Below are 55,877 nucleotides of genomic sequence, written 5' to 3'. Positions count from 1 at the left end.
TCCGCGCGACACGCGGCGTGGGCCTGTCATCAATCTGTTTTGTCGCGTCGCGATCATGGGTGCATGGAAGCCGTCGCCTCACAACACATCCTGATGCAGGAATTCCCCGCGTCCCGGCCCTCGCTGCGCCTCGCCGTGGTCACGGAAACCTGGCCGCCCGAGGTCAACGGTGTGGCGCTCACGCTGGCGCGGCTGGTGCAGGGGCAGTGCGAACGCAACCACCAGGTGCAGCTGGTGCGCCCGCGCCAGACCGTGGGCGAACGCGGGGCGGACCACGCCGGTTTCGAAGAGGTGCTGATGCGCGGCATGCCGATCCCCCGCTACCCGCAGCTCAAGCTCGGCCTGCCGGGCAAGAAGGCGCTGATCGCGGCCTGGGCCCTGCAACGGCCGGACCTGGTGCACATCGCCACCGAGGGCCCGCTGGGCTGGTCGGCGCTGCAGGCCGCGCGCCACCTGCGGTTGCCCGTGACCTCTGACTTCCGCACCAATTTCCACAGCTACAGCGAGCACTACGGCCTGGGCTGGCTGAAGAAGCCCATCGTGGCCTACCTGCGCAAGTTCCACAACCTGACCCAGTGCACCATGGTGCCCACACGCGCGCTGTGCGCCGAGTTGATCAGCAGCGGGTTCGAGAACACGCGGGTGGTGGCGCGGGGCGTGGACACGCAGATGTTTCGCCCGGACCTGCGCAGCGCCGCGCTGCGCGCCAGCTGGGGCGCCGACGAGGGCAGCCTGGTGGTGCTGGTGGTGGGGCGCCTGGCGCCCGAAAAGAACCTGGAGGTCGCGATCCAGGCCTTCGACGCCATGCGCGCGAAACACCCCTCGGTGAAGCTGGTGTGGGTGGGCGATGGTCCTTCGTGCGAAACGCTGCGCCAGCGGTGCCCGCAGGCCACGTTTGCCGGTCAGCGCCGCCAGGACGAACTGGCCCTGTACTACGCCTCGGCCGATCTGTGCCTGTTCCCGAGCCTGACCGAGACCTTCGGCAACGTGACACTGGAGGCGCTCTCCAGCGGTTTGCCGGTGCTCGCCTTCGACACCGCGGCGGCGTCCGAATGGCTGGTGCACCACCACTCGGGCTGGCTGGCGCCCGTCGGCGACACCCGGGCCTACGTGGCCTGTGCCCGCGAGCTGGCCGAACACCCCGAGCGCATCGCCATGGCCCACGCCCAGGCGCGTGGGCAGGTGGTCCAGCTGGATTGGCCGCAGATCGCCGCCCAGGTGGAGGCCGTGTTCATGGAGGTGATGGCGCGGCACGCCGCGCACGCGCCCCGGGGGCGGCCGCTGCCCGCTTTCTGAACCGCCGGGCCTGGGCGCACGCCGTCAGCGGGCGTCGGACTTCGGGGTCAGCGGCACGGCCGCCGGGTGGAGCACGCCGGGGGCGTCGTCCAGGTAGCCGCGGCCGTCTTTCACACCCCGCCGGCCCGCGATCTGCCAGGCGGTGCGCTGGTCGATGAGGTCGGCCAGAAACTCCAGCTCTTCGTCGGTGTGGTTGATCGCACCGGCGGGGGTGATGACGCGTCCGTTGGTGTTGGCTTGCACCTCGCCCCAGTACGACTGGTGGTAGTTCGAGGTCGACACCAGCTGTTCGCCCCGCGTTTCCAGTTCCACCGTGCCGTAGCAGTTGCAGAAGTAGGTGCGCAGGTCGGGCATGACCTCGGTGTACACGCCGGTGCCCCGGATGCCGGCGGTGAGGGTGGGGGTGGAGATGGTTCGGTTGGCGCCGCGACCGAACACGCTCACCACCGCGCCGGTCAGCAGGCGCAGCAGGCTCACGGTGTTGAGGGTGCGCCCCCGGGACACCGTGAGGCGCGAGTTCTGCCGCACATGAAACGCCGAGTTGCCGATCACGAAGACCAGCCGCGAGGCGGGGCCGGTGAGGATCTCGTCGCCGCTCTGCACGGTCTGGTTCGACGACATGCGCTGGCCGTTGAGCAGGACGTCCCCGACGAAGTCGACCACGTTGCTGCGCTGCTGTGCCATGGCCGCCGGCAGGCCGCCCATGGCCACCCAGGCCGCCGCCGCCGACAGCGTCTCCCGGCGTTGAAACCAGAGCACTTCGTTGTCCGAGCGACCCTGCAGGTGGTGGGTGGTCATGAGGGAGCTCCTTCGTCCGTGGGTGGTGGGGTGCTGTCCGGGTCGGTGGCGGTGTGGAAGCTGTCGCGGAAGGTGAAGTAGATCGAGGTGAAGAACATCGACGCCATGAACAGCACCGCCGGGTACAGGATGATGGTGAGCACCTGCGCGCCGCCCAGCAGCGCGCCCACGACGGAGATCACCAGGCCCAGCAGCATGAACACGCCCATCCAGCCAAGCATGAACACCAGCAGCGCACCCTTGTTGGCCCAGCAGGCCATGGCGCTGAAAAACAGGCTCTTCACGGGCGGCACACCATGCCAGTGCAGCAGGGCGGGGGCGTGCCAGAACAGCATCTGAAGCGGCACCATCACCACCATCGCCACCCACAGCGCGGGGCTGGCCAGCGTGGCCTGCACCATGGCTTCGGCGGTCATCTCCGCGGCGTCGGCCGCCACCGGGGCGCTGGTGTCCAGCAGGGTCGCCAGACCCAGCACCAGCAGCAGGGCCAAACCGTAGAGGCCGCCGAGCACCAGCATGCCGCGGGTCTTTTCAGGGCCGGCACGGAAGGCGGTGACCAGCGTCGACGGCATGGGGAAGCGGCCCTCGGACGCTTCCTTGCTGGCGGCCATCAGGCCCAGGTTGGCTGCCGGGGTGAGCAGGGCCGAGAGCGCCGTGCCGACGAAGGGCAGCAGCGCCAGCAGCGAGATCGCGACCATGAACAGGAAAAACAGCCCCGACATGGCCAGGGGCTGGCGCAGGAAGGTGCGCATGCCGAGCCTGACCCATTGCAGGCCGGTGGCGGCGGGAACGGAACGCAGTTTCATGGGGGGTCAGGCGGGCACGCCGCCGTCTTCCACCAGCGCCACCGACAGCGTGCGCGCCTGGCGCACGCGCTCGCGCAGCACGCGCTCGAAGTGCGTCGGGTCGTGGGGTTTCAGCATCGAGGCCTCGCGCGGCAGGTGCCAGTCCCACAGGCGCGACAGCCAGAAGCGCAGGGCGCCGGCCCGCAGCATCGCCGGCAGCAGGCTGCGCTCGGCCGCGCTCAGGGGCCGCACGGCCTGGTACGCCCCCAGCATGGCCTGCGCCCGGGCCTCGTCGTGCAGCCCGTCGCTACCGTCCTGTCCGTGGTGGATGCACCAGTCGTTGAGCGTCACCGCCAGATCGAACAGGAAGCTGTCGTTGCCGGCGAAATAGAAGTCGAAGAAGCCGCACAGGGCCACGCCGTCGAACATGACGTTGTCGCGGAACAGGTCGGCGTGCACCGGGCCGCCGGGCAGGGCCTTGTAGGCGGGGCTCGCGGCCACGTGGTTCTGGTAGGCCAGCTCGCTGGCGATCAGCGTGGCCTGGTCCTCGCTCAGGTGCGGCAGCACCACGGGCACGGTCTGGTTCCACCAGCCGAGGCCGCGCAGGTTGGGCTGGTGCAGCTCGAAATCACGGCCGGCCAGGTGCATGCGCGCGAGCATGTCGCCCACGGCCCGGCAGTGCTCGACGCCGGGCGCCAGCTCGCTGTGGCCACGCAGCTTATCGACCACGGCGGCGGGCTTGCCCTGCACGGTGTGCACCAGCTCGCCGCGCGCGTCGGCCGCCGGCTCCGGCACCGGGATGCCTTTGCCCGCCAGGTGCTTCATCAGCCGCAGGTAATAGGGCAACTGCTCGAAGCTCAGGCGCTCGAACACCGTGAGCACGTGCTCCGACGCGACGCCGTCCCATTCGGTGGTGGCGAAATAGTTGGTGTTTTCGATGCCTCCCTGGATGCCGCGCAGCGCGGTGAGTTCACCCAGGTTGAGGGCGCGCATCAGCGCGGCGGCTTCGTCCGTCGGGACTTCGGTGTAAACGGCCATGGAGGAGGGGAAATCAGAAACTCAAAACACGCCAGCGGCTGCGGCCGCTGCTGCCACCCTGGCCTTCGGTGGCGGTGTCTGCCGCGGGCAGCGGTGCCACCTCGTAGCCCGGTGCGCCGTTCTTGGGCTGCACGGCGATGCTGCGTGTCTGGCCACCGACCCGCACCTCGTCGATGCGCGAGAGCGCGTCTTCGTGGGTGATGCGCTCCATCGCCTTCTCCTGCCCAGCGGGCAGCGGGGTCGATTCGGCGGGCAGTGGGGCAGCGGGCGCGGTCTGCGCCAGCGCGGGCAGGGCGGCGCCCAGGGCGAAGGTCAGCAGCAGCGGGCGGAGCAGGGAGGGGGTCTGTGGGCGCATCCGCCCATTGTAGGCACGGGCCGCCGGTGGCGGGCGGCGCCCGGCGTGTGGATTCCCCCACAATCGCGTCATGTCCGATCCAAAAACGCCCACCCCGAGCCTGCTGCTGGTTGATGGCTCCAGCTACCTCTACCGCGCCTTCTTCGCCGGCGGCGAAGCCATGAGCATCACCTTGCCCGACGGCACGGTGCAAAAGACCGGCGCCATCCGCATCATGATCAACATGATGCAGAAGCTGCTGAAGGACCATCCGTTTGCCTACGGGGCCTGCGTGTTCGACGCCAAAGGCCCCACCTTCCGCGACGCGATCTACCCCGAATACAAGGCCCAGCGCAGCCCCATGCCCGACGACCTGCGCAGCCAGATCGTGCCCATCCACGAGGTGGTCCGCCACATGGGCTGGCCCGTGCTCGACGTGCCGGGCGTGGAGGCCGACGACGTGATCGGCACGCTGGCCGTGACCGCCTCGCGGCAGGGCATGAACGTGATCATCTCCAGCGGCGACAAGGACCTGGCCCAGCTGGTCAACGAGCACATCACCATCATCGACACCATGAGTGGCAAGGTGCGCGATCTGGCCGGGGTGGAGGCCGAGTTCGGTGTGCCCGCCCGCCTGATGCTGGACTACCAGATGCTGGTGGGCGACCAGGTCGACAACGTGCCCGGCGTGCAGGGCGTGGGCCCCAAGACCGCCGTGAAACTGCTGCAGGAGTACGGCTCGGTGGACGCGCTGGTGGCGCAGGCCGACCAGATCAAGGGAGCGGTGGGCGAGAAGCTGCGCAAGGCGCTGGACTGGCTGCCCACCGGCCGCCAGCTGCTGACCATCAAGACCGACTGCGACCTCAACGGCTGGGTGCCCGACATGCCCTCGCTGGAGGCCATCCGCATCGGCCAGCCCCGGACCGAACCGCTCAAGACCTTCTACGAAACCTACGGCTTCAAAGGCCTGGCCAAGGCGCTGGGCGGCGGCGAGGCCCCGTCTGCACCCCCTCGCCCCGCGGGGGAGAAGGCCGGGGGAAAGGGCACGCCCACCCACGACCTGTTTTCAGAACCCGCCGACCCGACAGATGAAGCGCCCGCCGAGCCGCGCAACAGCGGTCTCGCCTACGACACCATCCTCACTTGGGAAGCCCTCAACACCTGGCTGGCCAAGGTCGACGCTGCCGAGCTCGTGGCCGTGGACACCGAAACCACCTCGCTCGACGAAATGGTGGCGCAGATCGTCGGCATCAGCTTCAGCGTGACACCCGGCGAGGCCGCCTACATCCCGCTGATGCACGCCGGCCCCGACGCGCCCGAGCAGCTGCCGCTGGACGAGGTGCTCGCGAAGCTCAAGCCCTGGCTGGAGAACCCGGCCAGGCACAAGCTCGGCCAGCACATCAAGTACGACCGCCACGTGTTCGCCAACCACGGCATCGAAGTGCAGGGGTACGCGCACGACACCATGCTGCAGAGCTACGTGCTCGAGGTGCACAAGCCGCACGGCCTGGCCAGTCTGGCCGAGCGCCACCTGGGCCGCCAGGGCATCAACTACGAAGACCTGTGCGGCAAGGGCGCGCACCAGATCCCGTTCGCGCAGGTCGACGTGGCCAAGGCCTCCGAATACTCGTGCGAGGACAGCGACCAGACGCTGGACGTGCACCTGACGCTCTGGCCCCAGCTGGAGGCGAACGAAAAGCTGCGCTTCGTCTACCAGCTGGAGATGGAGAGCAGCGAGGCGCTCTACCGCATCGAACGCAACGGCGTGCTGATCGACGCGCCCATGCTGGCCGCGCAAAGCCACGAACTGGGCCAGCGCATCGTGGCGCTGGAGCAGGAGGCCTATGCCATCGCGGGCCAGCCGTTCAACCTGGGCAGTCCCAAGCAACTGGGCGAAATCTTCTTCGACAAACTGGGCCTGCCGGTGATCAAGAAGACCGCGACCGGCGCGCGCAGCACCGACGAAGAGGTGCTGGAAAAACTCGCCGAAGACTACCCGCTGCCCGCCAAGATCCTGGAGCACCGGGGCCTCTCCAAGCTCAAGGGCACCTACACCGACAAGCTGGCCCAGCTCGCGCTGCCACGCACCGGCCGCGTGCACACCCACTACGCGCAGGCCGTGGCCGTGACCGGGCGCCTCTCCAGCAACGACCCCAACCTGCAGAACATCCCCATCCGCACGGCCGAAGGCCGCAGGGTTCGAGAGGCCTTCGTGGCGCCCGCCGGCAGTGTGATCGCCAGCGCCGACTACTCGCAGATCGAGCTGCGCATCATGGCGCACATCAGCGGCGACGCGGCGCTGCTCAAGGCCTTCCACGAAGGCATCGACGTGCACCGCGCCACCGCCGCCGAGGTGTTTGGCCTGGACGCCGCGCAGGTCAGCAGCGAACAGCGCCGCTACGCCAAGGTCATCAACTTCGGCCTCATCTACGGCATGGGCACCTTCGGCCTGGCCAAGTCACTCGGCATCGACAACACCGCCGCCAAGAACTACATCACGCGTTATTTCGAGCGCTTCGCCGGCGTCAAGCAGTACATGGACGAGACCCGCGCCCTGGCCAAGGCCCAGGGCTATGTGGAAACGGTCTTCGGCCGGCGCCTGGTCTTGCCCGGCATCCAGAACGAAAAGGGCGCGCGCCTCGCCGGGCTGGAACGCCAGGCCATCAACGCCCCCATGCAAGGCACGGCGGCCGACCTCATCAAGCTCAGCATGGTGGCGGTGCAGAAAGCGCTGGACGAACAGCAGCGCGGCACGAAGATGATCATGCAGGTGCACGACGAACTGGTGTTCGAAGTGCCCGAGGGCGAGGTGGACTGGCTCCGGACCGAGATCCCGCGCCTGATGGCCGGGGTGGCCGAACTCAAGGTGCCGCTGCTGGCCGAGGTGGGGGTGGGGGCGAATTGGGATCAGGCGCACTGAACGCAGGTGCCGCGGGTGATCGCCAGGCAAAAAAATTCCCGTCCTGGCGAACCAAAAGGCCTGAACCGTGATCCAGACCATGCCGGCCCCGACGGCTCCGTTGTCCCCCCACTTAGGAGATCTCCCATGCTCAACACCGATCTGATCACCGACAGCCAGGCCTTGCTCGACGCATCCGATGAACGCAGCCGACCCTCGCGCCGCACGGCCCTCAAGGCCGCTCTGGGCGTGGGCTATGCTGCTGCGGCCATGCCCATCATGGCGCAGACGGCCATCAAGACCCCGACCGATGGCCTGACGGCGGGCGACGTGACGATCGATGTGAACGGTTTCAAGATGCCGGCCTACCGCGCAGCGCCCGCCGGCAAGACCGGGCTGCCCGTGGTGCTGGTGCTGTCGGAGATTTTTGGCGTGCACGAGTACATCGCCGACACCGCGCGCCGCTTCGCCAAGGCGGGTTACCTGGCGATCGCGCCCGAGCTGTTCGTGCGCCAGGGCGACGCCCAGAGCTACGGCGAGGTGGCCAAGCTGATGTCTGAAGTGATCGCCAAGGTGCCCGACGCGCAGGTGATGGCCGATCTGGACGCCACGGTGAAGTGGGCCGCGGCCAACGGCGGCGACACCAGCAAGCTGGGCGTCACTGGCTTCTGCTGGGGCGGCCGCCAGGTCTGGCTCTATGCCGCGCACAACCCCAACGTGAAGGCCGGCGTGGCCTGGTACGGCCGCCTGGTGGGCCAGGCCAGCGAGTTGAACCCCCAGCACCCGGTGGACGTGGCCGCCGGCCTGAACGGGCCGGTGCTGGGCCTGTACGGTGCGGCCGACACCGGCATCCCCCTTGACACGATTGATAAGATGAAAGGCGTTTTGGCGAGCGGCAACGCGGCGGCCAAGGCATCGAGCTTTGTGGTGTACCCGGACGCCCCGCACGCGTTCCACGCCGACTACCGGCCGAGCTTCCGCAAGGAGCCGGCCGAAGACGGCTGGAAGCGGGCCACGGCGTGGTTCAAGCAGCACGGCGTGGCCTGACAGCCGCTCCCGACGTCACCCCAAGGCCGCGCAAGCGGCCTTTTTTCTGCCCTTTTTATGGGCGCGAGGCACCTGGAAAGGGTGCCTGAAGAGTACCTTGGAACACGAATGATCCTGTTGGCCATCCTGATCGGAACCGTGGCAGCCGGCGTGGGCAGCGTCTGGCTGGCCGCACTGCTGAGCTTTGCCATGCTGGTGCGCTACACCCAGCACATGCTGAGCCTCGCGGCCGGTGCCTTGCTGGCCACGGCCTTCATGCACCTGCTGCCCGAGGCGTTCGAGAGCCAGGCCAGCGCGCAGGAGCTGTTTGCCATGTTGCTGGCGGGCCTGGTGTTCTTTTTCCTGCTGGACAAGGCCGAGCTGTGGCACCACGGCCACGAACACCACCACGCCGAGTCGCCCGGCGGCGCCCACCCGCACGACCATGGACATGACCACGGTCATGCCGCGCACGTGGGTCACGCCCACGGCGCGGACCACCACGGTCATCGCTCGGGCGGCTGGGCCGTGCTCGCGGGCGACAGCGTGCACGCCTTTGGCGACGGGATCCTGATCGCGTCGGCCTTCGTCGCCGACATGCGCCTGGGTGTGGTCACCGCGCTGGCGGTGCTGGCGCACGAAGTGCCGCACCACATGGGCGATCTGGTGGTGCTGCGCCAGACCTCGGGCACGCACCGGGCTGCGCTGGTCAAGGTCTCGCTCGCGGGCACGGTGACGGCGCTGGGCGGGCTGGTGGGTTACGTGCTGGTGGCCCAGCTGGACGGCTTTCTGCCTTTCTTCCTGGTGGCGGCGTCCAGCAGTTTTGTGTACGTGGCGCTGGCCGACCTGATTCCGCAGCTGCAGAAGCGGCTGGGTTTGCGCGAGACGGCCGCGCAGATCGGCTGGCTGCTGGTGGGCATTGGCCTGGTGACCCTGGTGAGCAGCATGGCCCACGGGCATTGACGCTCAGGGCAGGGTGTCGCTGCCGAACGAGAACTCGAAGCGCGCGCCCTGGCCCACGGCGCCTTCGCCGCGGATGTGGCCGCCGTGGCGCTCCAGGATGCGGCGCACCGTGGCCAGGCCGATGCCCGAACCCTCGAATTCGCTGCTCGCGTGCAGCCGGTTGAAGGCCTTGAACAGGCGCTCGGACCGGCCCATGTCGAACCCCGCACCGTTGTCCTGCACGAAAAACACCGGAGGCGCCCCTGGCACGCTGTCGGCCTGGCCGAAAGCAATGCACGCGTCGTCGGCGTTGGCCGTGTATTTCCAAGCGTTGCCGAGCAGGTTCTCCAGCACGATGTGGGCCAGCCGGGGGTCGCAATTGGCGACCAGGCCCCCCGCGACGGTCACCCTGACGTTGCGGGTCGGGTCCCGGTGCTGTTCCGAACGCATCACGTCCTGCGCCAGTTCGCTGAGGTTGGTGTTCATGCGTTGCAAGGTGCCCTGGCTCACCCGGGCCAGGGCCAGCAGGTCGGTGATGAGCCGGTTCATGCGCAGCACCGCGGTGTCCACCCGTTCGAACAGGGTGCGGTCGTCGTCGGTGAGACGGTCGTGCAGTTGCTCGCGCAGCAGGTGGCTGAAGCCGTCGATCGAGCGCAACGGCGACTTCAGGTCGTGGGACACCGTGTAGGCGAAGGAGTCCAGCTCCCGGTTGAGGTACTCCAGCTGCGAGGTGCGCTGCCGCACGCGCTGCTCCAGCGAGGTTTGCAGTTTCTCGATCTCGCGGTCGCGCCGCAGCCGCACCAGCTCGGCGTTGCAGCGGCTGACAAAAATCGAGAACAGGGCATGCTCGTTGCGGGTCAGCTCCATGGGTTTGCGCCAGACCGCCGTGAGCAGGCCGATGGCCGAACCATCGGCGTCGCGCAGCGCTGCACCGACAAAGGCCTGCACCCCCGCCGCTTCGAAGGGGGGCAGCATGCGGTGGTGCAGTTCCATGTCCTGCGGGCACACGAACAGGCCGCTGTGATCGAGCGCCTGGCTGCAGGCGGTTCGGGCGAGGTGGTGCCGCTGGCCGGGCTGCTGGGCGCCCTGCCACAGCACTGTCAGGGTGTCGAGTTGCTGGTGATCCACCACCTCGCCGATCAACACACCGTCGGCGCCGATGGCGCGGGCCAGGTGCTCTGCGAGCGAGCGGAAGAAGGCCTCACCGGTCTCCGCGGACACGCCCTCGGCCACGTTCATCAGCATGGCCTCGCGCTGCTTCTCTTCGGCCACGTTGAGGGTGAAGGACAGCGCGCAGGCTTCGCCGGCGATGTCGATCAGCTCGGACCAGATCCGCACGTCCACCGCCTCGCCCGACCGGGCGCGCATGCGGGTCTCGTAGGCCACCAGGCGCCCGTTGCGCTGCAGGGTGTTCACGTAGGCCTGGCGGTCGGCGTCGGAGAGCCAGACGCCGGCTTCGGTCGCGGTCTTGCCCGCGAAGTCGTCCTGGGTGTAGCCGAGCACGCGTTCGTTGGCTGGGTTGACCTCCATGAAGCGGCCGTCGGACAGGCGGGTGATGGTCATGCCCAGCGGGCTGAAGTTGAAGGCCTTGGTGAACCGTTCGCGCGACTGCTCCAGCTCGCGGCGCGACGCCTTTTCGGCACTGACGTCGATCACCATGGTCACGACCAGGTGCTCGTCGCCGTGTTGCACCAACTCGGCGTACACCAAGGCATCGAAGGGTGAACCGTCCTTGCGGCGACCCGTCGCCTGCAGGCCGTCGACCCGCCGGAGCAGGCGAAGCCTTGCTTGAAAGGCCAGCCGTTCACCCGGGTCGGCCCAGAGACCCGGCAGCTCTTGTCCGATCAGCTCTTGCCTCGAATAGCCGAACAGGTCGATAAAGGCGTCGTTGGCGTCGGTGATGGTCTGCTGCTCGACCGACTGCACCAGGCTGGCCACCGGGTTGTTGCGGAACAGCACCCGCACCCGCGCCTCGCTGGCCCGCAGTTCGGCTTCAACCTGTCCGGCCAGCGAGAGCGCACGGTGCTGGGCGTGATAGGCATCGAGCAGGCGCCGGCGCCCGAAGTTCACCGAGATGACCAGGCTGATGAGCACCATGGTCTGCGTGAGCCAGACGGCCCAGCCGGTCTTGGTCTGGGGCTGGGGCAGGTGGCCGGCGTTTTCCAGGTAGTTCAGCACCGCCAGCAAGATCACCGCGAGCACCGCACTGGTGATCATGGCGCGGCGTGGCAGGAAGGTGCCCGCACCCACGACGGCCGCCAGCATCACCAGCGAGGCCATGCTGCGCACGGTGCCGTGTGCCGCGATCGCGGCCGCGGACCCGATGAGCAGCGTGTAGATCAGGGGGCCGGCCACACGCTGGCGGTGCCCCAGTTGGAACGCCAGCAGCAGCAACCAGGCCACGACCGTCAGCGCGCCGCCGACCATCATCAGGGGCGCGGCCCCGTCCCGCAGGTACACCCCGCCGGTCACGACCGGCCCCGTCACGCTGATGCCCACCAGCAGGGCCAGCAGGGATCGTTCCTGGTAGAGCTGCAGGGTCAGCGGCTGGCCCTGCGCCATCGGGTCTTCATCGGCCAGGTTCCAGTTCATGCGGCGGGTTCGGTCAGGGCCGCCGGATCGCGTGGGCGCTCCAGCGAGAAACGGAACTCGGCCCCCTGGCCCACCTGGGCGGCGCCACTGATGCTGCCCCCATGCCGTTCGACGATGCGCCGCACCGTGGCCAGGCCAATGCCGGTGCCTTCGAATTCGCTGGGCATGTGCAGCCGCTGGAAGGGCTTGAACAGCTTGTCGGCGTAGGCCATGTTGAAGCCCACGCCGTTGTCACGCACGAAGAACCCACCCGGGGTGCCGGGCACCCGGCCGACCTCGATCAGCGGGTCTGGCTGGTCGCGGGTGTATTTCACGGCGTTGCCCAGCAGGTTTTCCAGGGCGATGCGGGCCAGCCGGGCGTCGCACGGGCTGAGCAGCCCCGGCTCGATGTGCCAGCGCAGCGGCCGGGCCGGCTGTCGGGCGCGCTCGTTCTTCAACACCTGTTCGGCCATGGCACTGAGGTCGGTGTGCACCAGTTCCATCGTGCCCTGGCTGACGCGGGCCAGCGCCAGCAGGTCCGCGATCAGCGTGCTCATGCGCTGGGTGGACACCAGCACCCGTTCAAACAGCTGTTGCTCGTCGGGTTGCAGCCGACCCTCCAGCTGCTCGCCCAGCAGGCGGGTGAATCCGTCGATCGCGCGCAGGGGGGACTTCAGGTCGTGGGACACCGAGTAGGCAAACGAATCGAGTTCGGCGTTGAGTTTTTCCAGCTCGGCGGTGCGAACGCGCACCCGCTGTTCCAGGGTCGTGTTGAGGTGGTGGATTTCTCGATCACGCCGCAGCCGGATCAACTCGGCCGTGGCGCGGCTGGCAAAGATCGACATCAGCGCCTCCATTTCCTTGGTGAGGGTGATGGGCTCACGCCACAGGGCCTTGAGCACGCCAATGGTTGAACCATCCTGGTCGCGCAGCGACCGCCCGACGTAGGCCTCGGCCTTCATCCCCAACAGCGGCGATTCGCCCGGAAAGCGGCGGGAGAGGCCGCTCTCGTGCACGCACAGCGCGGGTTGCGACAGCGTCTGGCTGCAGGGCGTGCCGTCGGGGTCGTAGGCAAAGTTGTGACTGGGCGCACCGTCTTTCCAGACCGAGAGCGTGTGCACCCGCTGGTCTGTGCTCAGCTCGCTCACGACCACCACGTCGGCGCGCAGGGCCAGGGCCATGTGCCTTGTCAGCGCGCCGAAGAAGGCCTCGCCGGTTTCGCCGGTCATGCCCTGCGCCACTCCCAGCAACAGCGCTTCCCGGCGCTTTTCTTCTGTGGTGTTGACGAAGCAGGACAGGATGCAGTCTTCGCCATCGATTTCAATCAGCTCGGCCCACATCTTGGCGTCGATCAACTGCCCATCGGCGTGCCGCATGCGGGTTTCATAGGCGCTGACATGGCCTTCCCGTTGAATGATCTCTATGAAAGCCTGGCGGTCTGCGGGGCTCAACCAGCCGCCCGTTTTCAGGGTGGTTTTGCCCAGGAGGTCGTTCCTGCGCAAACCTTGCACTGGGTCTCTCGCCTGGTTCACTTCCAGGAACATGCCGTCGCTCAGCCGGGTGATCGTCATCTTGAGCGGGCTGAAGTTGAAGGCTTTTGCAAAGCGCTCTTCCGAGCGCTGCAGCCGCTCCAGCGCCGCAGTCTGGGCGCTCACGTCCGCGATGGTGGTGATGATCAGCTTGTCTTGTGGATCGTTGCCCATCTCGCTCGACACCATGGCGTCGAAGGTGCTGCCGTCGAAGCGCAGGGCCTTGCATTCGAACTGGTGAATGTGTCGGTGATCGATCAGTTGCTGGAGAAACACCGCGCGCTGTTCGGGCTCGGCCCAGAGCACGCGGTCATCGTGTCCCAGAATCTGGTCGCAGGTGTAGCCGTAGCAGCGCTCGAACGCGGGATTGACGTCCAGAATCACGCCGTTGCGGGCCGACTGGGCCACCATGGGGCTGGGGCTGGTGCGGAAGATGCGGCCAAAGCGTTCCATGCTGCGGTCACGCTCCTGCTCGGTGCGTTTGCGCAGCGCCAGCTCGTCGGCTTGCTGCTGGTAAGCGGCTTGCGCGCGGGAGCGGCTGTAGAAAACGAGCACGGCCACCACCACCAGCACGGCGGAGTGGGTGAGCCACACTTTGACGCCGACGTCGAAGTCGGGTGTGGCCAGCAGGCCGCGATGTTCGGCCAGCGTGATCAGGCCCAGTGACGTGATGCCATACACCACCGAAGCGATGAGCGCCTTGCGTCCCAGGAACACGCCGGCGCCCGCCACCGCGGCCACGATCAGGAAGCCACCGGCGGCGCGCACCGAGCCAAAGACCAGCATCTCCAGGCTCGCGGCCGTCATCACGCCGAACACCAAGAACAGCGACGTCTGGGTGGTGGTGATGCGGCCGCTGCGCAGCAGCCACAGGCTGACCCAGCCGATGCCGGCGATCAGGGCCGTGACGATGGTCTCCAGCACGTTGTAGCCGTTCAGGTACACCAGTGGGATGAGCACGGTGGCGGTCACGCCGATGAGCAGCGCGATGGCCTGATGCGTCGCCTTGGTGTGCTGGGCCTCGGTGTTGACGGTGGTGGGCGGCTTGGGGGTGGTCACGTGGAGCGCGGTGGGTCAGCAGGGTGTGCGGGTGCTGGCAGCGGGAGGAAAACCATCGCGGGAGATCTCAGATATCGGCTCAGGCGGCCCAAACTTGATCCTTCGCGCAGGGCAGGCCCGGGGTGTTGCACCACTCGCTCCAGCTGCCCGGAAACAGCGCGGTCCGGCCCAGGCCCGCGATCTCCATCGCCAACAGGTTGGGGATGGCGCTCACGCCGCTGCCACATTGGTGCACCACGCTGGCCGGATCGCGGCCCGCCAGCAGGCGCTCGAAGTCGGCGCGCAGCTCGGCGGCGGGTTTGAAGCGGCCGTCGGAGGCCATGTTGTCCACGAACGGCCGGTTGAGCGCCCCCGGGATGTGGCCGGCCACCGGGTCCAGGGGTTCCACCTCGCCGCGAAACCGGGCCGCCGCGCGGGCGTCGATCACGGTGAGATCGGGGTGCCCCAGTCGCCGGGCGAGTTCCTGCGCACCGAGCACGCTCACCAGAGGGGGCTTCAGCTCAAAACGCTGCGGGGCGGTCACCGCGGGTGAAGGCCCGCTGGCCAGCGCCCCCCCGGCGGCCTGCCACGCGGCCAGACCGCCGTCGAGCACCGCCACCGCTTCGTGCCCGCACCACTTGAGCATCCACCACAGCCGGCCGCACTGGCTGGCGCCTTGCCGCTCCATGACCACGGCCTGCTGGCCGTTGCGCAGGCCCAGCGCCTGGAGTCGGGCCGCGAAGGTCTCGCGCGAGGGCAGGGGGTGTCGGCCACCGCTGGCACGGTCAGACCCCGTTTTGTCGCTCAGGTGCTCGTCGAGGTGGACGTACACGGCGCTCGGGACGTGCTGCGCCTCGAACTGTTGCCGGCCCGCGTCGGGGTTCATGAGATCGAAGCTGCAGTCCAGCACCAGCCAAGGCTGGCCGCTGGTCATCAGTTGCTGGAGGTCGCTGGCGGAGATGAGGGTGCTGTGCATGTGTCCATTCTCAACCAGTCCGGCCGTGGTGGCGATCAAACGATATGACTACACGCCGCCGGCCAGCGTGCTGGGGCGAACTGATTCAGTGCTCTTCGGCGGGCGAGTTGGGTATCGCGCGGGCGCGCAACACCGTGGCGGTGATGCCGCTCACGACGATCAGCGCCATCCCGAGCCAGCCCATCAGCGGCAACCGGTCGCCAAAGATGACCAGGCTGTAGATGCCCGCAAACACGATGCCCGAGTACTGCAGGTTGGCCACCACGAGGGTCGCGCCGCGCGAATAGGCGCGTGTCATGCACAGCTGGCCGCCCAGCGCCAGCAGCCCGATGGGCAGCAGCCACAGCGCGGCCGGCCAGGTCCAGGGCGTGGCGCCGACAAACACCATGCCCAGCAAACCCGCCAGCACCGCGCCGATGGAGAAATAAAACACCGTGCGGCTCTCGGGTTCGCCCGCGCGGCTGAGCGCGGTCACCTGCAGGTAGGCAAAGGCCGCGAAGATGCCCGACAGCAGCCCCACCAGCGCCCCCAGCACCTGATCCGGGTTCAGGCTGGGCCGGAGCATCATGGCCACGCCGGCAAAGCCCGCCAGCACGGCCATGAACAGCGGGCCCTGCTGCCGCAGCGGGGCATCCCGGCCCTGCGTCAGCAGCGCGCCACCGAGCAGGAAGGTGGCGATCCAGACACTGCTCATGTAGTTGAGCGTCATGGCCGTGGCCAGGGGCAGCACGGCGATGGCGTAGAACCAGGCGGTCAGCGAAATGGTGCCGACCAGGCTGCGCCAGAGATGCATCATCGGTACCGTGGTGCGCAGCGAGATGCCGCGCGCACGGGTGAAGCCATACAGGAAGATCACGCCCACCATGCCCCGGTAGGCGACGATCTCGAAACTGTTGAAATGCACCGAGGCAAACTTGATGCAGACCCCCATGCTCGCGAAGAACAGCGAGGCGAGCAACATCCAGGCCATATCAGAATCCCCCCGCGCCGCCTGCGGCGTCACCCCCCAGGGGGCGCCACTGGCGGCCCGGCAAAGCCGATTCCGCGGTGGCCTCGGTGGGGAGAAGCAGGACGTTCACTCCGTTCGCATCCTGCCGCGATACCACTCGTGGAAGTGCTGCATGCCGTCTTCCATCGGGCTCTGGTACGGGCCGACCTCGTTGTCGCCGCGCGCCAGCAGGGCTTTGCGCCCGGCGTCCATGCGCTCGCCGATCTCGTCGTCCTCGATGCAGGTTTCCATGTAGGCCGCACGCTGGGCTTCGACGAACCCGCGTTCGAAGGCGGCGATGTCCTCGGGGTAGAAGAACTCCACCCGGTTCAGCGTCTGGTTGACGCTGATCGGGTGCAGCGTTGAGACAGTGAGCACGTGCGGGTACCACTCCACCATGATGTGCGGGTAGTAGGTGAGCCAGATCGCGCCGTGGTCGGGCGCCGCGCCGTTGCGGTACTGCATCAACTGCTGGTGCCAGCGCTGGTAGACCGGGCTGCCGGCCTTGCCCAGCAGGTTCTGTGCGCCCACGGTCTGCACCGAGTACTCGGGCTTGAATTCCCAGCGCAGGTCGTCGCAGGTCACGAAGCCACCCAGACCCGGGTGGAACGGCACCACGTGGTAGTCCTCCAGGTAGACCTCGATGAAGGTCTTCCAGTTGTAGTTGCAGGTGTGCAGCTCGACGTGGTCGAGCACCATGCCGTCGAAGTTGAGCGCGGCGCGCGGGCCCATGCCCGCGAGGTCGGCTTCGATGTCGCGGCCGTTGTCCTCGAACAGCAGGCCGTTCCACTCGCGCAGCGGGTAGCGCCTGAGATCCAGACAGGGGTCTTGCGCAAAATGCGGCGCACCGAGCAGCGAGCCGATGGGGTTGCCCGTGTTCTGGCCGCCGCTGTAGGTCCAGCGGTGCAGGGGGCAGACAATGTGGCCGCCCGAGTGCCCGCTGTGGGTCTGGTTCAGGTTGCCACGGCCCTTGAGCATGACGGCCTGGCGGTGGCGGCAGACGTTGGACACCAGTTCCACGCCGTTGGCGGTGCGCACCAGGGCCCGTCCTTCGCCTTCGTGGGGGAGGGCGTAGTAGTCACCGGGCTCGGGCACGGCGTTGGCGTGCCCCACGTAACGGGGCCCTCGCTGGAAGATCGTTGCCAGTTCCTGCTGGAACAGCGCCTCGTCGAAATAGCTGGAAACCGGAAGTTGGCTTTCGGCCTGCTGGAGTTGAAGACTCAAATCAGACATGAAGGTCTTGACCTAAAGACTCCCCCTATGAAGGGGCAGGGTGAAGCGCGTAGCGAGTGAACGATCGGCGCGGGAAGGGTGGAAGTGCTGCGTCCCTCCGGGCGTTGGAGGCCCGTCAGTTGAGTGATGAAAAAAAGAGCGCGGATTGTACCCCGGGGGTGTGACGGAGGCCTGCTGTACGACGGGTCCGGAACGCGGGGGATAAAATCCGGCGTCGCCGCGGCTGTGTCGCGGACGTTTGACGGGCCGCCCCCGTGGCCCCTTTCGACCTTTTTGCATGACCACCTCCCCCACTGCCAAAACCACTCGCGCTGCCAGCCGGACGGCCGCGACGACCGAAGCGGCCGCCAGTTACGAGGCCGCTCTGGAGGAACTGGAGCAACTGGTGGCGCAGCTCGATGCCGGTCAACTGCCCCTGGACCAGCTGCTGACCCGTTACCAGCGCGGTGCCGAACTGCTCGCTTTTTGCCGTGCCCGGCTGGATGCGGTGGAAAACCAGATCAGGGTGCTCGAAACCGGTGAAGCCAAACCGTGGGACGCCGCATGAGCGGGTTTGTGGCCTGGCGCGCCGCCCAGCAAGACCGCGTGGAGCAGGCACTGTCGTCGTGGGTCGCCGCCGATGCGCCCGCCGGCCTGGGGCTGGCCATGCGCTACGCCGTGCTCGACGGCGGCAAGCGTTTGCGACCGCTGCTGGTGCTGGCCGCTGGCGAGGCGGTGCAGGGCGATGGCGCCGCCGCGTTGCGCGCGGCCTGTGCGGTCGAGCTCATCCACGCCTACTCGCTGGTGCACGACGACATGCCCTGCATGGACAACGACGTGTTGCGCCGTGGCAAGCCCACGGTGCATGTGCAGTTTGGCGAGGCCCAGGCGTTGCTGGCCGGCGATGCGCTTCAGGCGCTGGCCTTCGAACTGCTGGTGCCCGACGACGGTTCGATGTCGCCCGCCCTGTCGGCCGCGCTGTGCCGCCAGCTGGCCCTGGCGGCCGGAGCGACCGGCATGGCCGGTGGCCAGGCGGTGGATCTGGCCAGCGTGGGGGTGTCGCTGGACCAGACCGCGCTCGAAGCCATGCACCGGCTCAAGACCGGCGCCCTGTTGCAGGCCAGCGTGATGATGGGCGTGGCCACCGCCCACGTGCAGGCCGGCGTGACCCGTGAGCTGTCGGCTTACGGCGCCAGCCTCGGGCTGGCGTTCCAGGTGGTGGACGACATCCTCGACGTCACCACCGACTCCGCCACCCTGGGCAAGACGGCGGGCAAGGACGCCGCCAACGACAAGCCCACGTTTGTGTCCCTGATGGGGCTGGAGAAGGCGCAAGCCTACGCCGACGAGTTGCTTGACCAGGCACACGCTGCACTGCACCGCAGTGGGCTGGCACACACCGACACCCTTCACGCGCTGGCCGACTGGGTTGGCCGCCGCGCCAGCTGAACCCGTAACTTGCCGCAATGACCACCCCGATCGCCATGAGCAACCTGTTGGCCTCCATCGATTCGCCGGCCGATCTTCGCCGGCTCTCGCGCACGCAGCTGCGCCCCTTGGCCGACGAGTTGCGCGACCATGTGCTCCAGAGCGTGTCGCGCACCGGTGGCCACCTGAGTTCCAACCTCGGCACCGTGGAGCTGACGGTGGCGTTGCACTATGTGTTCAACACGCCCGAAGACCGCCTGGTCTGGGACGTGGGTCATCAGACCTACCCGCACAAGATCCTGACCGGTCGCCGCGACCGCATGGACTCGCTGCGCCAGCTCGGCGGCATCAGCGGTTTCCCGCGCCGCGACGAAAGCGAATACGACACCTTCGGCACCGCCCACTCGTCCACCAGCATTTCGGCGGCGCTGGGCATGGCCATGGCCGCGAAGATGAAAGGCGAGAGCCGCCATTCGGTGGCCATCATCGGCGACGGCGCCATGACCGCCGGCATGGCGTTCGAGGCGCTGAACAACGCGGGCGTGGCCGAGGGGCGGCTGCTCGTGGTGCTCAACGACAACGACATGTCGATCTCGCCGCCGGTGGGGGCGCTCAACCGCTACCTGGCGCAGCTGATGAGCGGGCAGTTCTACGCCGCGGCCAAAAATGTGGGCAAGACCGTGCTCAAGGGCGCGCCGCCCCTGTTCGAGCTGGCCAAGCGCCTGGAGGAGCACGCCAAGGGCATGGTGGTGCCGGCCACGCTGTTCGAGAAATTCGGCTTCAACTACGTGGGCCCCATCGACGGCCACGACCTCGATTCACTGATCCCCACGCTGGAAAACATCCGCCACCTGCTGGACCACAACAGTGGGCCGCAGTTCCTGCACGTCGTGACCAAAAAGGGTCAGGGTTACAAGCTCGCGGAGGCCGACCCCGTGGCCTACCACGGCCCGGGCAAGTTCGATCCGGCCGTGGGGCTGGTCAAGCCCGCCACGGCCCCCAAGCCGACCTTCACGCAGGTCTTTGGTCAGTGGTTGTGCGACATGGCCGCGGCCGATCCGCTGCTGGTGGGCATCACGCCGGCCATGCGGGAGGGTTCGGGCATGGTGGAGTTTCACCAGCGTTTTCCAGGTCGCTATTTCGACGTGGGTATTGCCGAGCAGCACGCCGTCACGTTCGCCGCCGGCCTGGCCTGCGAGGGCATGAAGCCGGTGGTGGCGATCTACTCCACCTTCCTGCAGCGGGCCTACGACCAGTTGATCCACGACGTGGCGCTGCAAAACCTGCCGATGGTGTTTGCGCTCGACCGCGCCGGGCTGGTGGGGGCTGACGGTGCCACCCATGCCGGCGCCTACGACATCGCCTACCTGCGCTGCATCCCCAACATGGCCATCGCCTGTCCGTCCGATGAAGCCGAGACGCGCCAGCTGCTGTCCACGGCCCATGCGCAGAACCATCCTGTGGCCGTGCGTTACCCGCGTGGCTCCGGCGTGGGCGCTGCCGTTCCGACTAGCCTGGATGGGCTTCCCTACGGCAAAGGCGAGGTTCGCCGCCGGGGGCGCGGTGTGGCGATCCTGGCGTTTGGCACGCTGCTGCATCCCGCGCTGTCCGTGGCAGAAGCACTGGATGCCAGTGTGGCCAACATGCGCTGGGCCAAACCGCTGGATCTGGACCTGCTGCGCGAGATGGCCCGCGGCCACCAAGCGCTGGTGACGGTGGAAGAGGGCTGTGTGATGGGCGGTGCCGGCAGCGCCGTGCTCGAGGCCCTGCAGGCCGAGGGGATCAACATGCCAGTGCTTCAGCTGGGCCTGTCGGATGTGTTCACCGAACACGGCGACCCGGCGCGACTGATGGCGGCAGAGGGGCTGGACGCCGCGGGCATCGAACGTTCGATCCGTGCGCGTTTTGCCAACGTGCTCGGCGCTGGGCTCAAGGCCGCGGCCTGAACCCGCGCGTGCCGGTCCGGAGGGCTTGGCGTGATGTCTTTTCACACGATCGTTGAAACCGATTTGATCGAATGCCCTGCCGGCTTGCGCAAGCTTGCAGAAGCCTGAACGATCGGGGTCGGAAGCCGGTTCTTCGAGGGAAAACCCCCACCGTTGGGGGGGGGCGCGTTCCTACAATGGCGCGGACTGCTGCAAGTCCCCGACCCTCTGAGGGCGGGAGTGAAATACCAACCACGGAGTCATTCAATATGGATCGTCGTTCCCTTATCAAGCACGCAGGCATTGCCGGCGTGCTGGCCGCAGGAGCTGCACCCGCTGTTCACGCGCAGGCCGCCATTCGCTGGCGTCTGGCTTCCAGCTTCCCCAAGGCGCTGGACACCATCTACGGTGGTGCTGAAGAGTTCGCCAAGAGAGTCAATGAAATGACCGGTGGCAAGTTCACCATCTCGGTTCACGCCGGTGGCGAGCTGATGCCCGCGTTCGGCGTGGTCGATGGTGTGCAGGAAGGCACGGTGGAGTGCGCCCACACCGCCCCGTACTACTTCTTCGGCAAGGACGACACCTTTGCCCTGGACTGCGCCATTCCTTTCGGCCTCAACAGCCGCCAGATGACGGCCTGGATGTACGAAGGCAACGGTCTGAAGCTGATGCGCGAGTTCTACAGCGCCTACAACATCGTCAACTTCCCCATGGGCAACACCGGGGCCCAGATGGGTGGCTGGTACCGCAAGGAAATCAAGGGCGTGGCCGACCTCAAGGGCATGAAGATGCGCATCGGTGGTTTTGCCGGCAAGGTGTTCACCCGCATGGGTGGCGTGCCGCAAAACATCCCCGGTGGTGAGATCTACCAGGCACTCGAAAAAGGCACCATCGATGCGACCGAGTGGATCGGCCCATACGACGACCAGAAGCTCGGCTTCAACAAAGTGGCCAAGAACTACTACTACCCCGGCTGGTGGGAAGGCGGCCCGCAGCTCACCCTGTACGTCAACAACAAGGCCTTCAACGCACTGCCCAAGGAATACCAGGCCATCGTTGAAGCGGCTGCGTCCCATGCCCACGTGGACATGCAGGCCAAGTACGACGGTCGCAACCCGGGTGCGCTCAAGCAACTGGTCGCCGCTGGCGTGAAGGTGCTGCCGTTCCCCAAGGCCGTGATGGACGAGGCCTTCAAACAGGCCATGTCGCTCTACACCGAGCTCAACGACACCAACCCGAAGTGGAAAAAGGTGTACGGCGACTACGCCGCCTTCCGCAAGGATCAGAACCTCTGGTTCCGATTCACCGAAGCGCAGTTCGACCGCTACATGCAGTCGGCCAAGCTGTAATTCGCTCCCGGTGTCCGGTGAAAAGCCCCGCCACGGCGGGGTTTTTCGCTCGGTCAAGTCTTGTGGCCTCCCAGCCGCAGATCCCTTCCGCCGCGGCTTCTTGCGGACCGGGCGCAGGGGTTTCCAGCAGACGACAGACAGGCCTGTCGCTGAACATGCACATTCGTGCGGGGTATTCCATGAAGTTTTTGCTAAGTGTTTCGCGTCTGATTGACGCTGTCAGCGAGCTGATCGGCAAGCTGGCGATGTGGCTGATCCTGGCCGCCACCCTCATCAGCGCCGGCAACGCGATCGTGCGCAAAATTTTCAACACCAGCTCCAACGGTTTGCTGGAAATCCAGTGGTACCTGTTTGCGGCGGTGTTCATGCTGGGCGCGGGTTTCGCGTTCTTGCGCAACGCCCACGTGCGCATCGACTTTGTGTCGTCCAAGTTCAGCGCCCGGGGGCGCAACTGGGTGGACGCGTTCGGCATTCTGGTGTTCCTGTTCCCTCTCTGCTACGCCATGGTCACGCTGGGTTTCCCCCTGTTCGAGCGCGCCTGGACCACGGGCGAAATGTCGTCCAATTCCGGCGGTCTGATCCGTTGGCCTGTCTATGGCTTGATCCCGCTGGGTTTCGCCCTGCTGTTTGCGCAGGGCATCAGTGAGCTGATCAAACGCTTCGCTTTTTTGACGGGCAACGGCCCCGACGTGCTGGCCCATGAAGGTCCGAGCGACGAAGAACTTCTGGCCCAGCAGCTGCTGGAAGAAGAAGAGCAGGAGCGCCTCAAACAAGAACAACAACTCAAGGGAGCGAACTGATCATGGTCGAATTCCTCACCGCCAATTTTGTGCCGCTGATGTTCGGCGGCCTGCTGGTGTTCCTGCTGTCGGGTTTTCCGGTGGCGTTCGCCCTCTCGGCCACTGGCTTGTTCTTTGGCTTCATCGGCATGGAGATCGGGCTCTTCCCCTCCAACCTGTTCCAGGCGTTGCCGCTGCGAGTGTTCGGCATCATGCAGAACGACACCCTGCTGGCCATCCCGTTCTTCACGCTGATGGGCATCATCCTGGAGCGCAGCCGCATGGCCGAAGACCTGCTGGCCACCGTGGCCCAGGTGTTCGGCCCGGTGCGCGGGGGGCTGGCCGTGGCCGTGATCCTGGTGGGCGCGCTGCTGGCCGCCACCACGGGTGTGGTGGCCGCTGCCGTGATTTCCATGGGCCTGATCTCGCTGCCCATCATGCTGCGCTACGGCTACAACCGCACCATTGCCACCGGCACCATCACCGCCTCTGGCACGCTGGCGCAGGCCATTCCGCCGTCGCTGGTGCTGATCGTGCTGGCCGATCAGCTCGGCCGTTCGGTCGGTGACATGTACTCGGGTGGTTTGTTGCCCGGTCTGATGCTGGTGGGCCTGTACCTGCTGTTCATCGCCGGCGTGGCGATTGTCAAGCCCGCCTGGGTGCCTGCGCTGCCCGCCGAGGCGCGCGTGTACAACGAACCCAACGGCAGCAGCGGCCACCGCTCGCTGCTGGTCTTGCTGCTGATCTGCGCCGCCGCTGGCTACGTCTGGTCGCAGGTGCACCAGTCCATCATCAACCCGATGATCGGACGGGAAATGGATGCGCCAGGCGATGAGATCGTCATCATGTCGCTCACCGTGGCGTCGTTTCTGGCGCTGGCGCTGGCCATCGTCAACAGCCTGTTCAAACTGGGCCTGCTGTCGCGGCTGGCCGGGCAGGTGACCTTTGTGCTGATCCCGCCGCTGGTGCTGATCTTCCTGGTGCTGGGCACGATCTTCCTGGGCATTGCCACCCCCACCGAAGGCGGCGCCATGGGTGCGCTGGGTGCGCTGATCATGGCCGGCTCGCGCAAGCGGTTGAGCTGGCCTCTGCTGACGCAAGCGCTGGAGAACACCACCAAGCTGGCGATCTTCGTGCTGTTCATCCTGATCGGCTCCACGGCTTTCAGCTTCACCTTCAACGCGGCCGATGGCCACTTCTGGGTCGAGCACCTGTTCGCCAAGCTGCCGGGCGGCCAGATGGGCTTCCTGATCGTGGTGAACGTGCTGGTGTTCATCCTCGGCATGTTCATCGACTTCTTCGAGATCGCGTTCATCGTGATCCCGCTGCTGGCGCCGGTGGCCGAGAAGATGGGCATCGACCTGATCTGGTTCGGCATCATCATCGCCATGAACCTGCAGACCTCGTTCCTCACGCCCCCGTTCGGTTTTGCGCTGTTCTATCTGCGCAGCGTGGCCGCCCGAAGCGACTACACCGACCACGTGACCAAGCAGCGCATTCCGGCCGTGACCACGGCGCAGATCTACAAGGGCTCGATCGCCTTCATCATCCTGCAACTGATGATGGTGGCCGTGGTGGTGCTCAACCCGGGTTTGGTGACCGGCAGCCTGGAGAAAGCCACGGTGGTGGACGACGCTTCGGTGACCGACATGCTCAACAACATGCAGGACCTGCAGCAGGAAGAAGCCGATCCGGCGGCCGAGGGCGCAGCAGCCCCCGAAGGCGAGTCCAAGGACGGCATGCCGGCGCCCGAGACGGAAGAGGAAGTCGACCCGGCCAAGGCGTTGGAAGACGCCGTCAAGAAAGCCGAATAAATGCAGATCGACGTGAAAGTGCTGGATCCGCGCATGGCGGGCCAGCTTCCTGCCTACGCCACCAGCGGCAGCGCCGGACTGGACCTGCGCGCCTGCCTGGACGCTCCGCTGACCCTCGCGCCCAACGCCTGGCAGCTGGTGCCCACCGGGCTGGCCATCCACCTGGCCGACCCGGGCTACGCCGCGATGATCCTGCCTCGCTCCGGCCTGGGCCACAAACACGGCATCGTGCTGGGCAACCTGGTGGGCCTGATCGACAGCGACTACCAGGGGCAACTCATGGTGAGCGCCTGGAACCGCAGCGACGTGGCCTTCACCATCGAGCCCATGGAGCGCATCGCTCAAATGGTGATCGTGCCGGTGGTGCAGGCGCGCTTCAACGTGGTGGACGACTTCGCTGCGGCCAGCGAGCGCGGGGTGGGTGGGTACGGCTCCACCGGGCGTGGCTGAATCGGCGTTGAACCGCCATGGCAAAAGACAAAGGCTGCGAAAGCAGCCTTTGTTGTTTCCGAAGAGGGTCCAGCGAGCGTCAGTGAAGGGTGGGCGATGACGAAGAGGGGTCACCAACGCCGTCGTCGCCATCGACCTGCATGCTGAAGAAGCCGGTGCCCAACGAGCCTTTGCCGATCTCGCTCACGGTCGCCTCGCGCACCGAGTGCACCTTGAGTTTGATGCGCAGGGCGATGCCCGCCAGTGGGTGGTTGCCGTCCATGACCACGTGGTCCGGATAGATGTCGCTCACAAAGTAAAGGCGGTCGCGCGGCGCGCTGTTATTGCAGCCCTCAGGCAGCCCTTCGAAGCCCATGCCTTCCTCGATGTTCTCCGGGAAAAGGTGGCGGGGCTCCAGAAAAAGCAGGCGATCGTCATAGTCGCCAAAGGCGTCTTGAGGCTCGATCTGCAGTTCCACGGTGTCGCCGGCCTCGTACCCTTGCAGGCCTCTTTCCAGGCTGGCCAGCAGGTCGCTTCCACCCACCAGGAATTCGACCGGCTCATCCAGCGTGTCCAGTTCTTCGCCCAGGGTGTCTTTGAGCGCCCAGGTCAGTGCCACGACGCATTGTTCGGTGATTTTCATCGGACAATTGTCCCATGACACAAGCCACCCGTTCCAGCGCCACCGCCGCTTCGATTGACCAACCCAGCCAGATGCTCGGAGGACTCACGCAGGCGCAGTTCATGCGCCGCCACTGGCAAAAAAAGCCCCTCCTGATCCGCCAAGCCTTCCCGGGGTTTCAGCCGCTGCTCAGCCGCCAGCAGCTGTTCTCGATGGCGACGGACGAGGCGGTCGAGTCGCGCCTGATCGTGCACCAACCCAAAGGCTGGGCGCTCAAGCACGGGCCTTTCGGTCCGCGGGCCTTTCCTCCGCTGAAGCAACCCCGCTGGTCGCTGCTGGTGCAGGGCGTGGACCTGCATGTGAACGCGGCCCATGAGCTGCTGCAACGCTTTCGTTTTGTGCCGGATGCACGGCTCGACGACCTGATGATTTCCTGGGCCAGTGACGGCGGTGGTGTGGGGCCGCACTTCGACAGCTACGACGTGTTCCTGCTCCAGGCCAGCGGTCAGCGCCTCTGGCGCATTGGCCGGCAGAAAGACCTGTCGCTGGAACAAGGGGTTCCGCTGAAGATTCTCAGCCACTTTGAACCCGAAGAAGAGCACCTGCTCAATCCTGGCGACATGTTGTATCTGCCACCGCGCTGGGCGCACGATGGCATCGCCGTGGGCGACCACTGCATGACCTACTCAGCCGGGTTCCGCGTACCGCAGCGCGGTGGGCTCGCGGGTGAACTGTTGCAGCGCATGGCCGAGGATTGCGACGACGCCACGCTGTACCGCGACCCAGACCAGCCGGCCACCGCGACCCCGGCGGCCATGCCCGCCTCGCTGGAAGCCTTTGCCGCCGACGGACTTCGGCGATTGCTGGCCGACCGGGCGTCGCTAGCCTGCGCACTGGGCGAAGTGATGACCGAGCCCAAGCCCCGGGTGTGGTTCGAGGAGCCGCAGGCCGAATGGACGCCATCGGCCGTGGTGCTGGACCGGCGCACCCGCATGATGTACGACGACCGCCACATCTTCATCAACGGCGAAAGTTTCCGAGCGGGCGGGGCAGACGCGCGCCTGATGCACACGTTGGCCGATCAACGGCGACTGGACCAGGCTCGGGTTCAGCGCGCGAGCGAAGGCGCCTGCGCGCTTCTGCAGGACTGGTTTGAGGCGGGGTGGTTGCACCCCCAATCCGAGACCTGAACCGAAAAGGAGCGAAGCGATGGAACCCGAACAAGGTGTGAACGAACCGGTGGCGCTGCCTGTGGGGCGCTTGCAGGGCCGTCAGGCGTTTGCCGATCTGGTGCGCCAGGCCCTCGCCTGCGCCGCGCGAGAGCGATGGGCGCACATCGTGCTCAGTGACCCCGATTTCGCCGACTGGCCTTTGGGCGAGCGCGCCGTGGTGGACTCACTTCAAGCTTGGGCCGGTCGTGGGCGGCACATTCGGTTCCTGGCCCGGGATTTCGGTCGCCTGCGCGAGGAGCATCCCCGTCTGGTGCAGTGGCGCACCACCTGGTCCCACCTGGTCGAGGCCCATGCATGTCGCATGTTGTCGGGCGGAGACGTGCCCAGCGCGATCTGGTCGCCGGGCTGGACCATGGAGCGCCTCGACATCGACCGGTGCACCCTGGTGGCCAGCACCGAGCCCGAACGCTGCACGCAGCTGCATGAACGCTTGCAGGCTTGCTGGCAGCAGGGGAGCCCTTCGTTTGCCGCAACGACCTTGGGACTGTGACCATTGGGTTACCGTTTGTTTTTTTGCAACGGTCTTTGTCAACAAAAGAAAAAGTGAACGAGGGTAAATACGGATAGTTCATTGGAAGGTATCATTCCATTCCAGTCTGCAGAGCGCCTACCAACGCTCGCGCAGCAGGGTCAACCAAGCCCGGATCATGCATTCGGGTTTTTTTATGGTTGATTCAAGATCATTTTGTTCATCCATCCTGAGGAATCACCATGAAAAAGACCGTTCTGCTCGCCTCCCTGCTCGCCGCCATCGCCCTGACCGCTTGCGGCAAGAAAGAAGAAGCTCCTGTTGCTGCCCCCGCCGTTGAAGCGGCCAAGGAAGCTGCTGGTGCCGCTGTCGACGCCGCCAAGGATGCTGGCGCTGCTGCCGCCAGCGCCGGTGCTGCCGCTGGCGCCGCTGCTGGTGCCGTCGCCGCTGGTGCTGCTGACGCCGCTGCCGGTGCCGCCAAAGACGCTGCCGGTGCCGCTCAGGACGCCGCTGCCACCGCCACCGACGCAGCCAAGGAAGCCGCTGACAAGGCTGCCGAAGCCGCCAAGGCCGCTGCCAAGCCTGCCCAGTAAATCGGGATCGGGCTTCGGCCCGAGCAAAAAAGCCGCTGTGAGAACAGCGGCTTTTTTTTGCCTGAACCGGACCCCGGATCCGGTTCGGCGAAGGCAGGACCGCCGGGCGAGGTGGCGGTCCGCTGCCGTTTACTTGATGTCGTTGGCCAGCAGTTGCACGATGCGCTGCGCATCGGCCGAACCGTCGGGTTGTCCTTGCGCATTGAGCACCGACACGGTGGTGGTCGTGCCGCTGGTGCGCACGGCGATGCGGTATTGCGCCGGTTTGGCCTGTGGCTCGCTGCCGCCGAACAGGCGGCCGAAAAAGCCCGGCTTGGGCGCATCGGTGGTGGCCAAGGGCACGTAGCGGACGAAATACGTGCCCTGGGTGCGGTCGCGGTCTTCCACGGTGAATCCGGTGCGGTCAAGCGACAGCCCCACGCGGCGCCAGGCGCGGTCAAAGTCATCTTCCAGTTGCAGGGCGGGCAGGTTGTTGACGGTGGTCACTCGGGCGGTCGTCTGGGTGGGAGACGACGCCACCACGGCCTTGGCCTGCGCCTCGTTCACACCCAGCTTGATCATCAAACGACGCAGGAATTCGGTTTCCAGCTCTACATCGGCCGGGCGGGGCTGCCAGACCGTCTGGTCTTTCCTGGCGTCGGTGTAGACCTCGATCATGCCTCGGTGGCTGATGTAGACCTCGGTGCCACCGGCGGCGTTGCGCTCCAGCCGGGTGCGGAACTTGTCGCGTTCGCCGGTCGAGTACAGGCTGTCAAAGACCTTGCCGAGGGTGGAACGGATCAGGTCTTGCGGCAGCTTGGCGCGGTTCTCGGCCCAGTCGGTTTCCATCACGCCCAGGTTTTCCTGATCCAGCGTGAGCACGAAGCCGTTCTCCTGCCAGAAGTCCTTGACCGGTGCCCAGACCTTGTCGGCCGGGCGATCGATGACCAGCCAGCGCAGGCTGCCAGCGCGCTCGATGCGCACGTCGCCCACCTTGTTGGCCGCCGTGTCGCTGGCGCCTGTGCCAGCGACCGGCTGCGCGGTCTGGTAGCCGCTCGCCGTCACGACCGAACCGGGCACTTGGTAACGCGCGTCACGGCTCAGCTGGGTCAGATCGGGTGGCACGTCGAGCGTGGTGCCCTGGCGCGCGCTCTTGTAGTCGATTTTGTCTTCCTGCAGCACAGAGCAGCCCGTGGCCAGCACGGCGACCAGAGTCACCACGCCGAGGCGGACCCGGGGAGTGGCGCACCGAAGGCTGGTGGACGAAGATGACATGGGGCGGGATGGGGTGTGCATGTAGGGGCTCGTTGTCTTCGGTGAGTTTGGGCGCGGATCAGTCGATCAGACCACTGTCTTTGAGCGCGGCCTCGACCTGGGGTTCCAGCGAGCGCGTCATGGGCGTGAGCGGCAGGCGCATGGTCTCGGCGCACAGGCCCATGCGGGCCATGGCCCACTTCAGCGGGATCGGGTTGGCTTCGACGAACAGGTTCTTGTGCACGGGCATCAGGCGGAACTGGATGTCCATCGCCTGACGGATGTTGCCGGCGATGGCGGCCATGCAGAGCTCGTGCATCAGGCGTGGCGCGATGTTGGCGGTCACGCTGATGTTGCCCTGACCGCCACACAGCATGAGCGCCACGGCGGTCGGGTCGTCACCGGAGTAGATGGCAAAGCCCTCGGGTGCTTCGCGGATCAGCCACTGTGCGCGCTCGATGTTGCCGGTGGCTTCCTTGATGCCGACGATGCCGGGCACGGTGGCCAGGCGCAAGGCGGTTTCCACCGACATGTCGGCCACGCTGCGGCCGGGCACGTTGTAGAGCACCACGGGCAGGTCGCCGGTGGCTTCGGCGATGGCTTTGAAGTGCTGGTACTGGCCTTCTTGGGTTGGCTTGTTGTAGTAAGGCACGACCTGCAGCTGGCAGTCGGCGCCGACCTGTCGGGCAAACCTGGCGAGCTCGATGGCTTCGGCGGTCGAGTTGGCGCCGCAGCCGGCCATGATGGGCACGCGCTTGGCCGCCTGTTCGACCGACACGCGGATGATTTCGCAGTGCTCTTCCACCGACACCGTGGGTGACTCGCCCGTGGTGCCGACCACGCCGATGCAGTCGGTGCCTTCGGTGATGTGCCAGTCGATCAGCTTGCGAAGGGTGGGGTAGTCCACGCTGCCATCGGGGAGGAACGGGGTGACGAGGGCAACGATGCTGCCGGTGATGGGTTTCATGTTCTCTGTCTCGGTACGGGGGGCGCCGTGTCGCGGCACCGAAGGAAAAAAGGACCCGGGCGGCTCGCGCGCGAATCCCGCATTCTACCCAGCGGCATCCAGCGCAAAGCGCTGGGGCAGGGCGTCGATGGACGGGCGTTTTCGCACCGCCGCGATGCGCTGGACGAAGCGCTCAGGGGCGTCGCAGAAGCCGTCTTCATAGGCCACGATGTGCAGGTCGGCACAGGCCCGCAGCAATTCGCCGTTTTGTAACAGGAAGTCGGGTCGCGAGGGCTTGCCCACGGTTTCATTGCCGGCGGCAAAGGTCTCGCAGATCAGCACGCCACAGTCGACCACGCTGGCGACGAGGGTGGGCAACAGCGGACGCCAGAGGTAGTTGGTCACCACCACGGCACCGAACCGTTCACCTTCAAAAGGCCATGGTCCGTTCTCGATGTCGGCTTCGACCGCTCGGCCAAGCCCCGCGATGGAGGCAATGGCCTCGGCCGAGCGGTCCACGCCCGTCACCTTGTGGCCGCGCGCCGCGAACCAGCGCAGGTGGCGCCCATGACCGCAGGCCACGTCCAGCACCGAACCGCCCGCCGGCACCAGGTGCGCCCAGCGCCGGACCCAGAGCGAAGGTGCTTCCGTGCCGTGCATCAGAAACAGCTCCAGAGCTGGTCGGCGAGGTTCACCAGAAAATCAGGGCGGTTGTAGAGCGAGAGTGTGCCCAGCAGCGCGAGGACCACCCCGGCCCACGTCAGCGCCCGGACGGCCATCGGCTTCACGCGACGGCCCCCGACACGCGCTGCGGCCCGCGGGTGATGGGCGACTCGCGCACCGGCAGGTTGATCAGTGCGGCGAACACGCCCAGCGCGATCGAGATGTACCAGACGATGTCGTAGCTGCCGGTCTGGTCGTACAGGTAGCCGCCCAGCCACACGCCCAGGAAGCTGCCGATCTGGTGGCTGAAGAACACGAAGCCGCCCAGCATGGACAGGTGCGCCACGCCGAAGATCTGCGCCACCACCGCGTTGGTCGGCGGAATGGTGGACAGCCACAGCACGCCCATGACGGCCGCGAACACGTAAACGCTGGCCGGCGAGAGCGGCGCGATCAGGAAGGCGCTGATCGCCACGGCGCGGGCCAGGTAGATGAACGACAGGATGTGGCGCTTGGGGAAACGCTGGCCCAGCACGCCGGCGGCGTAGGTGCCCAGCACGTTGAACAGGCCGATGAGCGCCAGCGCGTAGCTCGCCACCTGGGGCGACAGGCCGTGATCCTTGAGGTAGCTCGGCATGTGCACGCCGATGAACACCACCTGGAAGCCGCAGACGAAGTAGCCTGCCATCAGCAGCTGGAAGCTGCGGTATCTGAAGGCCTCGCGTGCGGCCTGAAGAATGGTCTGCTCGCGGGGCGGTGCCACGCCGCCCACGAAGCCCGGTTCGCGCAAAAACAGCGCCAGCGGCATGATCAGCAGCACCGCGCCGCCAAGGATCAGCAGCGCCTCCTTCCAGCCGAAGCCGCTGATCAGCCAACCTTCGATCGGCACCATCAGGAACTGGCCGAACGAACCCGCCGCCGCGGCCACGCCCATGGCCCAGGACCGCTTCTCGGCCGGGATCTGCCGCCCGATCACGCCGTAGATCACGGCGTAGGTGGTGCCCGCCTGCGCAGCGCCGATCAGCACGCCCGCGGTGAGCGCGAACGTGAGCGGGGTGGGCGAGAGCGCCATGCCAGTCAGGCCCAATGCGTACAGCACGGCGCAGACCAGCAGCACTCGAAAGGCGCCAAAGCGGTCGGCCGCCATGCCGGCAAAGATGCCGAACAGGCCCCAGGACAGGTTTTGAACCGCCAGCGCGAACGCGAAGTTCTCGCGCGTCCAGCCCTGGTCCTGGGTGATCGGCTGCAGCCAGAGGCCAAACCCGTGGCGCACCCCCATGGAGAGCGTGACGATGGCGGCGCCGCAGGCCAGCACCTGAAGGGCGGAAAGTCGGGGCTGTGGAGAGGGATGGGCAGCGGAGGTCATCCCGTCAAATGTAGCGAATACGGCCTTTCCGGGGGTGTGGCGGGTCGGACACCCGGCCGTGAAATTTTTCGCCGCGATTGATGCAAAGGCGGCATCGCCAGAAAAAGCCGGGAATCACATCTGTATTTGCATACAGTGCTTTGGGGTGGTGCGCATACAATCCGCCCCCATGGCGACCCAATCTCCCTCTGAATATTCCGAAGGCTCCATCCGCGTCCTCAAAGGACTGGAGCCGGTCAAACAGCGTCCGGGCATGTACACGCGGACCGACAACCCGCTGCACATCATCCAGGAAGTGCTGGACAACGCGGCCGACGAGGCCCTGGCCGGCCACGGCAAGAAGATCAAGGTCACGCTGCACACCGACAGCTCTGTGAGCGTGGAAGATGACGGCCGCGGCATCCCGTTCGGCCTGCATCCCGAAGAGAAAGCCCCGGTGGTCGAGCTGGTGTTCACCCGCCTGCACGCCGGCGGCAAGTTCGACAAGGGCTCGGGCGGCGCCTACAGCTTCTCCGGCGGCCTGCACGGCGTGGGCGTGAGCGTGACCAACGCGCTCTCGACACGGCTGGAAGTGATCAGCTACCGCGAAGGCCAGGTGGCCAAGCTGGCTTTTTCGGCCGGCGACGTGATCGAACAACTCGTGATCACGCCCAAGGGCGAGGGCGACCGCAAGCAGGGCACCACGGTGCGCGCCTGGCCCGACGGCAAGTACTTCGAATCCGCCGCACTGCCCATGAACGAGCTGACGCACCTGCTGCGCAGCAAGGCGGTGCTGATGCCGGGCGTGCAGGTCACGCTGGTGAACGAGAAGACCAAGGACACCCAGGTCTGGCTTTACAAGGCCGGCCTGCGCGACTACCTGCAGCAGACGCTGAACGGTGACCCGGTGATCCCGCTGTTCGAAGGCGAAGGTTTTGCCGATGCCAAGGACGACAACTTCGCCGATGGCGAGGGCGCCTCGTGGTGCGTCGCCTTCACCGAAGACGGCCAGCCGGTGCGTGAGAGCTACGTGAACCTGATCCCCACCAGCGCCGGCGGCACGCACGACAGCGGCTTGCGCGACGGTCTGTTCCAGGCGGTCAAGGCCTTCATCGAGATGCACGCGCTGCTGCCCAAGGGCGTGAAGCTGCTGCCCGAAGACGTGTTCGCCCGCGCCAGCTACGTGTTGAGCGCCAAGGTGCTGGACCCGCAGTTCCAGGGCCAGATCAAGGAACGCCTGAACTCGCGCGACGCGGTGCGCCTGGTCGGCGGTTTCGTGCGCCCGGCGCTGGAGCTCTGGCTCAACCAGCACGTGGATTACGGCAAAAAATTGGCCGAACTCGCCATCAAGGCCGCGCAGACGCGCCAGAAGGCCGGGCAGAAAGTGGAGAAGCGCAAGGGCTCCGGTGTGGCGGTGCTGCCCGGCAAGCTGACCGACTGCGAGAGCCGCGACCTGGCCCACAACGAGGTGTTCCTGGTCGAGGGCGATTCGGCCGGTGGCAGTGCCAAGATGGGCCGCGACAAGGAATGCCAGGCCGTGTTGCCGCTGCGCGGCAAGGTGCTCAACACCTGGGAGGTGGAGCGCGACCGGCTGTTCGCCAACACCGAAATCCACGACATCTCGGTCGCCATCGGCGTCGATCCCCACGGCCCGCTGGACACGCCCGACATGAGCGGCTTGCGCTATGGCAAGGTCTGCATCCTGAGCGATGCCGACGTGGACGGCTCGCACATCCAGGTGCTGCTGCTCACGCTGTTCTTCCGCCATTTCCCCAAACTCATCGAAGCCGGCCACGTGTATGTCGCGCGCCCGCCGCTGTTCCGCGTGGACGTGCCCGCACGCGGCAAGAAGCCGGCGCTCAAGCAATACGCGCTGGACGACGGCGAGCTGCAGGCCATCCTGGACAAGGCCGAGAAAGACGGCGTGGCGCGCGAGAAGTGCCCGATCAGCCGCTTCAAGGGCCTGGGCGAGATGAACGCCGAGCAGCTCTGGGACACCACGCTCAACCCCGACACGCGCCGACTGATGCAGGTGACGCTGGGCGCGATGGATTTTGCGGCGACAGAGGCGCTGATCACCAAGCTCATGGGCAAAGGCGAAGCGGCCTCGCGGCGCGAGCTCATGGAGCTGCACGGTGACTCGGTGGAGGTGGACGTGTGATGCGCCGCGCGCTTCGCCTGCTCACCGCGTGGGTCGCGGCCGGGCTGCTGCTCGCGGCCGCGCCCGCACGCGCCGAGATCTGGGGCTACGTGGACCGCAAAGGGGTGACGCACTTCGCCGACCACCAGGTCGATCGCCGCTATGAACTGTTCTACCGGGGGGCCAAGGCCCAGGCCGTGTCGCCCACCGGTCAGGCGCCCAGCGCGGTCAATGCGCCGCCCGGCGTCGGCGCGCGATTCGATGTGTCCACCGATTTCAAGGCCGTTCGCCACCTGATCCGAGAGGCGGCCAACGCCCACGGGCTGGAGTTCGAGCTGTTGCAGGCCGTGATCGCCACCGAGTCCGGGTTCAACACCCGCGCGGTCAGCCCCAAGGGAGCGATCGGCCTGATGCAGCTCATGCCCGACACGGCGCAGCGCTTCGGCGTGCGCTCCAAGGCCAACCAGACACTGGAAGAGCGCCTGACCGATCCGCGCACCAACGTGCAGGCCGGTGCCCGTTACCTGGCCTGGCTGTTGAAGTACTTCAACGGCGAGCTGGAGCTGGCCATCGCGGCTTACAACGCCGGCGAGGGCGCTGTGCTGCGCGCCGGCCGCAAGGTGCCCAACTACCCCGAGACCCGCGACTACGTGCGCAAGGTCACCCAACTTCACCAGAACCTGCTGCCGCCCCGTGCGGTGAGCGAGGGGCGGACAACCGTGTCACCCGCTGCGATGCAGCCCCGACGCGGCAGCCTGCCCGTGGCCTCGCTCTGACCTGACCCCCACCGAATTCCCATGGACATCCTGACCCCCGACCTGGCGCCGGCCGAACCCGTTGAGCCCGGCGAAGACAACCTCGCCACCTACGCGCAACGCGCCTACCTCGAATACGCGCTCTCCGTCGTCAAGGGCCGTGCCCTGCCCGACGTGTGCGACGGCCAGAAACCGGTGCAGCGCCGCATCCTCTACGCCATGGACCGCATGGGTCTGGGCTTCAGCGGCAACACCGCGGCCAAGCCGGTCAAGAGCGCGCGCGTGGTCGGCGACGTGCTGGGCAAGTACCACCCGCACGGCGACAGCGCGGCCTACGACGCCCTCGTGCGCATGGCGCAGGACTTCAGCCAGCGTTACCCGCTGATCGACGGCCAGGGCAATTTCGGCAGCCGCGACGGCGACGGCGCCGCCGCCATGCGTTACACCGAAGCGCGCCTGGCCAAGATCACCGGCCTGCTGCTCGACGAGATCGACCAGGGCACGGTGGACTTCATCCCCACCTACGACGGCTCGTTCGAAGAACCCAAGCAGTTGCCCGCGCGCCTGCCGTTCAACCTGCTCAATGGCGCGAGTGGCATCGCCGTCGGCCTGGCCACCGAAATCCCGAGCCACAACCTGCGCGAAGTGGCCGACGCCTGCGTGGCGCTGGTGAAGAACCCCCAGCTCGGCGACGACGAACTGTTCACGCTCATCCCCGGCCCGGACTACCCCGGTGGCGGCCAGATCATCAGCCCGGTGGGCGACATCGCCGACGCCTACCGCACGGGCCGCGGTAGCCTCAAGGTGCGCGCGCGCTGGAAGATCGAAGACCTGGCGCGTGGCCAGTGGCAGCTGGTGGTGAACGAACTGCCGCCGGGTGTGAGCAGCCAGCGTGTGCTGGAAGAGATCGAAGAGATCACCAACCCCAAGGTCAAGGCCGGCAAGAAAGCGCTGAGCCAGGACCAGACCCAGCTCAAGGCCAGCATGCTGATGGTGCTGGACGTGGTGCGCGACGAATCCAGCAAGGATGCGCCGGTTCGGCTTGTGTTCGAGCCCAAGAGCAGCCGCATCGAGCAGAGCGAACTCATCACCGCGCTGCTGGCCCACACCAGCCTGGAAAGCTCGGCACCGATCAACCTGACCATGATCGGCCTCGACGGCCGGCCGACGCAGAAGAGCCTGCGGCTGATGCTGGAAGAGTGGATCGCGTTCCGCCAGTCCACCATCACCCGCCGCACACAGCACCGCCTGAACAAGGTGCTCGACCGCATCCACATCCTGGAGGGCCGGCAGCTGGTGCTGCTGAACATCGACGAGGTGATCCGCATCATCCGCCACAGCGACGAGCCCAAGCCTGCGCTGATCGAGGCCTTCAAACTCAGCGACCGCCAGGCCGAGGACATCCTTGAAATCCGCCTGCGCCAGCTCGCGCGGCTGGAAGCCATCAAGATCGAGCAGGAGCTCAAGGACCTGCGCGAAGAGCAGGGCAAGCTGGAAGACATCCTGGGCAACCCGGCCAGCCTGAAGCGCCTGATGGTCAAAGAGATCGAGGCCGACGCCAAGACCTTCGCCGACCCGCGGCGCACGCTGATCCAGACCGAGAAAAAGGCCGTGGCCGAAATCAAGGTGGTGGATGAACCGGTCACGGTCGTCATCTCCAGCAAAGGCTGGGTGCGCGCGCGCACCGGCCACGGCCACGAAGCCAGCAGCTTCGCCTTCAAGGCGGGCGACGGCCTCTACGGCACGTTTGAATGCCGCACGGTGGACCTGTTCATCGTCTTCGGCAGCAACGGCCGCGTGTACTCGGTACCGGTCGCCAGCCTGCCCGGCGCGCGCGGCGACGGCCAGCCCATCACCACGCTGATCGAGCTCGAAAGCGGCACGCAGCCGCTGCACTACTTCGCCGGCCCGGCCCACGCGACGCTGCTGCTCGCCAGCACCGGTGGCTACGGTTTCCTGGCCACCGCGGAAAGCCTGGTCTCTCGCCAGAAGGCCGGCAAGGCTTTCATCAGCGTGGGCGACGGTGAGACGATCTGTGCGCCGTCGCACGTGGCGAACACCAGTGGCAGCCAGCCGCTGTTGCCAGCGACGCACGTGGCCTGCGCCTCCACCGGTGGCCGCATCCTCACGTTTGAGATCGCCGAACTCAAGGCCATGGAGAAGGGCGGTCGCGGCCTGATGCTGATCGACCTCGAAGCCAAGGACACGCTGGCCGGCGCGGCCGCCTACACTCGCAGCATCAAGATCGAAGGCATCGGTCGGGGCGGCAAGGAGCGCGACGAAACGCTGGAGATCCGCAGCCTCAACAACGCCCGCGCCGCCCGCGGCCGCAAGGGCAAGGCGGCCGATCTCGGCTTCAAGCCGAACCGCGTAACGCGGGTGGAGTGATGAACATGGATGGGATCGGCCTGTTCGTGGTGCTGGCCAGCTTCGTGCTGACCTTCTTCGTGGGCCGCCTCATCGGCAAGCGGCTCCAGGCCCGTCGCGACGCGAAGCAGGCCGCTGAGGCCGAGCGCGCGCTGGCACAACAAAGCCGGCAGGTGCGTCGCGCGCAGGCGCGCAAGAACCGCCGCTGAACCGCCATGGCCCCGCTCCCGGTTTTCGGCCCCCACCTCAAAGGCTTTCCCACCGCTGGCGCGCCGCTCACGCGCGAGCAGATTCCCCAGCAAGGCTGGCGGCTGCTGCGCGGTGACCTGGCCCTGCCGCTGGCCGTGCTCAAACACAGCGCGCTGCAGCACAACCTGCACTGGATGCGGGACTTCTGCGCGCAGCGCGGCATTGATCTCGCGCCCCACGGCAAGACCAGCATGTCGCCCGAGCTGTGGTCCCTGCAGGTGGAGGCGGGCGCCTGGGGCATCAGCTTCGCCACCGTGTTCCAGGCGGCCGTGGGCGCACGTCACGGCGTGCCCGTGCTGCTGATCGCCAACCAGGTGGTCCAGCCCGCCGAGCTGGACGCGCTGGCGCTGCTGCACGCCGAACGTCCCGCGTTGCGCTCGCTGTTCCTGGTGGACTCGGTGGGACAGGTGGACCTGATCGAAGCCTGGGCCACGGCGAGCGGCTTCAACGGCCGCTTCGAGGTGCTGCTGGAGCTGGGCATCGCTGGCCAGCGCACCGGCTGCCGCACGGCGGGTGAAGCGCGGCAGATCGCCCAGCGCATCGCTGCCAGCCCGGCGCTGCAACTCGTCGGCATCGAGTGTTACGAAGGCACCACCGCCAGCTGCGACCACGCCAAAGACCGCGCCACCGTGCAAGCCCTGATGGACCGTGTGGACGCGATCGCGCATGAAGCCATCGCCCAGGGCTGGTTCACTCATGAAGAAGTCATCCTCAGCGCTGGCGGCTCCGCCATCTTTGATCTGGTGGCCGAGCGCCTCACACCCGACCTGGGCCGCCCGGTGCGCGGCGTGCTGCGCTCTGGCTGTTACCTCACACACGACCACCAGCGCTACCAGCGTTACCTCTGCTGCGTGGGTGAACGGCTGAGCCTTCGTGAAACCCTGAAGCCCGCGCTGGAGGTGCTGGCCTGCGTGCAGAGCTGCCCCGAGCCCGGCCTGGCCCTGCTCAGCATGGGCCGGCGCGACGTGTCGCACGACCTCGATCTGCCTTTGCCGATCTGGCGCTCTGACGCGAAGGGTGGCGCACCGAGGGCCGTGCCCGTCCACTGGCGCATCGACGCCCTCAACGACCAGCACGCCTACCTGCGGCACGACCCGGCGGCGCCACAGACCGAGTGGCCGCAACTCGGCGAAACCGTGGCCTGCGGCATTTCACACCCCTGCACGACCTTCGACAAGTGGCGCTGGATGCCGGTGGTGGACGATGCCTACCGCGTGGTGGATGCCGTCACCACCTGGTTCTGACGCTGTCGTTCGGGTTCGGGCCCTGTCCCTGGCCGACGCAGCGGTTCAAGCCGTGCTCTCGGCGTGCGCCTGGTAGTTGTTCAGGATGGCCTGCCAGCCGGCTTTCTGGAACTCCACCGGGTGGGTGTTTTCCGGCGTGAAGCTCACGGTCACCTCGGTGTGCCCGTCCCCCGTGTCGCGGAAGGTCGCCACCACCTCGCGGTCTGGGCCCAGCGCATAGACGAGGCGCTGCAGCGGCACCACCTCGGTGTACGTGCCCTCGAAGTCGAAACCCATCGAGCCGTCGCGCGCCTCCATGCGCGTGCGCAGCACGCCGCCGACACGCAGGTCGTTTTCCGCGCGCGGGCAGTGCCATTCCGGCGCGGCGAAGTTCCATTGGGTGATCGACCCGGGGTCCGTGTACGCGGCCCAGGCCCGGGCGACGCTGCATTGCGGGCGGGCTTCGATGGTGATGCGGGTGGGTTGGGTGGTCATGGCGCCTCCTTCGGGGCTTGGTCAGGTGTTTCGACAACAACGATCCCCGACGCGGGCAGGCGGCGGCATCGGCGACAGCACAGTGCCAAGGCGGCCTGCCCCGCGGCAGCGAACTTTGTGCACAGGGTCGACACGCCGTCAACCAAAGGCCTTGCGCGGAACGCAGGCCATCTCCGCTGCCGCTTGGCCCAGTCCGGTCGGGTGGGTAGAGTTTGCCCCATGAACATCGCCTACCTTCACCTCGGCGTGGCCATCATGGCCGAAGTCATCGCCACCAGCTTCCTCAAAACGTCCGCCGGGTTCACGCGCTTCTGGCCCAGTGTGGCGACCGTCTCGGGCTACGGCGTCGCCTTCTACTTCCTGTCACTGACCCTGGCCACCATCCCCACCGGCATCGCCTACGCCATCTGGTCGGGTGTGGGCATCGTCCTGATCTCGTTCATCGGCTGGTTCGCTTTCGGGCAGCGGCTCGATGCGCCCGCGCTCATCGGCATCGCCCTGATCATGGCCGGTGTCATGGTGATCAACCTGTTCTCCAAGGCCGCCGGGCATTGAGCCACGACCTGGCGGCGCGTGGGGGAAGCGGCCGGGTTGGGTGTGTGCCTCTAAAAATGCTGCGGTGCAGCAAAAACACTTGCCATCCTCGGGATTACCCGTAGAATCACGTCCATGCTGCACTGCAACATAAATCGGGAAACCGAACCATGTTCACCGGCGGCCCCTGTGTGTCAACCCTCTTCAAGGAAACTGAAATGAACAACCCCGCTGAACAAATCATCGCCGCCAACAAAGCCAACCTGGAAGCCCTCGAAGGCTCCGCCAAGAAGGCCTACGTGGGCGTGGAAAAGCTGGTCGATCTCAACATGGCTGCCTCCAAGGCCGCTCTGGGCGAGTCCTTCAGCTATGCCCAGGCCGTGCTGTCGGTGAAGACCCCCCAGGAATTCATGACCCTGCAGACCAGCTTCTTCCAGCCCCTGGCTGAAAAATCGGCTGCCTACTTCCAGCACGTGCAGAGCATCGCCACCGAAGGCAGCGCCGATTTCGTCAAGCAGCTCGAAGCCGGCATGGCCGACGCACAGAAGGCGATCGGCGTTTCCGTGGACCAGCTGGTCAAGAACGCACCCGCCGGTTCTGAAGCCGCTGTGGCCGCTTTCCAGAGCGCGCTGACCCAGGGCCAGAAGGCCGTGGAAACCGCCCAGGCCACGATCAAGAAAGCCTCGGCCACCGCCCAGGCCAACTTCACCGCCGCTTCGAAGCAGACCACCGATCTGGTCAAGAAGGCCACCAAGGTCTGATCGATCGAGGTCGTCGGGTGTGAGTGGCCTTTCGGGGCCGTGAACGCCCCAAACAAAGAGGCTCCTTCGGGAGTCTCTTTGTTTTGCGGAGGGGTCATCCCGGTGCGGATGGCGCGCCCACGCGCCGGTGGTAGGCCAGAAACACATCGTCCCGCACCCAGCCGAGCGACGCATAGAGCGACTGCGCCTTCACATTGGTGCGGGCCGTCGTCAGGTCCATGCGCACCATGCCGTCGGTGGCGGCCCGTGCCCCGGCCGCCAGCAACAGCTGCCGCCCGGCACCCCCTTCACGCGCTGGCGGCGACACGAACAGGTCGTACAGGGTGTAGATCGGCGCGGCCTCCACCGAGCAGAACGACGGGTACATCTGGCAAAAACCCACCAGTTCGCCGCCCGACGCCTGCGCCACCAGCACCACCGATTCGCCGCGCTCGAAGCGCTCCGCCATGAAGCGTTGCGCGAGGGGTAGGTCCGGCGCGTGTTCGTAGAACTGGCGGTACTGGTCGAACAGCCCGCCAACGGCGGGCAGGTCGGCGGTTTGCATGGGGCGGATCGAGAGGGTCATGGGACGGCACACAACAGTGGGTCAGACGGGTGCGTCGGGCGATCCCGTTTCCGCCATCCGCTTGAGCCGCGCCAGCGTCACCGGCAGACCGGCGTCCAGCTGGCGTTTCAACGCCGGACCGATCAGCCAGGACAGCGGCCCTGTGAGCGTGACCCGGTGCACCACCTCGGTCTGCGAGGGCCCGCGCGCGATCAGCTCGTGTTCGAACACCATGCGCAGCAGCAGCAGCAGGGGAATCCGCGACTCGACGGTGAACCCCCGATCCGGATCGGCGAAGGTCACCACCATGGGGACGGTGTTTCCCTTGCGGGGCGTCAGCGTGCCGCGTGAACCGGCGGCAAAGGGTCCGTTCAGCGTCGCGGCCCGGGTGTCCGGGTCCCAGCGGTGCCAGTTCGCCATGTCGGCGTAGAGGTGAAAGAGGGGGGCGGGCGGGGTGGCCACCGTGGTGCGGTGTTCGATGTCCGTGCTCATGCCGGTTCGTCGCTGAGGAGGGCGACGGGGGCACCCGTGGCGTAGAAGAAACCGCCCGCCACATGGTGCAGGCTGCGCAACCCGTCAGGGCCCTTCTCGAAATGCCAGCGCCCGTTCGAAAACACCCGGTCGTCCGCCCAGGCGCAGAGCACTTCGGCCAGGATCAGGTCATGTGGCCCCGCCACGTGCGAGGTGGCGGGCAGGACGCGGCACTCCATCCAGGCGATGGCGCCATGGACCAACGGGCAGCCGGTCAATGGCCCCGGTTCGAACGACACGCCGCAGCGCTGCAATTTGTCGGGGTGGTCTTTGCCGCTCTCTCCACCCACGGCGCGGGTGAGGTCGGCCTGCGCCACACAGGGCACGCAGACGCTGAGCACGCCCGAGGCGTCCACCAGCGCGCGGGTGAGCGTGGTTTGGTCGATGACGACCGCCACCTTGGGCGGCACGAAGTCCAGTGGCATGGCCCATGCGGCGGCCATGACGTTCACGCGGCCACCGTGCGCACTGCCCACCAGCACGGTGGGGCCGTGGTTGAGCAGTCGGCTGGCCTTGTCGAGCGGAACGGGCTGCATGGGCATGTGGTCACGCCTTCGCTGAAGTGGCCGGGCGGTTTACCCCAGTTCGGCGATCAGCTCGATTTCGACACAAGCCCCCATCGGGATCTGCGCGACGCCGAAGGCGCTGCGGGCGTGTGCGCCGGCCTGGGGGCCAAACACTTCACCGATCAGTTCGCTGCAGCCGTTGGTGACGAGGTGCTGCTCGGTGAAGCTGCCGGTGCTGTTGACCAGGCTCATGACCTTGACGATGCGCTTCACGTCGTCGAGCGTCTTGCCACCGGCCAGGCAGGCGGCGGCGAGGGTGCCCATGAGGTCGATGGCGATGGCGCGGGCGGCGGCCTTGCCTTCTTCGGTGGTCATGGTCAGCCCGAGCTGGCCGACCCAGGGCTTGCCGTCCTTCTTGGCGATGTGGCCGCTGATGAAAATCAGGTTGCCGGTCTGCACGAAGGGCACGTAGGCGGCGGCGGGAATGGCCACGGGGGGCAGGGCGATGCCCAGTTGGGACAGCTTGTCGTAAACGCTCATGGAAGGCTCCTGATGGCTGGGTAGGGGACGCTGCGGCCGGGGTCGCAGGAAGGTGCGGGCCATTCTATCGGCGGGTGTGGGTCGTGGTGGTCGTCAGCGGTTCTTCAGCGCTCTGCTGGAATAATCAGGGGCTTTGTTGCGCGATCCGGTGTCTGTCCCCGCAGGCCAGCCCGGGCGCCCCCATGAACCAGGCGACCCGCCGAGCCGCCCGCTGGAGACACCACGATGAACACCCTTTCCCCGCGCGCTGTGGCGCGCCTGGTCACCCTGGCCGCCGGCCTGCTGCCCGTGCTGGCCCAGGCCGCCGACATGGACGGCAGTCAGCTGTCCGTGCTCTGGGGCGTGCCGTTTGCCGGCATCCTGCTGTCGATCGCGCTGGTGCCGCTGGTGGCGCCCCTCTTCTGGCACCACCACTTCGGCAAGGTGTCGGCGGCCTGGGCGCTGGCGTTCCTGCTGCCGTTTGCTGTGGTGTTTGGCCCGGCGGCCGCGGGCGCGGGCATCGCGCACGCGATGCTGGCCGAGTACATCCCGTTCATCATCCTGCTCACCGCGCTCTACACCGTGGCCGGCGGCATCTTCATCCGCGGCAACCTGCACGGCGGCCCGGGGCTGAACACGGCGATCCTGGCCGTGGGCGCGGTGCTGGCCAGCTTCATGGGCACCACCGGCGCGTCGATGCTGCTGATCCGTCCGCTGATCCGCGCCAACGACCACCGCAAGCACGTGGTGCACGTGGTGGTGTTCTTCATCTTCATCGTCTCCAACGCCGGCGGTTCGCTCACGCCGCTGGGCGACCCACCGCTGTTCCTGGGTTTCCTGAAAGGCGTGGAGTTTTCCTGGACGCTGATCCACATCCTGCCCGAGACGGCGTTCCTGCTGGCCGCGCTGCTGGCGCTGTTCTACGGCATCGACTGGTGGTACTACCACCGCAAGGAAGAGGTCCTGCCGAAAGACCCGACACCCGATGACCGGACCTTCGGTTTCGACGGCGGCGTCAACTTCGTGCTGCTGGCGGTGGTGGTGGGCCTGGTGCTGATGAGCGGGCTGTGGAAGTCCAGCGTGTCGTTCCACATCGCCGGCACCGACGTGGGCCTGCCCGGCCTGCTGCGCGACCTGGGTCTGATCGCGGTCACGGTGGCCTCGCTGCAGCTCACGCCTTCGGGCGTGCACGCCGACAACCAGTTTGCCTGGGCGCCGATGCAGGAGGTGGCCAAGCTGTTTGCCGGCATCTTCCTGACCATCATCCCGGTGATCGCCATGCTCAAGGCCGGCGTGGACGGCCCGTTTGGCGCCGTGGTGCGAGCGGTGACCAACCCCGACGGCTCGCCGAACCCGGCCATGTACTTCTGGGCCACGGGCCTGCTCAGCTCCTTCCTGGACAACGCGCCGACCTACCTGGTGTTCTTCAACACCGCCGGCGGCGACCCGGCGGTGCTCATGACCACGCTGGCCCCCACGTTGGTGGCGATTTCGGCAGGCGCGGTGTTCATGGGCGCCAACAGCTACATCGGCAACGCCCCCAACCTCATGGTCAAGGCCATCGCGGAAGACCGCGGTGTCAAGATGCCCAGTTTCTTCGGCTACATGGTCTGGTCGGTCGGCATCCTGGTGCCGCTGTTTGCCCTCATGACCTGGCTGTTCTTTGCCTGATGCACAGGATGCGACCCATGATCTTTTGCCCCGCTTTTCCGAACCCCTTGACGGCACACAGCGCCACCGCATGAGCGACACCGGCCTGCTCACCTGGACCCTGCTTGCGTTGGGCGTGCTCAATGCGCTGCTGGTGCTCTGGCTGTTGCTGCGCCGACCGCCGGCCAACGCGGACGAAGCCGCGCAGCGACAGCAGCTGCTGGCCACGCTGCAGGCGCAGGGCCAGCAGGCCACGCAACGCATCGAGCGGGTGGAGAGCGAGCTGCGCCGCGAGATCAGCGACAGCTCGCGCGGCGGCCGGCAGGAAATCCAGCAGACCCTGGCCACCTTCCAGGAGACGCTGACGCGGCAGGACGCCGAAGCCACGCGCACGCAGAACACGCAGCTGGACGCCTTTGCCCAGCAGCTGCTGCAGCTGCGCGGCACGCTGGGCGACACGCTGACCCAGCAGCTGCAGGCCATCAGCCTGGGCATGGGCCAGCAGGCGGCCGAAGCCACGCGCACGCAGAACGCGCAGATCGACGCCTTCGCGCAGCAATTGGTGCAATTGCGCGGCACGCTGAGCGACACGCTCACGCGCCAGCTGCAGGACATGAGCGAAGGCAACGCGCGCCGCCTGGCGGAGATCCGCACCACGCTGGAAAACCAGCTCGCGCAACTGCAGCAGAGCAACACCGCCAAGCTGGACGAGATGCGCGCGACCGTGGACGAGAAGCTGCAGAGCACGCTGCAGGCGCGCCTGGGCGAGAGCTTCAAGCAGGTGGCCGACCGGCTGGAACAGGTGCACAAGGGCCTGGGCGAGATGCAGACGCTGGCGCAGGGCGTGGGCGACTTGAAGCACCTGCTGAGCAACGTGAAGACGCGTGGCATGTTCGGCGAGGCCCAGCTCGGTGCGTTGCTCGAACAGGTGTTCGCCCCCGACCAGTACGCCTCCCAGGTCACCACCCGGCCCGGCAGCCGCAACGCCGTGGACTTCGCGGTCAGGCTGCCTGGCCGCGGCGACGACGGCGCTCCCTGCTGGCTGCCCATCGATGCGAAGTTTCCGAACGAAGACTACGAGCGCCTGCTCGATGCGCAGCAGCGCGCCGACGCCGAAGGCGCCGAGATCGCCGCGCGCGGGCTGGAGCAGCGCATCAGGCTCGAAGCGAAAAGCATGGCCGACAAGTACCTGGAGCCGCCGCACACCACCGACTTCGCGATCCTGTTCCTGCCCACCGAAGGCCTGTACGCCGAGGTGCTGCGCCGACCGGGGCTGATGGAGGTGCTGCAGCGCGAATACCGCGTCACGCTCGCCGGACCGACCACGCTCATGGCCATGCTCAATTCGCTGCAGATGGGCTTTCGCACGCTGGCGCTGGAGAAACGCAGCAGCGAGGTCTGGCAGGTGCTGGGCGCGGTCAAGACCGAGTTCGGCAAGTTCGGCGATGTGCTGGCGCGCGTCAAGAGCCAGACCCAGACCGTGCTCAACACCCTCGACAGCGCCGAGACGCGCAGCCGCGCCATGACCCGCGCGCTCAAGACGGTGGAGGCGCTGCCGCAGGACAAGGCCAGCGCGCTGCTGCCGCTGGACCCCAGCGACGACGGAGACACTTGAGCGCCTCCCTGAAAGCCGGCCTGGCGCGGCTGATCGCCGCGCAGGTCAGCCTGCACGCCTGCATGACCGGCTTTCGCATGGCCGCGCCGCTGATGGCGCTGCGCGAGGGCCACAGCCCGGTTGCGGTGGGCATGCTGCTGGCGCTGTTTGCGCTGGCCCAGGTGTTCCTCGCCTTGCCCGCCGGCCGCTACGCCGACCGCCGCGGGCTGAAGAAACCGATGCTGCTGGCGGTGGGCGTGGCCACCGCAGGCGCGGCGCTGGCCGTGGCCTTCCCGGTGTTTGGTGTGCTGTGCGTCACCGCGCTGACCTGCGGTGGCGCCACCGGGCTGGCCATGATCGCGCTGCAGCGCCACGTGGGCCGGCTGGCGAGCAACGCCACCGAGCTCAAGCAGGTGTTCAGCTGGATGGCCATCGGCCCGTCGATCTCCAACTTCATCGGCCCACTCGCGGCGGGCGTGCTGATCGATGCCGAGGGCTTTCGGGCGGCCTACCTGCTGCTGGCGCTGTTGCCGTCGCTGGCCTGGTTCTGGGTGCGCCGCGTGGTGGAGCAGGCGCCGGTGGCACCGGACGAGCGCAACACCAGCGGCTCGTCGTGGAACCTGCTGCGCGACACGGCGTTCCGCCGACTGATGCTGATCAATTGGCTGCTGTCCTCGTGCTGGGACGTGCACACCTTCCTGGTACCGGTCATCGGGCACGAGCGCCATCTGAGCGCCACGGTGATCGGCACCATCCTCGGCGCGTTCGCGCTGGCCGCCACCGCCGTGCGGCTGGTCATGCCCTGGCTGGCCGCGCACCTGCGCGAGCCGGTGGTGATCGGCTCGGCGATGGCGAGCACGGCGCTGCTGTTCGCGGCCTACCCATTCGCCCACAACGCCTGGGCCATGGGCGGGCTGTCGGTGCTGCTCGGTGTGGCGCTGGGGTCGGTGCAGCCCATGATCATGAGCACGCTGCACCAGATCACGCCCCGGCACCGCCATGGCGAGGCGCTGGGCCTGCGGGCCATGGCGATCAACGGGTCGAGCGTGGTGATGCCGATGCTGTTCGGCTCGGTCGGCACGCTGCTCGGCGTGGCGGGCGTGTTCTGGATCGTGGGCGGAATGGTAGGCTTGGGCTGCCGTCTGGCCTGGCTGCTGCTGCGCGAGGCAGGGTCTGCGACACACTGACTCACTGGCGTGCCACGCGCATTGGTCGTGTGCTTTGACGCCGCCACGGGAACTCGGCCACAGCGGTCGTGATCGTTCTTTGAACGCCGGTTGGTCCATGGATCGACCTTGACACAAGGAACCCTTGACGTGCTCCTGCTGATCGTCTTGCTCCCGCTGCTCGCGGGCACCGCCGCCACCTTCTGGCTCGGACCCCGGTCCCGTCTGGCGACGGCGCTGGTCGCTGGTGCGGTCACGGCCACCAGTCTGGGCTTGCTGCTGAGCCAGGCGCCGGGGGTGATGGCGGGCGAGACGGTGCGCAATGCCTGGGCCTGGGTGCCGGAGATCGGGCTGAACCTCACGTTCCGGCTCGACGGCCTGTCGCTGCTCTTTGCGGGCCTGATCCTGTTCATCGGCCTGCTCATCGTGCTCTACGCACACTTCTACCTGAGCCCCAAGGACTCGCCCGGCAAGTTCTACAGCGAGATGATGCTGTTCATGGCGGCGATGCTGGGCGTGGCGCTGTCGGACAACCTGCTGCTGCTCGTGGTGTTCTGGGAGCTGACCAGCATCTCGTCGTTCCTGTTGATCGGCTTCTGGAGCCACCGCGCCGATGCGCGCGCCGGCGCCCGCCAGGCGCTGGCCGTCACTGGTGGTGGTGGTCTGGCCATGCTCGGCGGCTTTTTGCTGCTGGGGCAGATCGCGGGCACCCACGAGTTGAGCGAGATGGTGGGCCGGGTGGCCCTGATCCAGGCCGATCCGCTGTTCGTTCCCGCGTTGCTGCTGATCCTGCTCGGCGCCTTCACCAAGAGCGCGCAGTTCCCGTTCCACTTCTGGCTGCCCGACGCCATGGCCGCGCCCACGCCGGTCTCGGCCTACCTGCACTCGGCCACCATGGTGAAGGCGGGCGTGTTCCTGCTCATGCGCATGCACCCGGTGCTCGCGGGCACGGGCTGGTTCGAGGTGATCGTCACCGGCGCGGGCCTGATCACGGTGCTGTTCGCGGCCTTCATCGCGCTCTTCAAGCACGACCTCAAGGGCCTGCTCGCGTACTCGACCGTGAGCCACCTGGGCCTGATCGTGTTCCTGATCGGGCTGGGCTCGCCGCTGGCCGCCGTGGCCGCGGTGTTCCACGTGCTCAACCACGCGACCTTCAAGGCCTCGCTGTTCATGATCGCGGGCATCGTGGACCACGAGACGCATTCGCGCGACATGCGCCAGCTCGGGGGCCTGTACAAGCTGATGCCCTGGACGGCCACGCTGTCCATGGTGGCGGCCGCGTCGATGGCCGGTGTTCCGCTGACCAACGGCTTCCTGTCCAAAGAGATGTTTTTCACCGAGGCGGTGGTCGGCACGGCGGGCGTGTGGGCCTGGGTGGTGCCCGCGCTGGTGACGCTGGCGGGCGTGTTCAGCGTGGCCTACTCGCTGCGCTTCGTGCATGACACGTATTTCAACGGCGAACTGGGCGATGTGCCCAACCCGCATCCCCATGAACCACCGCTGGGCATGAAGCTGCCTGCCATGTTGCTGGTGACCATGTGCATCGGGGTCGGCCTGCTGCCGGCCATCACCTTCGGGCCGCTGGTGCACGTCGCGGCCACGGCGATGGTGGGCCAGCCGCTGCCCGAATACCACCTGGCCATCTGGCACGGCTTCAACCTGCCGCTGCTCATGAGCGCGATCGCGCTGGCCGCGGGCGTCGGGCTGTACCTCTGGCTGGCGCGCGGCCAGCGCCTGCACCGCATTCAGTCCGAGGCCTGGTTCGGCCTGGCCACCGGGCGCCAGATTTTCGATGCGGTGATCGACGGCCTGTTCGGGCTCGCTGGCCGTGTCTCCGACCGCCTGGAGACCGGCTCGCTGCAGCGCTACCTGGTCTGGCTCATCGGGGCCGCGGTGGCGGCGGCGGCGACGCAGCTGGCGGGGCAGGGCATCGGTGCGGGGACGCGCGAGCTGCTGCCCGCCTCGCCGCTGGCCATCGCGGTCTGGCTGCTGCTGCTCGCGGCCTGCGTGGCCATTGCGCTCACGCACCACCAACGGTTCCAGGCCGTGGTGCTCGTCGGTGTGGTGGGGCTGGTGACCTCGCTCACCTTCGTGAGCCTGTCGGCGCCCGACCTGGCGCTGACGCAGCTGTCGGTGGAGGTGGTGTCCACCGTGCTGCTGCTGATGGGGCTGGCTTTGTTGCCGCAGCACTCGCCGCGCGAATCGTCGGCGCTGCGCCGCGCGCGCGACGGTGTGCTGGCGCTGGCCGGCGGGGCGGGCATGGCCTGGGTGGCCTGGGTGCTGCTCACGCGCGACCACGATTCCATCTCCTGGTACTTCCTGGAGAAATCGCTGCCGGTGGGCGGGGGCACCAACGTGGTCAACGTGATCCTGGTGGACTTCCGCGGCTACGACACGTTTGGCGAGATCACCGTGCTGGGCATCGCCGCCATCGGTGTGCTGGCCCTCATGGACGGCATGCGCAGCCGCCGCCCACTGACCGACCCGCAAGGCCTGGCCTGGACCTTCGCCGCCCTGCCGCTGATGTTGCGCGTGGCCGCCACGGTGGTGTTGCCGCTGGCGTTGGTGTTTGCGCTGTACATCTTCATGCGCGGCCACAACCTGCCCGGCGGTGGCTTCATCGCCGGGCTGATCACGGCGGTGGCGCTGGTGCTGCAGTTCATGGCGCTGGGCCAGGCGAAGGCGGAGGCGATGCTGCGCGCGCAGAGCGGCCGCCGCTTCGTGCGCTGCATCGGTGCCGGGCTGTCGATCGCCGGGCTGACCGGCGCGGGCGCCTTTGTCTGGGGTCGGCCCTTCATGACCAGCGCCCATGGGCACCCGCACATGCCGCTGCTGGGCGAGCTGCCGCTGGCCTCGGCCGCTCTGTTCGACCTCGGTGTGTACCTCACGGTGGTGGGGGCGACGCTGCTGACCATCTCGGTGCTGGGCTCGGTGAGCCGGGACCGCACCTCGACCCCATCCCAGTCGGCCGGAGGCCCACCCTGATGAGCATGGAATTCTTGCTGGCGACCGGCATCGGCTTCGTCACCGCCTGCGGCATCTACCTGATGCTGCGCGGGCGCAGTTTTCCGGTGGTGCTGGGCTTGTCCTTGTTCGGCTACGCCGTCAATGTGTTCATCTTCGTGATGGGGCGCCTGTGGTCCAACGCCCAGCCCATCCTGGTGGGTGACGGGCCGGTGGCCGATCCGCTGCCGCAGGCGCTGGTGCTCACGGCCATCGTGATCGGCTTTGCGACCACCGGTTTCGTGATCGAACTGGCGCTGCGCAACCGCCATGAAAGTGACAGCGACCACGTGGACGGCCGCGAGCCCGCACACGCCGCGGGCCACCCGCCCGCGGCCGAAGCCAACCACCACGGGGAACGCCAGCCATGATGGAGGCGGTCCTGGCTTTCTGGCTGCAGCACGCGCCGGTGCTCTCGGTGCTGCTGCCCTCGTTCACCGCGATGGGCCTGCTTCTGCTGGGCGATTTGGGTGGCATGGCGGAACAGGGTGGCGGGCACGACAGCGCCCGGGTGCGCTGGCGTCGCCGGCTGAGCCTGGCGTCGGTGGTGCTCGGCGCGGCGATGGCGGCCGGTCTGGTGTGGCGCGCGGCCGGCGGCGAGCTGCTGGTGTACCCGCTGGGGGAGTGGTCGGCGCCGTTCGGCATCGTGCTGGTGCTCGATCGACTCTCGGCCCTGATGGTGTTGCTGACCTACCTGGTGGCTGCGCCCGTGCTCTGGTACGCCACCGGCGGCTGGGACCTGCGCGGGCGCCACTTCCACGCCATCTTCCACTTCCAGCTGATGGGCCTGAGCGGTGCCTTCCTGACCGGTGACCTGTTCAACCTGTTCGTGTTCTTCGAGGTGCTGCTGATCGCGTCCTATGTGCTGCTGCTGCACGGGCTGGGCCGCGAACGCCTGCGCATGGGGATGCACTACGTGGTGCTGAACCTTGCCGGGTCGGGCCTGTTCCTGATCGGGCTGGCGATGCTCTACGCCGTGACCGGCACGCTGAACATGGCCGACCTGGCCCTGCGCGTGGCCCAGCTCACCGGCGAATCGGCGCTGATCGCGCGCGCGGCCGCGCTGGTGCTGCTGGTGGTGTTCGGCCTGAAGGCCGGGCTGGTGCCGCTGTATTTCTGGCTACCGGGCACCTACGCCTCGGCCAGCGCGCCGGTGGCGGCGCTGTTCGCCATCATGACCAAGGTCGGCGTGTACAGCATCATCCGCACGCACTGGGGCATCTTCGGTGTCGAGGCGGGCGAGGCCAGCCTGGCGGCACAGGCCTGGCTGCTGCCGCTGGCGCTGGGCACCAGCGTGCTGGGCGCGCTGGGGGCATTGGCGGCGCGCTCCATGGGTCGCATGGTGGCCTACCTCACGGTGTCGTCGGTCGGCACCATCCTGGCCGGCGTGGGCCTGTTCACCCCCGAGACACTGTCGGCCGCGCTGTACTACACGCTGCACAGCACCGTCGTGATCGCGGGCCTGTTCCTGCTGGTGGAGCTGATGGCCGCCCAGCGCGGAGAGGCGGGCGACAGGCTGCGTCCGGCGGTGGCGATGCGCGAGCCGGTGCTGCTGGGCATGATGATGCTGTTCGGCGCCGCGTCGGCCTCGGGGTTGCCGCCGCTGCCCGGCTTTCTGGGCAAGCTGATGATCCTGCAGAGCGCCTCGGGCCTGGCCGCGCAGGCCTGGGTCTGGGGGGTGGTGCTGCTGGTGGGTTTTTTCACCATCGTGGGGCTGGCGCGTGCGGGGGTGATCGTGTTCTGGCACGTTCAGCCTGAAGCGGGCGGCGTGGCCTCGACATCGGGCTCCAGTGTCAAGCTGCTCTCGGCGGCCTGGGCCTTCATGGCGGTCACGGTGGCGCTGGCGGTGCTGGCCTCGCCGGTCAAGCGCTACACCGACGCCACCGCCTTGCAGCTGGCCGACACCGCCGCCTACGCCGAGGCCGTGCTCGGTTCGCAGGGCGGCGTGCGCGCGAACACGGTCCGGCCCTACGACGGCTCAAGAAACGCCTCGCCGAGCCCACCCCTGGTGGTTCCAGCACCCACGAAGGCCCTGCCATGAAACCGGATTCACCCGTTGCCCGTTCCATCGGCAAGCGCCATCCCGCCACCGGCTGGTTCGCCCACCCGGTGCTCTCGGTGCTGCTGGCGTCGAGCTGGCTCGCGCTGTCGCACAGCCTGGAGCCGGTGCACCTGCTGTCGGCCCTGCTGATCGGGCTGGTCGTGCCGCGCCTGCTGAATCCGTTTCTGTCACAAGCCAGCGTCGTGCATTGGCCGACGGTGTTGCGCCTCGTGGGCGTGGTGCTGTGGGACATCGTGGTTTCGAACCTCGTGGTGGCCAGGCTGGTGCTCGGGCCGATGGACCGGATGCGGCCGGCCTGGATCGCGGTGCCGCTGGCCAGCGACCACCCCCGCGTCAATGCCTTGTTCGCCAGCATCATCACGACCACGCCCGGCACCGTGTCGGCGGTGATCGACGAGGCGCAGCGTGTGATCCTGGTGCACGCCCTCAACTGCGACGATGTGGCCGCGATGGCCGCTGACATGAAAAACCGCTACGAGGCGCCGCTGTTGCGGGCCTTCCACATCGAACCGGGGAGCCCGACATGAATGTGCTCGACATGGCCTTGAACATCGGCATCGTGGCGATCACGCTGGCCGTGCTGCTGTGCGCGGTGCGGCTGCTGCGCGGACCGAGCGCCACCGACCGCGTGCTCGCGCTGGACACGCTCTACATGAACGCGGTGGCGCTGATCGTGTTGCTGGGCATCCGCTGGAACACGGCGCTGCTGTTCGAAGGGGCGCTGCTGGTGGCGATGCTCGGTTTTGCCTCGACCGTGGGGCTGGCGCGTTACCTCAGCCGTGGCGACGTGGTGGAATGAACGGCAAGAAAGTCTGAACATGAACCCCTTCATCGAATGGACCGCCGCCGCCGTGATCGTGATCGCGGCCTTCTTCCTGCTCGTGGGCGCCATCGGCCTGGTGCGCCTGCCCGACTTCTACATGCGCCTGCACGCTCCGACCAAGGCGTCCACACTGGGCGTGGGCGGGATGCTGATCGCGTCGATGCTGGTGGCTGCCGCGCAGGGCCGCCCGGGCATCGCCGAGCTGCTGATCACGCTGTTTGTGTTTGTGACCGCGCCGGTGGCGGCGAACCTGATGGCCCAGGCGGCGCTGCATTTGAAGCTGCCTTCGAAGGCACCGGTGCCTCCCGATGCGGTGCCCGAGCGATCACCAGACTGAATCCCCGAAGAAACGGGCCCGGGACCTCAGGCGGCTTTCTTGGGTGGCAGGCTGGTGGGCGTCAGTGTGAAACCAAGCCCTCTCAGGTAGGCATCGAGGGTTTGCCGGCCCGCTTTCTGCAGGTCGAAGGCGCCGGGCTCGAGCAACCAGTTCTGGATCATCCCGTCAGCGATGACGTACATGCCCAGCGCGGCAGACGAGAAGGGCATGGCGAGCTTCAGGTCTTGTTTGTGTGCCGCCGCCTGCAGCGCCTGCGCCGTCTGCTTCACGCAGTCGTTGCGAACCTGCAGATGGCGCTCGCGCACTGCGTGCATTTCGTCGTTGTATTCGACCTGGTGCGTCGCGATCTCGAACACGCGGCGCGTCTGTTCGTCGGTGGCGGTCTTGTGCAGCGCTTCTTTCAGCGCATCGCGCAGATTGTGCAGCGGATCGTCGGCTGTGCGGGCGTTGGCGCCGGCACGGGCCATGCTCTCCTCCAGCGGCAGGGTGACGCGCTCCATCATCGCGTTGAACAGGTCGGCCTTGTCCTTGAAGTGCCAGTAGATGGCGCCGCGCGTGGTGCCGGCGGCGTTGGCGATATCGTTGAGGGACGTGCGCGAAACGCCACGCGCCTGAAACAGCTGTTCGGCTGCGTCCAGGAGCGAGTGGCGGGTGGCTTCGGCATCGGCCTTGGTGCGGCGGACCATGTGGTGTGTTCACAAAAGAAGAGACCCCTTGAATATACATACATTCATGTGTGTATGTATACTGCGTCCCTTTTGAAGGTCTTGGCACGCGCCTTGCACGCTTGGATTTCTGTCCTGATTTGTAATTTTCTGTCTTTCCGTACATCACCTGTCGCCCAAGAGGTTATTCATGCCCGCAACCACTCCATCCCTCTCGCGGCGCCCGACGGCGCCGTCCACGACCACCGTGCGCCTGCGCCAGGCCCTGGTGCTGCTGCCCCTGGTGGCGGCCCTGGCGGCCTGCGGCCAGTCCGACGCCCCGGCGGCGGCCGGTGGTGGCGCACCGGGTGGGGGCATGCCGGCACCGGAAGTGGGCGTGGTCACGGTCACCCCGGGTGACGTGGGCCTGCAGACCGAGTTGCCTGGCCGCCTGGAGGCCTCTCGCGTGGCGCAGGTGCGGGCCCGCGCGGCGGGCATCGTGCAGCAGCAGCTGTTCCGTGAGGGCAGCGACGTGAAAGCCGGTCAGGCGCTGTTCCGCATCGACGCCGCGCCTTACCAGGCCACGCTGCAAAGCGCCCAGGCCTCGCTGGCGCGCGCCGAAGCCAACCTGGCCAACACCAAGGCGGTCGCCGACCGCTACAAGCCGCTGGTGGCCGAAAACGCCATCAGCCAGCAGGAATTCACCAGCGCCGTGGCGGCTCAGAAATCCGCCGAAGCCGACGTCGCGGCGGCCCGTGCCGCCGTGCGCACGGCCGGCATCAACCTCAACTACGCGAGCGTGACCGCGCCGATCTCGGGCCGCATAGGCCGCGCGCTGGTGACCGAGGGCGCGCTGGTGGGGCAGGGCGAAGCCACGGCGCTGGCCGTGATCCAGCAGGTGGACCCGCTGTATGTGAATTTCACCCAGTCGGCCACGGAAGCCATGCGCCTGAAACGCGCGATGGAAGCCGGTCAGCTCAAGGGCGCGGGCAAGGGCGCGGCCGCGGTGCGCGTGGTGCTGGACGACGGCAGCGAGTACGCCAAGCCCGGCAAGCTGCTGTTTTCCGATCTGACGGTGGATGCCGCCACCGGGCAGGTGACGCTGCGCGCCGAGGTGCCCAACCCCGGCGGCGCGCTGTTGCCGGGCCTGTACGTGCGCGTGCGCCTGGAGCAGGCGACCGCCGGCGACGCGATCACGCTGCCGCAACAGGCGGTGACGCGCTCGGCCCAGGGCGACACGGTGTCGGTGGTGGGGGCGGACGGCAAGATCGAGAAGCGCACCGTGAAGGTCGGCGGCCAGCAGGGCGGCCAGTGGGTCGTCATGGATGGCCTCAAAGCCGGCGAGCAGGTCATGGTGGACGGCTTCCAGAAGCTGCAGATGATGCCGCCCGGCACGCCGGTGAAGGCGGTGCCATGGACGCAGCCTGGCGCAGCACCCGCAGCGTCGCCCGCCGCACCCGCGGGTGCTCCAGCGGCAGCGGCACCGCCAGCCGCTGAAGCCAAGCCCGCAGCCGCCCCCGCTCCGGCGGCGGCCAAGTAAGGAGCGGCAAATGACACAACCTCCACGTTCACTTTGTTCATTGCCCCCCATGGGGGCTTCAGCCTCCTTGAGGCGGCTCGGCGGAAACTGACATGGCCAAATTCTTCATCGAGCGCCCCATCTTCGCGTGGGTGATCGCGCTCTTCATCATGGTGCTGGGCGCGGTGTCCATCAC

The 55,877-nt window shown here is 67.3% G+C and carries 52 protein-coding genes; 31 read left to right on the top strand and 21 right to left on the bottom strand.

Annotated features, from left to right (window positions below; all coding sequences use genetic code 11):
* The first annotated feature begins 63 nt into the window (after window positions 1–63).
* A complete protein-coding gene (locus IV088_RS16670) occupies window positions 64–1,296 on the top strand; it encodes a glycosyltransferase family 1 protein (protein WP_291104410.1) in 1,233 nt (410 codons plus the stop codon).
* Window positions 1,297–1,320: 24 nt separating this feature from the next.
* Here IV088_RS16670 and IV088_RS16665 read toward each other — a convergent pair whose 3' ends face one another.
* From IV088_RS16665 to IV088_RS16650, 4 genes are read right to left on the bottom strand one after another with little or no spacing between them, the layout of a single operon-like run.
* Window positions 1,321–2,094: an iron dicitrate transport regulator FecR gene (locus IV088_RS16665; protein ID WP_291104407.1), complete on the bottom strand. Its 774-nt coding sequence runs from the start codon at window positions 2,092–2,094 to the stop codon at window positions 1,321–1,323.
* A complete protein-coding gene (locus tag IV088_RS16660) occupies window positions 2,091–2,900 on the bottom strand; it encodes a BPSS1780 family membrane protein (RefSeq protein ID WP_291104404.1) in 810 nt (269 codons plus the stop codon). The genes IV088_RS16665 and IV088_RS16660 overlap by 4 nt, the downstream gene beginning before the upstream one ends.
* Window positions 2,901–2,906: 6 nt before the next feature.
* Complete coding sequence (locus IV088_RS16655; protein WP_291104401.1) at window positions 2,907–3,917, bottom strand: homoserine kinase; 1,011 nt, start codon at window positions 3,915–3,917, stop codon at window positions 2,907–2,909.
* Window positions 3,918–3,930: 13 nt separating this feature from the next.
* Window positions 3,931–4,272 carry a hypothetical protein gene (locus IV088_RS16650; RefSeq protein ID WP_291104398.1) on the bottom strand — a complete coding sequence of 114 codons (342 nt, stop codon included), beginning with the start codon at window positions 4,270–4,272 and terminating at the stop codon, window positions 3,931–3,933.
* A 70-nt stretch (window positions 4,273–4,342) separates the two neighbouring features.
* Between IV088_RS16650 and polA the strand changes: the two genes are divergently transcribed.
* From polA to IV088_RS16635, 3 genes are all read left to right on the top strand, one after another.
* A complete protein-coding gene (gene polA, locus IV088_RS16645; protein ID WP_291104396.1) occupies window positions 4,343–7,171 on the top strand; it encodes a DNA polymerase I in 2,829 nt (942 codons plus the stop codon).
* Window positions 7,172–7,297: 126 nt separating this feature from the next.
* Window positions 7,298–8,197, top strand: coding sequence for a dienelactone hydrolase family protein (locus IV088_RS16640; protein ID WP_291104393.1), 900 nt, complete (start codon window positions 7,298–7,300; stop codon window positions 8,195–8,197).
* Window positions 8,198–8,305: 108 nt separating this feature from the next.
* Window positions 8,306–9,139: a ZIP family metal transporter gene (locus IV088_RS16635; RefSeq protein WP_291104390.1), complete on the top strand. Its 834-nt coding sequence runs from the start codon at window positions 8,306–8,308 to the stop codon at window positions 9,137–9,139.
* A gap of 3 nt (window positions 9,140–9,142) precedes the next feature.
* On the opposite strand, the gene IV088_RS16630 is transcribed toward IV088_RS16635, so the two are convergent.
* The 5 genes from IV088_RS16630 to IV088_RS16610 form a co-directional block, all read right to left on the bottom strand.
* Entirely contained in the window at window positions 9,143–11,710 is a 2,568-nt protein-coding gene (locus tag IV088_RS16630) for a PAS domain S-box protein (RefSeq protein ID WP_291104387.1), read from the bottom strand.
* Complete coding sequence (locus tag IV088_RS16625; RefSeq protein ID WP_291104385.1) at window positions 11,707–14,277, bottom strand: PAS domain S-box protein; 2,571 nt, start codon at window positions 14,275–14,277, stop codon at window positions 11,707–11,709. Before IV088_RS16625 ends, IV088_RS16630 begins: the two co-directional genes overlap by 4 nt.
* 79 nt (window positions 14,278–14,356) lie before the next feature.
* Window positions 14,357–15,232, bottom strand: coding sequence for a sulfurtransferase (locus IV088_RS16620; RefSeq protein WP_291104382.1), 876 nt, complete (start codon window positions 15,230–15,232; stop codon window positions 14,357–14,359).
* A gap of 85 nt (window positions 15,233–15,317) precedes the next feature.
* A complete protein-coding gene (locus IV088_RS16615; protein ID WP_291104379.1) occupies window positions 15,318–16,202 on the bottom strand; it encodes a DMT family transporter in 885 nt (294 codons plus the stop codon).
* Between the two features lie 105 nt (window positions 16,203–16,307).
* On the bottom strand, window positions 16,308–17,453 hold the full coding sequence (locus tag IV088_RS16610) for an aromatic ring-hydroxylating dioxygenase subunit alpha (RefSeq protein ID WP_291104376.1): 1,146 nt from the start codon (window positions 17,451–17,453) through the stop codon (window positions 16,308–16,310).
* A 277-nt stretch (window positions 17,454–17,730) separates the two neighbouring features.
* Between IV088_RS16610 and xseB the strand changes: the two genes are divergently transcribed.
* The 7 genes from xseB (at window position 17,731) to dut (ending at window position 25,177) form a co-directional block, all read left to right on the top strand.
* Window positions 17,731–18,000: an exodeoxyribonuclease VII small subunit gene (xseB, locus tag IV088_RS16605; protein WP_291104374.1), complete on the top strand. Its 270-nt coding sequence runs from the start codon at window positions 17,731–17,733 to the stop codon at window positions 17,998–18,000.
* Window positions 17,997–18,881, top strand: coding sequence for a polyprenyl synthetase family protein (locus IV088_RS16600; RefSeq protein ID WP_291104371.1), 885 nt, complete (start codon window positions 17,997–17,999; stop codon window positions 18,879–18,881). The genes xseB and IV088_RS16600 overlap by 4 nt, the downstream gene beginning before the upstream one ends.
* Before the next feature lie 35 nt (window positions 18,882–18,916).
* On the top strand, window positions 18,917–20,806 hold the full coding sequence (gene dxs / locus IV088_RS16595) for a 1-deoxy-D-xylulose-5-phosphate synthase (RefSeq protein ID WP_291104574.1): 1,890 nt from the start codon (window positions 18,917–18,919) through the stop codon (window positions 20,804–20,806).
* A 248-nt stretch (window positions 20,807–21,054) separates the two neighbouring features.
* Window positions 21,055–22,134 carry a TRAP transporter substrate-binding protein gene (locus IV088_RS16590; protein WP_291104368.1) on the top strand — a complete coding sequence of 360 codons (1,080 nt, stop codon included), beginning with the start codon at window positions 21,055–21,057 and terminating at the stop codon, window positions 22,132–22,134.
* Between the two features lie 179 nt (window positions 22,135–22,313).
* The gene (locus IV088_RS16585) at window positions 22,314–22,934 is read left to right on the top strand and encodes a TRAP transporter small permease subunit (protein WP_291104365.1); all 621 of its coding nucleotides are present in this window, start codon (window positions 22,314–22,316) and stop codon (window positions 22,932–22,934) included.
* Window positions 22,935–22,936: 2 nt separating this feature from the next.
* Window positions 22,937–24,727 (top strand): TRAP transporter large permease subunit, encoded by a 1,791-nt coding sequence (locus tag IV088_RS16580; RefSeq protein WP_291104362.1) that lies wholly within the window; start codon window positions 22,937–22,939, stop codon window positions 24,725–24,727.
* Entirely contained in the window at window positions 24,728–25,177 is a 450-nt protein-coding gene (gene dut, locus IV088_RS16575) for a dUTP diphosphatase (protein ID WP_291104359.1), read from the top strand. It begins immediately after the preceding gene.
* 79 nt (window positions 25,178–25,256) lie between these two features.
* Here dut and IV088_RS16570 read toward each other — a convergent pair whose 3' ends face one another.
* Window positions 25,257–25,799, bottom strand: coding sequence for an FKBP-type peptidyl-prolyl cis-trans isomerase (locus IV088_RS16570; RefSeq protein WP_291104357.1), 543 nt, complete (start codon window positions 25,797–25,799; stop codon window positions 25,257–25,259).
* A gap of 14 nt (window positions 25,800–25,813) precedes the next feature.
* Here IV088_RS16570 and IV088_RS16565 point away from each other — a divergent pair, with 14 nt between their 5' ends.
* The 3 genes from IV088_RS16565 (at window position 25,814) to IV088_RS16555 (ending at window position 28,072) form a co-directional block, all read left to right on the top strand.
* Window positions 25,814–26,968: a cupin domain-containing protein gene (locus tag IV088_RS16565; RefSeq protein ID WP_291104355.1), complete on the top strand. Its 1,155-nt coding sequence runs from the start codon at window positions 25,814–25,816 to the stop codon at window positions 26,966–26,968.
* Between the two features lie 19 nt (window positions 26,969–26,987).
* The gene (locus IV088_RS16560; RefSeq protein WP_291104353.1) at window positions 26,988–27,500 is read left to right on the top strand and encodes a hypothetical protein; all 513 of its coding nucleotides are present in this window, start codon (window positions 26,988–26,990) and stop codon (window positions 27,498–27,500) included.
* 221 nt (window positions 27,501–27,721) lie between these two features.
* Window positions 27,722–28,072, top strand: coding sequence for a hypothetical protein (locus IV088_RS16555; protein ID WP_291104352.1), 351 nt, complete (start codon window positions 27,722–27,724; stop codon window positions 28,070–28,072).
* Between the two features lie 129 nt (window positions 28,073–28,201).
* Here the strand turns inward: IV088_RS16555 and bamC are convergent, their stop codons facing one another.
* From bamC to IV088_RS16530, 5 genes are all read right to left on the bottom strand, one after another.
* Window positions 28,202–29,326 (bottom strand): outer membrane protein assembly factor BamC, encoded by a 1,125-nt coding sequence (gene bamC, locus IV088_RS16550; RefSeq protein ID WP_291104572.1) that lies wholly within the window; start codon window positions 29,324–29,326, stop codon window positions 28,202–28,204.
* Window positions 29,327–29,384: 58 nt separating this feature from the next.
* Window positions 29,385–30,272, bottom strand: coding sequence for a 4-hydroxy-tetrahydrodipicolinate synthase (gene dapA, locus IV088_RS16545; RefSeq protein ID WP_291104351.1), 888 nt, complete (start codon window positions 30,270–30,272; stop codon window positions 29,385–29,387).
* 84 nt (window positions 30,273–30,356) lie between these two features.
* The gene (locus IV088_RS16540; RefSeq protein ID WP_291104350.1) at window positions 30,357–30,911 is read right to left on the bottom strand and encodes a class I SAM-dependent methyltransferase; all 555 of its coding nucleotides are present in this window, start codon (window positions 30,909–30,911) and stop codon (window positions 30,357–30,359) included.
* Window positions 30,911–31,039 (bottom strand): hypothetical protein, encoded by a 129-nt coding sequence (locus IV088_RS16535; RefSeq protein ID WP_291104588.1) that lies wholly within the window; start codon window positions 31,037–31,039, stop codon window positions 30,911–30,913. The genes IV088_RS16540 and IV088_RS16535 overlap by 1 nt, the downstream gene beginning before the upstream one ends.
* Window positions 31,036–32,280, bottom strand: a complete 1,245-nt coding sequence (locus IV088_RS16530) for an MFS transporter (RefSeq protein WP_291104348.1) — start codon at window positions 32,278–32,280, stop codon at window positions 31,036–31,038. The genes IV088_RS16535 and IV088_RS16530 overlap by 4 nt, the downstream gene beginning before the upstream one ends.
* Window positions 32,281–32,449: 169 nt before the next feature.
* On the opposite strand from IV088_RS16530, the gene IV088_RS16525 reads away from it, so the two are divergent.
* From IV088_RS16525 to IV088_RS16505, 5 genes are read left to right on the top strand one after another with little or no spacing between them, the layout of a single operon-like run.
* Window positions 32,450–34,420, top strand: coding sequence for a DNA topoisomerase IV subunit B (locus IV088_RS16525; protein ID WP_291104347.1), 1,971 nt, complete (start codon window positions 32,450–32,452; stop codon window positions 34,418–34,420).
* Window positions 34,420–35,175 (top strand): lytic transglycosylase domain-containing protein, encoded by a 756-nt coding sequence (locus IV088_RS16520; RefSeq protein ID WP_291104346.1) that lies wholly within the window; start codon window positions 34,420–34,422, stop codon window positions 35,173–35,175. The genes IV088_RS16525 and IV088_RS16520 overlap by 1 nt, the downstream gene beginning before the upstream one ends.
* A 21-nt stretch (window positions 35,176–35,196) precedes the next feature.
* Window positions 35,197–37,542, top strand: a complete 2,346-nt coding sequence (gene parC / locus IV088_RS16515; protein WP_291104345.1) for a DNA topoisomerase IV subunit A — start codon at window positions 35,197–35,199, stop codon at window positions 37,540–37,542.
* Window positions 37,543–37,547: 5 nt separating this feature from the next.
* A complete protein-coding gene (locus IV088_RS16510; protein WP_236965942.1) occupies window positions 37,548–37,730 on the top strand; it encodes a hypothetical protein in 183 nt (60 codons plus the stop codon).
* Window positions 37,731–37,736: 6 nt separating this feature from the next.
* Window positions 37,737–39,014 carry an alanine racemase gene (locus tag IV088_RS16505; RefSeq protein WP_291104344.1) on the top strand — a complete coding sequence of 426 codons (1,278 nt, stop codon included), beginning with the start codon at window positions 37,737–37,739 and terminating at the stop codon, window positions 39,012–39,014.
* 45 nt (window positions 39,015–39,059) lie between these two features.
* Here the strand turns inward: IV088_RS16505 and IV088_RS16500 are convergent, their stop codons facing one another.
* Complete coding sequence (locus tag IV088_RS16500) at window positions 39,060–39,488, bottom strand: SRPBCC domain-containing protein (RefSeq protein WP_291104343.1); 429 nt, start codon at window positions 39,486–39,488, stop codon at window positions 39,060–39,062.
* A 219-nt stretch (window positions 39,489–39,707) separates the two neighbouring features.
* On the opposite strand from IV088_RS16500, the gene IV088_RS16495 reads away from it, so the two are divergent.
* Together IV088_RS16495 and IV088_RS16490 are read left to right on the top strand one after the other, a co-directional pair.
* Window positions 39,708–40,043, top strand: coding sequence for an SMR family transporter (locus tag IV088_RS16495; protein ID WP_291104341.1), 336 nt, complete (start codon window positions 39,708–39,710; stop codon window positions 40,041–40,043).
* Window positions 40,044–40,240: 197 nt separating this feature from the next.
* A complete protein-coding gene (locus tag IV088_RS16490; RefSeq protein ID WP_236965938.1) occupies window positions 40,241–40,783 on the top strand; it encodes a phasin family protein in 543 nt (180 codons plus the stop codon).
* A gap of 94 nt (window positions 40,784–40,877) precedes the next feature.
* Here IV088_RS16490 and IV088_RS16485 read toward each other — a convergent pair whose 3' ends face one another.
* The 4 genes from IV088_RS16485 to IV088_RS16470 are packed head-to-tail and all read right to left on the bottom strand — an operon-like array spanning window position 40,878 to window position 42,904.
* Window positions 40,878–41,327, bottom strand: a complete 450-nt coding sequence (locus IV088_RS16485; RefSeq protein ID WP_291104335.1) for a GNAT family N-acetyltransferase — start codon at window positions 41,325–41,327, stop codon at window positions 40,878–40,880.
* Window positions 41,328–41,369: 42 nt separating this feature from the next.
* The gene (locus IV088_RS16480) at window positions 41,370–41,819 is read right to left on the bottom strand and encodes an SRPBCC family protein (protein ID WP_291104332.1); all 450 of its coding nucleotides are present in this window, start codon (window positions 41,817–41,819) and stop codon (window positions 41,370–41,372) included.
* Complete coding sequence (locus IV088_RS16475; protein ID WP_291104329.1) at window positions 41,816–42,400, bottom strand: flavin reductase family protein; 585 nt, start codon at window positions 42,398–42,400, stop codon at window positions 41,816–41,818. Before IV088_RS16475 ends, IV088_RS16480 begins: the two co-directional genes overlap by 4 nt.
* A gap of 33 nt (window positions 42,401–42,433) precedes the next feature.
* Entirely contained in the window at window positions 42,434–42,904 is a 471-nt protein-coding gene (locus IV088_RS16470) for a RidA family protein (RefSeq protein WP_291104327.1), read from the bottom strand.
* Window positions 42,905–43,129: 225 nt separating this feature from the next.
* Between IV088_RS16470 and IV088_RS16465 the strand changes: the two genes are divergently transcribed.
* The 9 genes from IV088_RS16465 to IV088_RS16425 all read left to right on the top strand — a co-directional run bounded on the left by IV088_RS16465 (window position 43,130) and on the right by IV088_RS16425 (window position 53,518).
* Window positions 43,130–44,554 carry a sodium:proton antiporter gene (locus tag IV088_RS16465; protein WP_291104325.1) on the top strand — a complete coding sequence of 475 codons (1,425 nt, stop codon included), beginning with the start codon at window positions 43,130–43,132 and terminating at the stop codon, window positions 44,552–44,554.
* Between the two features lie 70 nt (window positions 44,555–44,624).
* Window positions 44,625–46,148 carry a DNA recombination protein RmuC gene (rmuC, locus tag IV088_RS16460; RefSeq protein ID WP_291104322.1) on the top strand — a complete coding sequence of 508 codons (1,524 nt, stop codon included), beginning with the start codon at window positions 44,625–44,627 and terminating at the stop codon, window positions 46,146–46,148.
* An 8-nt stretch (window positions 46,149–46,156) separates the two neighbouring features.
* A complete protein-coding gene (locus IV088_RS16455) occupies window positions 46,157–47,314 on the top strand; it encodes an MFS transporter (protein ID WP_291104569.1) in 1,158 nt (385 codons plus the stop codon).
* A 129-nt stretch (window positions 47,315–47,443) separates the two neighbouring features.
* Window positions 47,444–50,278 carry a monovalent cation/H+ antiporter subunit A gene (locus IV088_RS16450; protein WP_291104320.1) on the top strand — a complete coding sequence of 945 codons (2,835 nt, stop codon included), beginning with the start codon at window positions 47,444–47,446 and terminating at the stop codon, window positions 50,276–50,278.
* Complete coding sequence (locus IV088_RS16445) at window positions 50,275–50,667, top strand: Na+/H+ antiporter subunit C (protein ID WP_367171596.1); 393 nt, start codon at window positions 50,275–50,277, stop codon at window positions 50,665–50,667. Before IV088_RS16450 ends, IV088_RS16445 begins: the two co-directional genes overlap by 4 nt.
* Complete coding sequence (locus tag IV088_RS16440) at window positions 50,664–52,337, top strand: monovalent cation/H+ antiporter subunit D (RefSeq protein ID WP_291104318.1); 1,674 nt, start codon at window positions 50,664–50,666, stop codon at window positions 52,335–52,337. The genes IV088_RS16445 and IV088_RS16440 overlap by 4 nt, the downstream gene beginning before the upstream one ends.
* Window positions 52,334–52,885: a Na+/H+ antiporter subunit E gene (locus tag IV088_RS16435; protein WP_291104316.1), complete on the top strand. Its 552-nt coding sequence runs from the start codon at window positions 52,334–52,336 to the stop codon at window positions 52,883–52,885. The genes IV088_RS16440 and IV088_RS16435 overlap by 4 nt, the downstream gene beginning before the upstream one ends.
* Window positions 52,882–53,157, top strand: coding sequence for a K+/H+ antiporter subunit F (locus tag IV088_RS16430; RefSeq protein WP_291104314.1), 276 nt, complete (start codon window positions 52,882–52,884; stop codon window positions 53,155–53,157). Before IV088_RS16435 ends, IV088_RS16430 begins: the two co-directional genes overlap by 4 nt.
* A gap of 19 nt (window positions 53,158–53,176) precedes the next feature.
* On the top strand, window positions 53,177–53,518 hold the full coding sequence (locus IV088_RS16425; RefSeq protein WP_291104312.1) for a Na+/H+ antiporter subunit G: 342 nt from the start codon (window positions 53,177–53,179) through the stop codon (window positions 53,516–53,518).
* Window positions 53,519–53,544: 26 nt separating this feature from the next.
* Here IV088_RS16425 and IV088_RS16420 read toward each other — a convergent pair whose 3' ends face one another.
* Window positions 53,545–54,204: a TetR family transcriptional regulator gene (locus IV088_RS16420; protein ID WP_291104309.1), complete on the bottom strand. Its 660-nt coding sequence runs from the start codon at window positions 54,202–54,204 to the stop codon at window positions 53,545–53,547.
* A gap of 169 nt (window positions 54,205–54,373) precedes the next feature.
* Between IV088_RS16420 and IV088_RS16415 the strand changes: the two genes are divergently transcribed.
* Window positions 54,374–55,702 (top strand): efflux RND transporter periplasmic adaptor subunit, encoded by a 1,329-nt coding sequence (locus IV088_RS16415; RefSeq protein ID WP_291104307.1) that lies wholly within the window; start codon window positions 54,374–54,376, stop codon window positions 55,700–55,702.
* Window positions 55,703–55,877: the final 175 nt, after the last annotated feature.

The sequence above is a fragment of the Hydrogenophaga sp. genome, assembly GCF_018780075.1.
Classification (GTDB): domain Bacteria; phylum Pseudomonadota; class Gammaproteobacteria; order Burkholderiales; family Burkholderiaceae_C; genus Hydrogenophaga.
The sequence above is the reverse complement of the archived record's forward strand: the minus strand, read 5'-3'. Positions and strand labels throughout refer to the sequence as shown.

Bases quoted from the DNA above. Each gene is read 5' to 3' on its own strand.
- dut (WP_291104359.1), top strand. From the start codon at position 24,728: ATGCAGATCGACGTGAAAGTGCTGGATCCGCGCATGGCGGGCCAGCTT.
- IV088_RS16475 (WP_291104329.1), bottom strand. From the start codon at position 42,400: ATGCCCATGCAGCCCGTTCCGCTCGACAAGGCCAGCCGACTGCTCAAC.
- dapA (WP_291104351.1), bottom strand. From the start codon at position 30,272: ATGAAACCCATCACCGGCAGCATCGTTGCCCTCGTCACCCCGTTCCTC.
- parC (WP_291104345.1), top strand. From the start codon at position 35,197: ATGGACATCCTGACCCCCGACCTGGCGCCGGCCGAACCCGTTGAGCCC.
- IV088_RS16600 (WP_291104371.1), top strand. From the start codon at position 17,997: ATGAGCGGGTTTGTGGCCTGGCGCGCCGCCCAGCAAGACCGCGTGGAG.
- IV088_RS16485 (WP_291104335.1), bottom strand. From the start codon at position 41,327: ATGCAAACCGCCGACCTGCCCGCCGTTGGCGGGCTGTTCGACCAGTAC.
- IV088_RS16525 (WP_291104347.1), top strand. From the start codon at position 32,450: ATGGCGACCCAATCTCCCTCTGAATATTCCGAAGGCTCCATCCGCGTC.
- IV088_RS16415 (WP_291104307.1), top strand. From the start codon at position 54,374: ATGCCCGCAACCACTCCATCCCTCTCGCGGCGCCCGACGGCGCCGTCC.
- IV088_RS16500 (WP_291104343.1), bottom strand. From the start codon at position 39,488: ATGACCACCCAACCCACCCGCATCACCATCGAAGCCCGCCCGCAATGC.
- IV088_RS16660 (WP_291104404.1), bottom strand. From the start codon at position 2,900: ATGAAACTGCGTTCCGTTCCCGCCGCCACCGGCCTGCAATGGGTCAGG.
- IV088_RS16510 (WP_236965942.1), top strand. From the start codon at position 37,548: ATGGATGGGATCGGCCTGTTCGTGGTGCTGGCCAGCTTCGTGCTGACC.
- IV088_RS16430 (WP_291104314.1), top strand. From the start codon at position 52,882: ATGAATGTGCTCGACATGGCCTTGAACATCGGCATCGTGGCGATCACG.
- polA (WP_291104396.1), top strand. From the start codon at position 4,343: ATGTCCGATCCAAAAACGCCCACCCCGAGCCTGCTGCTGGTTGATGGC.
- IV088_RS16565 (WP_291104355.1), top strand. From the start codon at position 25,814: ATGACACAAGCCACCCGTTCCAGCGCCACCGCCGCTTCGATTGACCAA.
- IV088_RS16505 (WP_291104344.1), top strand. From the start codon at position 37,737: ATGGCCCCGCTCCCGGTTTTCGGCCCCCACCTCAAAGGCTTTCCCACC.
- IV088_RS16650 (WP_291104398.1), bottom strand. From the start codon at position 4,272: ATGCGCCCACAGACCCCCTCCCTGCTCCGCCCGCTGCTGCTGACCTTC.
- IV088_RS16670 (WP_291104410.1), top strand. From the start codon at position 64: ATGGAAGCCGTCGCCTCACAACACATCCTGATGCAGGAATTCCCCGCG.
- xseB (WP_291104374.1), top strand. From the start codon at position 17,731: ATGACCACCTCCCCCACTGCCAAAACCACTCGCGCTGCCAGCCGGACG.
- IV088_RS16640 (WP_291104393.1), top strand. From the start codon at position 7,298: ATGCTCAACACCGATCTGATCACCGACAGCCAGGCCTTGCTCGACGCA.
- IV088_RS16490 (WP_236965938.1), top strand. From the start codon at position 40,241: ATGAACAACCCCGCTGAACAAATCATCGCCGCCAACAAAGCCAACCTG.
- IV088_RS16420 (WP_291104309.1), bottom strand. From the start codon at position 54,204: ATGGTCCGCCGCACCAAGGCCGATGCCGAAGCCACCCGCCACTCGCTC.
- IV088_RS16610 (WP_291104376.1), bottom strand. From the start codon at position 17,453: ATGTCTGATTTGAGTCTTCAACTCCAGCAGGCCGAAAGCCAACTTCCG.
- IV088_RS16520 (WP_291104346.1), top strand. From the start codon at position 34,420: ATGCGCCGCGCGCTTCGCCTGCTCACCGCGTGGGTCGCGGCCGGGCTG.
- IV088_RS16480 (WP_291104332.1), bottom strand. From the start codon at position 41,819: ATGAGCACGGACATCGAACACCGCACCACGGTGGCCACCCCGCCCGCC.
- IV088_RS16560 (WP_291104353.1), top strand. From the start codon at position 26,988: ATGGAACCCGAACAAGGTGTGAACGAACCGGTGGCGCTGCCTGTGGGG.
- IV088_RS16655 (WP_291104401.1), bottom strand. From the start codon at position 3,917: ATGGCCGTTTACACCGAAGTCCCGACGGACGAAGCCGCCGCGCTGATG.
- IV088_RS16465 (WP_291104325.1), top strand. From the start codon at position 43,130: ATGAACACCCTTTCCCCGCGCGCTGTGGCGCGCCTGGTCACCCTGGCC.
- IV088_RS16540 (WP_291104350.1), bottom strand. From the start codon at position 30,911: ATGCACGGCACGGAAGCACCTTCGCTCTGGGTCCGGCGCTGGGCGCAC.
- dxs (WP_291104574.1), top strand. From the start codon at position 18,917: ATGAGCAACCTGTTGGCCTCCATCGATTCGCCGGCCGATCTTCGCCGG.
- IV088_RS16585 (WP_291104365.1), top strand. From the start codon at position 22,314: ATGAAGTTTTTGCTAAGTGTTTCGCGTCTGATTGACGCTGTCAGCGAG.
- IV088_RS16495 (WP_291104341.1), top strand. From the start codon at position 39,708: ATGAACATCGCCTACCTTCACCTCGGCGTGGCCATCATGGCCGAAGTC.
- IV088_RS16665 (WP_291104407.1), bottom strand. From the start codon at position 2,094: ATGACCACCCACCACCTGCAGGGTCGCTCGGACAACGAAGTGCTCTGG.
- bamC (WP_291104572.1), bottom strand. From the start codon at position 29,326: ATGTCATCTTCGTCCACCAGCCTTCGGTGCGCCACTCCCCGGGTCCGC.
- IV088_RS16470 (WP_291104327.1), bottom strand. From the start codon at position 42,904: ATGAGCGTTTACGACAAGCTGTCCCAACTGGGCATCGCCCTGCCCCCC.
- IV088_RS16590 (WP_291104368.1), top strand. From the start codon at position 21,055: ATGGATCGTCGTTCCCTTATCAAGCACGCAGGCATTGCCGGCGTGCTG.
- IV088_RS16630 (WP_291104387.1), bottom strand. From the start codon at position 11,710: ATGAACTGGAACCTGGCCGATGAAGACCCGATGGCGCAGGGCCAGCCG.
- IV088_RS16435 (WP_291104316.1), top strand. From the start codon at position 52,334: ATGAAACCGGATTCACCCGTTGCCCGTTCCATCGGCAAGCGCCATCCC.
- IV088_RS16570 (WP_291104357.1), bottom strand. From the start codon at position 25,799: ATGAAAATCACCGAACAATGCGTCGTGGCACTGACCTGGGCGCTCAAA.
- IV088_RS16555 (WP_291104352.1), top strand. From the start codon at position 27,722: ATGAAAAAGACCGTTCTGCTCGCCTCCCTGCTCGCCGCCATCGCCCTG.
- IV088_RS16615 (WP_291104379.1), bottom strand. From the start codon at position 16,202: ATGGCCTGGATGTTGCTCGCCTCGCTGTTCTTCGCGAGCATGGGGGTC.
- IV088_RS16425 (WP_291104312.1), top strand. From the start codon at position 53,177: ATGAACCCCTTCATCGAATGGACCGCCGCCGCCGTGATCGTGATCGCG.
- IV088_RS16580 (WP_291104362.1), top strand. From the start codon at position 22,937: ATGGTCGAATTCCTCACCGCCAATTTTGTGCCGCTGATGTTCGGCGGC.
- IV088_RS16620 (WP_291104382.1), bottom strand. From the start codon at position 15,232: ATGCACAGCACCCTCATCTCCGCCAGCGACCTCCAGCAACTGATGACC.
- rmuC (WP_291104322.1), top strand. From the start codon at position 44,625: ATGAGCGACACCGGCCTGCTCACCTGGACCCTGCTTGCGTTGGGCGTG.
- IV088_RS16530 (WP_291104348.1), bottom strand. From the start codon at position 32,280: ATGACCTCCGCTGCCCATCCCTCTCCACAGCCCCGACTTTCCGCCCTT.
- IV088_RS16635 (WP_291104390.1), top strand. From the start codon at position 8,306: ATGATCCTGTTGGCCATCCTGATCGGAACCGTGGCAGCCGGCGTGGGC.
- IV088_RS16440 (WP_291104318.1), top strand. From the start codon at position 50,664: ATGATGGAGGCGGTCCTGGCTTTCTGGCTGCAGCACGCGCCGGTGCTC.